The 57438-nt window shown below is 61.1% G+C and carries 52 protein-coding genes (1 of these 52 only partly in view); 28 read left to right on the plus strand and 24 right to left on the minus strand.

Going from position 1 to position 57438, the window contains the following annotated elements:
* Positions 1–7 precede the first annotated feature (7 nt).
* The 4 genes from N5D22_RS18440 to N5D22_RS18455 all read left to right on the plus strand — a co-directional run bounded on the left by N5D22_RS18440 (position 8) and on the right by N5D22_RS18455 (position 4692).
* Positions 8–784 carry an L-iditol 2-dehydrogenase gene (locus N5D22_RS18440; protein WP_279658825.1) on the plus strand — a complete coding sequence of 259 codons (777 nt, stop codon included), beginning with the start codon at positions 8–10 and terminating at the stop codon, positions 782–784.
* Positions 785–845: 61 nt separating this feature from the next.
* Positions 846–2330: a mannitol dehydrogenase family protein gene (locus tag N5D22_RS18445; RefSeq protein WP_279658822.1), complete on the plus strand. Its 1485-nt coding sequence runs from the start codon at positions 846–848 to the stop codon at positions 2328–2330.
* 7 nt (positions 2331–2337) lie between these two features.
* Positions 2338–3057 carry an HAD family hydrolase gene (locus N5D22_RS18450; RefSeq protein WP_279658824.1) on the plus strand — a complete coding sequence of 240 codons (720 nt, stop codon included), beginning with the start codon at positions 2338–2340 and terminating at the stop codon, positions 3055–3057.
* A 60-nt stretch (positions 3058–3117) separates the two neighbouring features.
* Complete coding sequence (locus N5D22_RS18455; RefSeq protein WP_279658821.1) at positions 3118–4692, plus strand: FGGY-family carbohydrate kinase; 1575 nt, start codon at positions 3118–3120, stop codon at positions 4690–4692.
* A gap of 211 nt (positions 4693–4903) precedes the next feature.
* Here N5D22_RS18455 and N5D22_RS18460 read toward each other — a convergent pair whose 3' ends face one another.
* Positions 4904–5734 (minus strand): MurR/RpiR family transcriptional regulator, encoded by an 831-nt coding sequence (locus N5D22_RS18460; protein ID WP_279658820.1) that lies wholly within the window; start codon positions 5732–5734, stop codon positions 4904–4906.
* 295 nt (positions 5735–6029) lie between these two features.
* On the opposite strand from N5D22_RS18460, the gene N5D22_RS18465 reads away from it, so the two are divergent.
* Entirely contained in the window at positions 6030–6767 is a 738-nt protein-coding gene (locus N5D22_RS18465; protein WP_279658819.1) for a sulfate transporter family protein, read from the plus strand.
* Here the strand turns inward: N5D22_RS18465 and nth are convergent.
* A complete protein-coding gene (gene nth / locus N5D22_RS18470; RefSeq protein ID WP_279658818.1) occupies positions 6729–7511 on the minus strand; it encodes an endonuclease III in 783 nt (260 codons plus the stop codon). The genes N5D22_RS18465 and nth overlap by 39 nt on opposite strands.
* Positions 7512–7548: 37 nt before the next feature.
* Between nth and N5D22_RS18475 the strand changes: the two genes are divergently transcribed.
* Positions 7549–8031 (plus strand): DUF2244 domain-containing protein, encoded by a 483-nt coding sequence (locus N5D22_RS18475; protein WP_279658817.1) that lies wholly within the window; start codon positions 7549–7551, stop codon positions 8029–8031.
* A gap of 131 nt (positions 8032–8162) precedes the next feature.
* Entirely contained in the window at positions 8163–9035 is an 873-nt protein-coding gene (locus tag N5D22_RS18480) for a bifunctional helix-turn-helix domain-containing protein/methylated-DNA--[protein]-cysteine S-methyltransferase (RefSeq protein ID WP_003505411.1), read from the plus strand.
* 189 nt (positions 9036–9224) lie between these two features.
* Here the strand turns inward: N5D22_RS18480 and N5D22_RS18485 are convergent, their stop codons facing one another.
* Positions 9225–10199 (minus strand): sugar-binding transcriptional regulator, encoded by a 975-nt coding sequence (locus N5D22_RS18485; RefSeq protein ID WP_279658816.1) that lies wholly within the window; start codon positions 10197–10199, stop codon positions 9225–9227.
* A gap of 206 nt (positions 10200–10405) precedes the next feature.
* Here N5D22_RS18485 and tal point away from each other — a divergent pair, with 206 nt between their 5' ends.
* Positions 10406–11371 (plus strand): transaldolase, encoded by a 966-nt coding sequence (tal, locus tag N5D22_RS18490; RefSeq protein WP_003523123.1) that lies wholly within the window; start codon positions 10406–10408, stop codon positions 11369–11371.
* Positions 11372–11632: 261 nt separating this feature from the next.
* Here tal and N5D22_RS18495 read toward each other — a convergent pair whose 3' ends face one another.
* Positions 11633–12406, minus strand: a complete 774-nt coding sequence (locus tag N5D22_RS18495) for an IclR family transcriptional regulator (protein ID WP_279658815.1) — start codon at positions 12404–12406, stop codon at positions 11633–11635.
* Between the two features lie 200 nt (positions 12407–12606).
* On the opposite strand from N5D22_RS18495, the gene N5D22_RS18500 reads away from it, so the two are divergent.
* Positions 12607–13338, plus strand: a complete 732-nt coding sequence (locus tag N5D22_RS18500; RefSeq protein WP_279658814.1) for an SDR family oxidoreductase — start codon at positions 12607–12609, stop codon at positions 13336–13338.
* Positions 13339–13550: 212 nt separating this feature from the next.
* Here the strand turns inward: N5D22_RS18500 and N5D22_RS18505 are convergent, their stop codons facing one another.
* The 5 genes from N5D22_RS18505 to N5D22_RS18525 all read right to left on the minus strand — a co-directional run bounded on the left by N5D22_RS18505 (position 13551) and on the right by N5D22_RS18525 (position 17321).
* Positions 13551–13724 carry a DUF1328 domain-containing protein gene (locus tag N5D22_RS18505; RefSeq protein WP_003499086.1) on the minus strand — a complete coding sequence of 58 codons (174 nt, stop codon included), beginning with the start codon at positions 13722–13724 and terminating at the stop codon, positions 13551–13553.
* A gap of 109 nt (positions 13725–13833) precedes the next feature.
* Entirely contained in the window at positions 13834–14688 is an 855-nt protein-coding gene (locus N5D22_RS18510) for a metal ABC transporter permease (protein ID WP_279658813.1), read from the minus strand.
* Positions 14685–15545: a metal ABC transporter permease gene (locus tag N5D22_RS18515; RefSeq protein WP_279658812.1), complete on the minus strand. Its 861-nt coding sequence runs from the start codon at positions 15543–15545 to the stop codon at positions 14685–14687. The genes N5D22_RS18510 and N5D22_RS18515 overlap by 4 nt, the downstream gene beginning before the upstream one ends.
* Complete coding sequence (locus N5D22_RS18520; protein ID WP_279658811.1) at positions 15526–16434, minus strand: manganese/iron ABC transporter ATP-binding protein; 909 nt, start codon at positions 16432–16434, stop codon at positions 15526–15528. The genes N5D22_RS18515 and N5D22_RS18520 overlap by 20 nt, the downstream gene beginning before the upstream one ends.
* A complete protein-coding gene (locus N5D22_RS18525) occupies positions 16431–17321 on the minus strand; it encodes a metal ABC transporter substrate-binding protein (protein WP_279658810.1) in 891 nt (296 codons plus the stop codon). Before N5D22_RS18525 ends, N5D22_RS18520 begins: the two co-directional genes overlap by 4 nt.
* 314 nt (positions 17322–17635) lie before the next feature.
* Here N5D22_RS18525 and N5D22_RS18530 point away from each other — a divergent pair, with 314 nt between their 5' ends.
* Positions 17636–18538 carry a hypothetical protein gene (locus N5D22_RS18530; protein WP_279658823.1) on the plus strand — a complete coding sequence of 301 codons (903 nt, stop codon included), beginning with the start codon at positions 17636–17638 and terminating at the stop codon, positions 18536–18538.
* Between the two features lie 54 nt (positions 18539–18592).
* On the opposite strand, the gene N5D22_RS18535 is transcribed toward N5D22_RS18530, so the two are convergent.
* The 7 genes from N5D22_RS18535 to N5D22_RS18565 all read right to left on the minus strand — a co-directional run bounded on the left by N5D22_RS18535 (position 18593) and on the right by N5D22_RS18565 (position 28203).
* Positions 18593–20332 carry a patatin-like phospholipase family protein gene (locus N5D22_RS18535; RefSeq protein WP_279658809.1) on the minus strand — a complete coding sequence of 580 codons (1740 nt, stop codon included), beginning with the start codon at positions 20330–20332 and terminating at the stop codon, positions 18593–18595.
* Positions 20333–20722: 390 nt separating this feature from the next.
* Positions 20723–22222, minus strand: coding sequence for a lysine--tRNA ligase (gene lysS, locus N5D22_RS18540; RefSeq protein ID WP_279658808.1), 1500 nt, complete (start codon positions 22220–22222; stop codon positions 20723–20725).
* Between the two features lie 225 nt (positions 22223–22447).
* The gene (gene gltX / locus N5D22_RS18545) at positions 22448–23905 is read right to left on the minus strand and encodes a glutamate--tRNA ligase (RefSeq protein ID WP_279658807.1); all 1458 of its coding nucleotides are present in this window, start codon (positions 23903–23905) and stop codon (positions 22448–22450) included.
* A gap of 212 nt (positions 23906–24117) precedes the next feature.
* Entirely contained in the window at positions 24118–25890 is a 1773-nt protein-coding gene (locus N5D22_RS18550) for an SLC13 family permease (protein ID WP_279658806.1), read from the minus strand.
* Positions 25891–26131: 241 nt separating this feature from the next.
* A complete protein-coding gene (locus N5D22_RS18555) occupies positions 26132–26419 on the minus strand; it encodes a GIY-YIG nuclease family protein (protein WP_065117070.1) in 288 nt (95 codons plus the stop codon).
* Positions 26420–26595: 176 nt separating this feature from the next.
* Positions 26596–27354 (minus strand): TerC family protein, encoded by a 759-nt coding sequence (locus N5D22_RS18560; protein WP_279658805.1) that lies wholly within the window; start codon positions 27352–27354, stop codon positions 26596–26598.
* A 162-nt stretch (positions 27355–27516) separates the two neighbouring features.
* A complete protein-coding gene (locus tag N5D22_RS18565; RefSeq protein WP_279658804.1) occupies positions 27517–28203 on the minus strand; it encodes a TetR/AcrR family transcriptional regulator in 687 nt (228 codons plus the stop codon).
* A 161-nt stretch (positions 28204–28364) separates the two neighbouring features.
* Between N5D22_RS18565 and N5D22_RS18570 the strand changes: the two genes are divergently transcribed.
* The 11 genes from N5D22_RS18570 to N5D22_RS18620 all read left to right on the plus strand — a co-directional run bounded on the left by N5D22_RS18570 (position 28365) and on the right by N5D22_RS18620 (position 44138).
* The gene (locus N5D22_RS18570; protein ID WP_279658803.1) at positions 28365–29579 is read left to right on the plus strand and encodes an HlyD family secretion protein; all 1215 of its coding nucleotides are present in this window, start codon (positions 28365–28367) and stop codon (positions 29577–29579) included.
* 34 nt (positions 29580–29613) lie between these two features.
* The gene (locus tag N5D22_RS18575) at positions 29614–31197 is read left to right on the plus strand and encodes a DHA2 family efflux MFS transporter permease subunit (RefSeq protein WP_279658802.1); all 1584 of its coding nucleotides are present in this window, start codon (positions 29614–29616) and stop codon (positions 31195–31197) included.
* A gap of 456 nt (positions 31198–31653) precedes the next feature.
* Positions 31654–32676: a LacI family DNA-binding transcriptional regulator gene (locus tag N5D22_RS18580; protein WP_020812145.1), complete on the plus strand. Its 1023-nt coding sequence runs from the start codon at positions 31654–31656 to the stop codon at positions 32674–32676.
* Positions 32677–32781: 105 nt separating this feature from the next.
* A complete protein-coding gene (gene xylB, locus N5D22_RS18585) occupies positions 32782–34236 on the plus strand; it encodes a xylulokinase (RefSeq protein ID WP_279658801.1) in 1455 nt (484 codons plus the stop codon).
* A 233-nt stretch (positions 34237–34469) separates the two neighbouring features.
* Complete coding sequence (gene xylA / locus N5D22_RS18590) at positions 34470–35780, plus strand: xylose isomerase (protein WP_279658800.1); 1311 nt, start codon at positions 34470–34472, stop codon at positions 35778–35780.
* Positions 35781–36512: 732 nt separating this feature from the next.
* The gene (locus tag N5D22_RS18595; RefSeq protein WP_279658799.1) at positions 36513–37892 is read left to right on the plus strand and encodes a GH1 family beta-glucosidase; all 1380 of its coding nucleotides are present in this window, start codon (positions 36513–36515) and stop codon (positions 37890–37892) included.
* Positions 37893–38186: 294 nt separating this feature from the next.
* A complete protein-coding gene (locus tag N5D22_RS18600) occupies positions 38187–38816 on the plus strand; it encodes an NAD(P)H-dependent oxidoreductase (RefSeq protein ID WP_080853569.1) in 630 nt (209 codons plus the stop codon).
* Positions 38817–39183: 367 nt separating this feature from the next.
* Positions 39184–40224, plus strand: a complete 1041-nt coding sequence (locus N5D22_RS18605; protein WP_080857906.1) for a methionine ABC transporter ATP-binding protein — start codon at positions 39184–39186, stop codon at positions 40222–40224.
* Entirely contained in the window at positions 40214–40882 is a 669-nt protein-coding gene (locus N5D22_RS18610) for a methionine ABC transporter permease (protein ID WP_004433403.1), read from the plus strand. The genes N5D22_RS18605 and N5D22_RS18610 overlap by 11 nt, the downstream gene beginning before the upstream one ends.
* Before the next feature lie 33 nt (positions 40883–40915).
* Complete coding sequence (locus tag N5D22_RS18615; protein ID WP_004433407.1) at positions 40916–41695, plus strand: MetQ/NlpA family ABC transporter substrate-binding protein; 780 nt, start codon at positions 40916–40918, stop codon at positions 41693–41695.
* A gap of 199 nt (positions 41696–41894) precedes the next feature.
* Positions 41895–44138, plus strand: a complete 2244-nt coding sequence (locus N5D22_RS18620; protein ID WP_279658798.1) for an EAL domain-containing protein — start codon at positions 41895–41897, stop codon at positions 44136–44138.
* A gap of 225 nt (positions 44139–44363) precedes the next feature.
* Here N5D22_RS18620 and N5D22_RS18625 read toward each other — a convergent pair whose 3' ends face one another.
* The 3 genes from N5D22_RS18625 to N5D22_RS18635 all read right to left on the minus strand — a co-directional run bounded on the left by N5D22_RS18625 (position 44364) and on the right by N5D22_RS18635 (position 46846).
* Positions 44364–45308, minus strand: coding sequence for a rhodanese-related sulfurtransferase (locus N5D22_RS18625; RefSeq protein WP_279658797.1), 945 nt, complete (start codon positions 45306–45308; stop codon positions 44364–44366).
* 157 nt (positions 45309–45465) lie between these two features.
* Complete coding sequence (locus N5D22_RS18630; RefSeq protein WP_279658796.1) at positions 45466–46374, minus strand: CHAD domain-containing protein; 909 nt, start codon at positions 46372–46374, stop codon at positions 45466–45468.
* On the minus strand, positions 46358–46846 hold the full coding sequence (locus N5D22_RS18635; protein WP_279658795.1) for a CYTH domain-containing protein: 489 nt from the start codon (positions 46844–46846) through the stop codon (positions 46358–46360). The genes N5D22_RS18630 and N5D22_RS18635 overlap by 17 nt, the downstream gene beginning before the upstream one ends.
* Positions 46847–47016: 170 nt before the next feature.
* On the opposite strand from N5D22_RS18635, the gene N5D22_RS18640 reads away from it, so the two are divergent.
* From N5D22_RS18640 to N5D22_RS18655, 4 genes are all read left to right on the plus strand, one after another.
* The gene (locus N5D22_RS18640) at positions 47017–47655 is read left to right on the plus strand and encodes a 2-dehydro-3-deoxy-phosphogluconate aldolase (protein WP_035226090.1); all 639 of its coding nucleotides are present in this window, start codon (positions 47017–47019) and stop codon (positions 47653–47655) included.
* Positions 47656–47763: 108 nt separating this feature from the next.
* A complete protein-coding gene (locus N5D22_RS18645; protein ID WP_279658794.1) occupies positions 47764–48459 on the plus strand; it encodes a tellurite resistance TerB family protein in 696 nt (231 codons plus the stop codon).
* 315 nt (positions 48460–48774) lie between these two features.
* Positions 48775–49467, plus strand: a complete 693-nt coding sequence (locus N5D22_RS18650) for a GNAT family protein (RefSeq protein WP_279658300.1) — start codon at positions 48775–48777, stop codon at positions 49465–49467.
* Positions 49454–49714, plus strand: coding sequence for a hypothetical protein (locus N5D22_RS18655; protein WP_279658299.1), 261 nt, complete (start codon positions 49454–49456; stop codon positions 49712–49714). Before N5D22_RS18650 ends, N5D22_RS18655 begins: the two co-directional genes overlap by 14 nt.
* Here the strand turns inward: N5D22_RS18655 and N5D22_RS18660 are convergent.
* The 3 genes from N5D22_RS18660 to N5D22_RS18670 all read right to left on the minus strand — a co-directional run bounded on the left by N5D22_RS18660 (position 49711) and on the right by N5D22_RS18670 (position 52684).
* Entirely contained in the window at positions 49711–50760 is a 1050-nt protein-coding gene (locus N5D22_RS18660) for a nickel/cobalt transporter (RefSeq protein ID WP_279658298.1), read from the minus strand. The genes N5D22_RS18655 and N5D22_RS18660 overlap by 4 nt on opposite strands.
* Complete coding sequence (locus tag N5D22_RS18665; protein ID WP_279658297.1) at positions 50754–51395, minus strand: DUF1007 family protein; 642 nt, start codon at positions 51393–51395, stop codon at positions 50754–50756. The genes N5D22_RS18660 and N5D22_RS18665 overlap by 7 nt, the downstream gene beginning before the upstream one ends.
* A 110-nt stretch (positions 51396–51505) precedes the next feature.
* Complete coding sequence (locus tag N5D22_RS18670) at positions 51506–52684, minus strand: hypothetical protein (RefSeq protein WP_279658296.1); 1179 nt, start codon at positions 52682–52684, stop codon at positions 51506–51508.
* A 270-nt stretch (positions 52685–52954) separates the two neighbouring features.
* Here N5D22_RS18670 and N5D22_RS18675 point away from each other — a divergent pair, with 270 nt between their 5' ends.
* From N5D22_RS18675 to N5D22_RS18685, 3 genes are all read left to right on the plus strand, one after another.
* A complete protein-coding gene (locus N5D22_RS18675) occupies positions 52955–53242 on the plus strand; it encodes a hypothetical protein (RefSeq protein WP_003505460.1) in 288 nt (95 codons plus the stop codon).
* 542 nt (positions 53243–53784) lie between these two features.
* A complete protein-coding gene (locus N5D22_RS18680; RefSeq protein WP_279658295.1) occupies positions 53785–54432 on the plus strand; it encodes a porin family protein in 648 nt (215 codons plus the stop codon).
* A gap of 211 nt (positions 54433–54643) precedes the next feature.
* The gene (locus N5D22_RS18685; protein WP_279658294.1) at positions 54644–55825 is read left to right on the plus strand and encodes an MFS transporter; all 1182 of its coding nucleotides are present in this window, start codon (positions 54644–54646) and stop codon (positions 55823–55825) included.
* A gap of 232 nt (positions 55826–56057) precedes the next feature.
* Here N5D22_RS18685 and N5D22_RS18690 read toward each other — a convergent pair whose 3' ends face one another.
* Together N5D22_RS18690 and N5D22_RS18695 are read right to left on the minus strand one after the other, a co-directional pair.
* Positions 56058–57050: a WD40 repeat domain-containing protein gene (locus N5D22_RS18690; RefSeq protein ID WP_279658293.1), complete on the minus strand. Its 993-nt coding sequence runs from the start codon at positions 57048–57050 to the stop codon at positions 56058–56060.
* A 223-nt stretch (positions 57051–57273) separates the two neighbouring features.
* Positions 57274–57438, minus strand: the final stretch of a protein-coding gene (locus tag N5D22_RS18695; protein ID WP_279658292.1) for a GTP-binding protein. It continues 945 nt past the right edge of the window; 165 of the gene's 1110 nt are visible here — the last part of the coding sequence; its start codon lies off the right edge, out of view; it ends in the stop codon at positions 57274–57276.

A 57438-nucleotide genomic window follows, 5' to 3' on the forward strand; every position in this document is an offset into this window, starting at 1 on the left:
TCGCAATATGACGGGAAGACTGGAAGGCAAATCCGCGCTGATAACGGGTTCGGCGCGCGGCATCGGCCGCGCCTTTGCGGAGGCCTACATACGCGAGGGCGCAACCGTCGCCATTGCCGATATCGATTTCGAGCGGGCCAGCAGGACCGCCCGCGAGATCGGCGAGAGCGCCTATGCCGTCGAACTCGACGTGACCAAGCAGCATTCCATCGACACCGCCATCCGCACGGTGGAAGGCCGGGCGGGCGGGCTCGATATCCTCATCAACAACGCCGCGCTCTTCGACCTCGCACCGATTGTCGAGATCAAGCGCGAGAGCTACGAGCGGCTGTTTTCGATCAACGTATCCGGCACGCTGTTCATGATGCAGGCCGCCGCAAAAACAATGATCGCTCGGGGAAAAGGCGGCAAGATCATCAATATGGCAAGCCAGGCGGGCCGGCGCGGTGAGGCCCTGGTGGCGGTTTATTGCGCCACCAAGGCCGCCGTCATCAGCCTCACCCAATCGGCCGGGCTCGATCTCATCAAGCATCGCATCAACGTCAACGCGATTGCGCCGGGCGTGGTCGATGGCGAGCACTGGGACGGCGTGGATGCGCTGTTTGCGAAATATGAAAGCCGCCCCGCCGGTGAAAAGAAGCGGCTGGTCGGGGAGGCCGTGCCCTTCGGCCGCATGGGCCGTGCCGAAGACCTGACCGGCATGGCGATCTTCCTTGCCTCCGATGAGGCCGATTACATCGTCGCCCAGACCTATAATGTCGATGGCGGCAACTGGATGAGCTGAGTATCGGGCGCCTGCCGCCCGGCCTTGGCACGAACAACGTTTCCCCTTCGAGGATCGTGACATGACATGCAAACTCTCCCTCGCAACGCTTGACGACGCCAGAAAAACCGCGGCGGTTCCGGCCTATTCCCGGGCCGACCTGTCCGCCGGCATCGTGCATTTCGGCGTCGGCAATTTCCACCGCGCCCATCAGGCGGTCTATCTGGATGACCTCTTCAACACCGGAACGGACCATGATTTCGCCATAATCGGTGCGGGCGTTCTGCCGTCGGATGCCACGATGCGCGAAAAACTCGCCGCGCAGGATTTCCTGACCACTGTCGTGGAGCAGGACAATAACCGCACCGGCGCGCGCGTCACCGGGCCGATGATCGACATTCTGAAGGTCGGCGACACCAAGGCAATCATCGATACGCTCGCCGATCCGAAGATCCGCATCGTCTCGATGACGATCACCGAGGGCGGTTATTTCATCGATGCCTCCGGTTCCTTCAATCCGCAGCATCCGGCCATTGCCGAAGACGGCAGGAACCCGGCGTCGCCGAAAACCGTGTTCGGCCTCATCGTCGCCGGGCTGAAGGCGCGGCGCGACAAGGGGCTGCAACCCTTCACCGTCATGTCCTGCGACAATATTCCGCATAATGGCAAGGTCACGAAAAATGCGGTGGTTGGGCTCGCGGCCTTGTCCGATCCGGCCTTCGCCAGCTGGATCGGCGAAAACGTCGCTTTCCCGAATTCCATGGTCGACCGCATCACGCCCGCGACAGGCGAGCGCGAACGCAATATCGCCCGCGACGATTTCGGTATCGAGGACAATTGGCCGGTTTTCTGCGAGGAGTTCAAGCAATGGGTGATGGAGGATAATTTCCCTGCCGGCCGCCCGGCGCTGGAAAAGGTCGGCGTGCAGTTCGTCAAGGATGTCGCGCCCTACGAGCACATGAAAATCCGCATCCTCAATGGTGGCCATGCGGCAATCGCCTATCCGGCGGCGTTGCTCGACATTCATTTCGTGCATGAGGCGATGGAACATCCGCTGATCCGGGCGTTTCTGGCAAAGCTTGAAAATGAAGAGATCATTCCGGTCATTCCGCCGGTTCCCGATACCAATCTCGCCGATTATTTCGCCCTGATCGAACGGCGTTTCCTCAATCCGAAGATCGGCGACACCATTCCGCGTCTAGCGCAGGACGGTTCCAACCGCCAGCCGAAATTCATCCTGCCATCCACCGCCGACCGTCTGGCGCGCGGCGAGGATATTGTCGGCCTTTCGCTGGTTTCGGCGCTGTGGTGCCGTTATTTCCAGGGCACTTCCGACAGCGGCAAGGAAATCGCCTTCAACGATGCCAGCGCCGAACGCCTGCAGGCAGCGGCGATAAAGGCCAAGGACGATCCCATGGCCTTCCTCGCGCTTGAAGATATCTTCGGAGCAGTTGCCGAATCGGAGCTTTTCCGTAAACGCTTTGCCCATGCATTGAAGACGCTGTGGCAAGAAGGCACGGCGAAGACCTTGCAGCTTTATCTGGATGACAAGCTGGCTGAAAAGTGACCGCGAGATGGAAGACGAGACCGGACCCCTTCTGATTTTCGATTGCGACGGCGTTCTCGTCGATAGCGAGCCGGTCTCCATCTCCGTCCTTCTCGACATGCTCTCCCATCTCGGCGTGACGATGGGGGAGGAAGAAGCCTATGAGCGCTTTCTCGGCCGCAGCGTCGCCAGCATGACGGCGACGCTGTTTGAGGATTACGGTGTCGAAACCGACATCGATTTTCTCGACCATATGCGGGCGACGCTGTTCGAGCGTTTCCGCACCGAGTTGCAGCCGATTGACGGCATTGGCGAAACGCTGGACAGGCTGTTGCCGCTGCGGCGTTGCGTCGCTTCCTCCAGCCAGCCGGAGCGCATCCGTTATTCGCTGGGGCTGACCGGCCTGATCGACAAATTCGAACCGCATGTCTTCAGCGCCACCATGGTGAAGAACGGCAAGCCGGCGCCCGACCTGTTCCTGCATGCGGCGCGCGAAATGGGCGTCGAGCCGCGCCACTGTATCGTGATCGAAGACAGCCCGGCCGGCATTGCCGCGGCAAAGGCCGCCGGCATGGGCGTTTTTGCCTTTACCGGCGGCTCGCATGCGCGCTTTCCCGTATTCCGCGAAAAGATCGCCGGGCTCGGGGCGGATGCCATGTTTGACGCGATGCCGGATTTGGTCCACCTTGTCGGCAGCTATGTGGGGAAGGGCGGTTTTGACAGACGGGTGGAACGTGACGCAGGCTAAGCTTGGCCTTGCCTGTTGCCGTCGTCGGGTCGTTGCGCAAGGGATGGAATTTAAGTCTTGATGCGTCAAAATCTCGTCGCTGTCGATGTCGGCACGGCCAGCGCCCGGGCCGGCATTTTCGATCCCGCCGGCCGGCTTCTTGCCCGCTCCACCCATCCGATCCTGATGCAGCGGCCGCAGGAAAATCACGCCGAACATGATTCCACCGATATCTGGAACGCCGTCTGCATTGCCGTGAAAGCAGCGCTTGCCGATGCGGGTATCTTGCCGCAGAGCGTCGCCGCCATCGGTTTCGACGCCACCTGCTCGCTCGCCATCCGCGATGGGCGGGGTGACCCCGTTTCGGTTTCCGTGACGGGAGAAGACCGGTTCGACACCATCGTCTGGCTGGATCACCGGGCGATATCGGAGGCCGACCGGCTGACGGCATCCGGCCACCGGGTTCTGGATTTCGCCGGCGACAGCGTGTCGCCGGAAATGCAGATGCCGAAGCTGATGTGGCTGAAGCGGCATATGCCGGCAAGCTGGTCGCGCATGTCCTTCGCTTTCGATCTGGCGGATTTCCTGACATGGAAGGCGACCGGTTCAGCGCAGCGCTCAAATTGCACGCAGACGGCGAAGTGGAATTTTCTGGCGCAGGAAAATCCCGGCTGGCAGGCGGATTATCTTGAACTGGCGGGCCTTGCCGATCTGAAGGTGCGGGCAGGGCTTCCGGAAACCACCGTGATGCCGGGAGAAAGCATCGGTCCGCTTTCATCCGAAGCCGCCGCCGCGCTCGGTCTCGATACCGGCTGCCGGGTGGCGGCGGGCATGATCGATGCCTATGCCGGCGCTCTCGGCGCACTTGGCGGCTGCCTTTCCGCGGATGTCGGCCGGCATGTGGCGCTGATCGCCGGTACATCGAGCTGCCTTGTCGCCATGTCGGAGCGGCAGATGCCCGGCCACAGCCTCTGGGGACCCTATTGGCAGGCGATCCTGCCCGGTCACTGGCTGGTGGAGGGCGGGCAGTCGGCCACCGGCGCGCTGCTCGACCATATTGTGCGCATGCATGCGGCAGGCGGTGAGCCGGATACGGCGCTGCATGCCCGCATCGTTGCGCGGGTCACGGAATTGCGCGCGCTTGAGGGCGAGGCCTTTGCCGAGCGGCTGCATGTGCTGCCGGATTTCCACGGCAACCGCTCGCCGCTTGCCGATCCGCATGCCGTCGGCGTCATCAGCGGGCTGACGCTGGATACGTCTTTCGACAGTCTCTGCCGTCTTTACTGGCGCACGGCCGTGGCGATTGCGCTCGGCGCCCGCCATGTGCTCGATGCCATGGAGCGTTTCGGATATGCGGTGGAAAGCCTGCATGTCACCGGCGGGCATGTGAAGAACCCGCTGCTGATGGAGCTTTATGCCGATGTAACGGGCAAGCGCATCGTGGTGCCCGCCACCGCTGACGCCGTGCTGCTGGGAACGGCGATGACGGCGGCGACGGCCGGCGGGGTGCATGCGAACCTTGCGGCTGCAGGGGCCGCCATGTATCCGGGCAATGCGGAAATACCAGGCAATCCGGCGCGTGGGCCCCGTTATGAGCGGGATTATCGCCGGTTTCTCGCCATGTATCGCCATCGGCAGGAACTTGAAAGCCTTTGATTTTCTGAAGGGAAATGACTGGCTTTGACGGATGCCGCGCATTTCTTCTCCCCGCCGGGGAGAAGGTGGCCCGAAGAGCCGGATGAGGGGGAACGCCGGCGATGGAACGCACCAAGCCCCCTCATCCCGCTGCCGCGGACTCCCCCCGGCGGGGAGAAGAAACGAGCGGCAACCGCTCGATCCATATGCCGCCGTTGCCACCAGGCGCAGATCAGCTGCGCAGCGAGCGTTTCAGGGCGGAGAGGTTCTTTGCCCTTGCCCTGCCGCTGTCGTCGGCGCTGGCGCTGAGCGCGCAGAGAGTGAATTCCAGCAGGGAGACGAGTTGCAGCAGGCCCTGGCCGCCATTCTGGGCCTGCGGCATGGCAAGACAGAGATCGGTGCTTTCCGGCCCCCATTCGTAAAAACGGGTGGTGATCAGAAGCGTTTTGTAACCGCTCTTGCGCGCCATTGCCGACAGGCGTTGCAGCGGCAGAAGGTTGCCGCCGCAATCCATGATGATGAGCAGCGTGCGCGCGGGATCGAAATCCCACAGGGCGACATAAGCGGCGTTGTCGCTGCCGAGATAATGGATGTGGCCGCGGCTCTCCAGAAGCCGTCCGTAAAAATGCCGCCCGGCGTCGAGACTTTCAGGGGATGTCGCCAGGAAAACATCGCCCGCCGAGGTGATCTCGTTCATGGCAAGATGCCAGATCGACTGGGTGGTCATGTCGAAGGCGGTCTGCACGGCCTGGATCTGCTGTGACAGGAGCTGCGAAAACGGGTTGGAATGTTCGCCGCCTTCGGCCATGGCGGGCTGGTCCGCACCGGCCGTTTCTTCGGCGTGGCGCAGATCGGCGCGGATGTCGCTGAATTGCCGATATCCCAGGGAACGCAGGAAACGGCCGACCGTCATCGGGCTGAGGCCGAGCTTGGCGGCCAGCGTCTGCGCCGTCTCGAACGGCAATTCGTCGAGATGTTCGATCAGATATTTGGCGATCTTGCGCTCTGAAGGAGTGCCTGCCTTCATGGCGCGCGTAAGGTTCAACAGCAGCTTTTCCACCAACGCCTCATTTTTTTTCTTTATTGAACGATGATGCATGCGCGCGCGCAAACGAGCGTGCGAACCGCGATTTGACGGTGGGGGTGACCTTTTCGGCCTTGTCCTCCACCGAACCGGAATGCGAATTATGATAGATGGATTATTATATTTTAGAGATACCTTTTATTCAAGGGAAATTCCATCTGCGGTTTAAATTCAGCTATTTGAGGTCGTTGCCTCCGTCTTGCAGAGCGGATGGGCAGCGCCTATCTCTCGTCTGTAAGGGTGTTTCAACGCGACAGGCGTCAGGGAGTTCCGAATGATTTTTGATGCGGCGAGGCTTGCCTTCCACAATCTCTTTGCCGCCGAGACCCGGTCGGTATTCTGGAAGGTTCTGGGGCTCACGCTTCTGGTGCTGGCGGCGCTGTGGTTCGCCATCCGGTCGATCTTTATCTATTTCGCCCTGCCGTGGGTGGATACGCTTATTCCCGGCGTGCCTGATTGGGCTGGCTGGTTGACCTTCGTTTTCGCCATTTTCGCCGGCATCGGCCTGGCGCTGGCGCTCGCGCTGCTCATCTCGCCGGTCACCGCCGTCATTGCCGGCCTGTTTCTCGACGATGTCGCCGAAGTCGTTGAAAAAAAGAGCTATCCGGACGATCCGCCAGGCAAGGCGATGCCGGTCGGCGAGGCCGTGCTGTCCTCCATCAAGTTCTTCGGTGTCGTCATCGCCGGCAACCTTGTTGCGCTGTTGCTGCTTCTGGTGCCGGGCGTCAATCTCATCGCGTTTTTCCTGGTGAACGGTTATCTGCTCGGCCGGGAATTCTTCGAATTCGCGGCGATGCGTTTCCGCTCGCCCGCCGAAGCGAGGTTGTTCCGTTCAAAACACCGCACCACCGTCTTCATGGCCGGGCTGGTGATAGCGGCCTTCCTGGCGGTGCCGTTCCTCAACCTGTTGACGCCGCTTTTTGCCGCTTCGATGATGGTGCATCTGCACAAGGCCGTCAGCCGGCGCGATCCGTCATTCGCCGCCGGCAGCACCGAACAGCTGCGCGGGTAACTCCACCAGCGGCGCTGGAATATCGAAGGTCTTTTCCGGCGATTTGCAGATATCGGCGATCACGCAGCGTTCGCATTCCGGCTTGCGCGCCTTGCAGCAATAACGCCCGTGCAGGATCAGCCAGTGATGGGCATGGAACAGATATTGTTCGGGAATGATGCGGATCAGCCGGTCTTCAACCTCGTCAGGGGTTTTGCCCGGCGCAAGACAGAGCCGGTTGGCAATGCGGAAGACGTGGGTATCCACCGCAAGTGTGGGCACGCCGAAGGCCATGGACATCACCACATTGGCCGTCTTGCGGCCGACACCCGGCAGCGTCACCAGTTCCTCGCGGGTTCTCGGCACCTCACCACCGAAATTGTCGATCAGCATCTGCGACAGGGCGATGACGTTTTTCGCCTTGTTGCGGTAAAGCCCGATGGTCTTGATATGGCCGATCAGTTCTTCCTCGCCGAGCGCCAGCATCTTTTCCGGCGTATCGGCCACCTGGAACAGCGCGCGTGTGGCCCGGTTCACGCCCACATCGGTCGCCTGCGCGGAAAGCGCCACTGCCACCAGCAGGGTGAAGGGATTGGTATGTTCCAGCTCGCCTTTCGGCTCCGGCCGCTGGATGGAAAAACGGCGGAAGATTTCGGTCAGCTCGTCCTTCGAATAGGCCGTTTTCACCCGCGCCGGCTTGCGCGCGGATGTCGGATTTGACTTTTTCAATGTTTGGGTGCTGGATCGTTTTTTGGCGACTGTCATGGATTATCTATAGCCAGCCCGCCCAAAGGAAAGCAACGTGGATACGCTCAACGACAAGCCGATTTTCGCGGCGGAACTCGTTCCGCACCGTTCGCTCGGCAGAAGGGGTTTCCGGCTTCTCCTGCTTTTCTCCGGGCTCGCCTGCCTCATCTATGGCGGCTTTTTCCTCGCCACCGGGGCATGGCCGGTCGGCCTGTTCTTCGGGCTGGATTTTCTGCTGCTTTATGCCGCTTTCCGCGCCAATTATCGGGCGGCGAAGGCGCGGGAAGAGGTCAGCGTTTCGCGCACCAGCCTGTCGATCCGCAAATTTTCGCCGGCCGGGCGGATGGTGGAACATCGCTTCAACCCCTTCTGGGCGCGCTTCAGGGTAAGGCGGCATGACGAGATCGGTATCGTCTCCATGCATGTGACGGGTGAAGGCCGGGCGACCGATATCGGCTCGTTTCTCAACCCGGATGACCGGGAGAGTTTCGCCAGGGCCTTCGGCAGCGCGCTGGCGACTGTGCGGCGGCGGATGTGAGGGGATAATTCCGCTTACATCCGACATATCGGCTCGAGGCCGGTATGCCGGTAGAAACTGAGTACGGCGCAAGAAACGGGTGGAGACCGACACGCTTTAATGGTTTTCTGTGAAGCGCCAGGAGATTTGCGATGAATGCCAATATAACGCTGAACGAAGACATCACCCCCATCGGATCGGATTACGACACGGTGCGCGGGGTTATCGAGCTTTTGACGCTGGATTATCGCGAGCAGCCCTCTCTTGAAGCCATTGCCGCAGAGCTCGGCCAGTCGCCGACGCAATTGCAGAAGACCTTCACCCGCTGGGCCGGACTTTCGCCCAAGGCATTCCTGCAGGCCGTGACGCTCGATCATGCCAAGCGGCTGCTGCGCGAGGAGGATTTGCCGCTGCTGGAAACCTCGATCGAGGTCGGCATGTCGGGGCCGGGGCGCCTGCACGATCTGTTTGTCACCCATGAGGCCATGTCGCCCGGCGAATGGAAGGCCAAGGGCGGCGGGCTGACGATCCGTTACGGTTTCCACACCTCGCCCTTCGGGCTTGCGCTGGTCATGGTGACCGATCGTGGCCTTGCCGGCTGCGCCTTTGCCGATCCGGGTGAGGAAAGGGCCTGTTTCGAGGATATGGCCGGCCGTTGGCCGAATGCCGATTATGTCGAGGATCGTGAAGCGACCGCGCCCTACGCAGCGCGCATCTTCGATCCGTCCATGTGGTCGGCGGACAGGCCGTTGCGCGTCGTGCTGCTCGGCACGGATTTTCAGGTGCGTGTCTGGGAAAGCCTCCTGAAAATCCCGATGGGCCGCGCAGTCACCTATTCGCACATCGCCTGCGATATCGGCCAGCCCACCGCGTCGCGTGCGGTTGGTGCTGCCGTCGGCGCCAACCCGGTGTCCTTCGTCGTTCCCTGCCATCGCGCCGTGGGGAAAAGCGGGGCTCTGACGGGGTATCACTGGGGCCTGACCCGCAAGCGCGCGATGCTCGGCTGGGAAACGGGGAAGGTGTGATTGGATTGATTATCTTTTCCGATCTGACTTAGATCCCTTTGATCTGGGCGCATATTGCGCGGGCTCTTCATACGCGACGTCATCCTCGGGCTTGACCCGAGGATCCACCGCCAAGCCGCTTGTGGATCCTCGCCTCAAGCCCGAGGATGACGGGGGGGTGAATATTGCACGCCAATGGCCTGACGAAGCTTAAACCAGCTCCAGCAACGCCCGCGCCGCCGCTTCGTCTGTTATCAGCGTATTGCAGCCGATGCGCTTGATCGTGGCGCGGATGGCGATGGCGCGGTGGGCGCCGCCGGAGGCCAGCACGATGTGTTTCGCCTTACGTAGCGTATCGAGATCGATCGCCATGGCGCGCTGGTTGATCGGGTGGTCGACCGAGCGGCCATCGGCATCGATGAAATTGAACATGGTATCGCAGACACAGCCGGCGTCGATGAGTTCGCGCAATGTCTCCTTCGAGATGAAGCCTTCCGACAGCGAGGTCGAATGCGGGCCGATATCGCCGCAGGAGACGATGGCGAGATCGAGCGTTTCGGCGAGATCGTAAAGCGTCGCGAGCCCGCATTTTTCGATCAGCGCCCGTTTGGTCTCAACCGAATCCACCAGCAGCGGCGCAAGGAACATGTAACATTCCGCGCCGAGCGCGCTCGCCAGCCGCCAGGTGTAATCGAGCGGGTTTGTCTGGTGCACGGCGACGATACCGCCGAGCAGCGAGACGACCTTGCAGTTTTCCCGGCGCGGCGGGCGGAAGCTGGAAAGCGAGGCGGTCATGGTGCGGCCCCAGCCGACGCCGATGGTGGCGTCGTTCGGCACCGCTTCGGAGAGGAATTGCCCCAGCGCCAGGCCAACGGCCTTGGCGGTGCTTTCGGCGCTCGCCTTCTCGGGGCAGGGGATGATGACGGCTTCGTCCAGCCCGTAGGCCGCCTCCAGCCGGCCGGCCAGCGCGACGAAATCCTCTATGCCCTCGTTGATCCATATCTGCACTTCGGAGCGCTTCATCGCCTCGTCCAGCAGGCGGATGACGGTGGAGCGGCTGATGCCCAGTTTCTCGGCGACATCCTTCTGCGTCATGCCCTGATTATAATAGAGCCATGCGGCGCGCAGCCTCAGCGAAGCCGCTTCCGAATAGGCCGTATGGGTTTCTCTTCTCAGTTTCGCCACGGTTTCCGCCATTCTTTATTAGCGACCGAGTATCGCAGGCGTGAAACTTATGTCAATTGCGATGCGCAAATGTCTTGACTTTAGACCGTGCAGCTTGCGATAGTCGGAGCCGGACAAACCGCGATTTCGGCCTTGGGCGCACCCATGGTGCGGGAACGAAAAGACGGGTGAGCAAGTTTTCAAGAGATCATGAAGGATCATTCGATATGACGTCCAAACTCGAACAACTTCGCGCCATCACCACGGTTGTTGCCGACACCGGCGATATCGAGGCGGTTGCGCGCCTGAAGCCGGTGGATTGCACCACCAACCCGACCATCGTTCTCAAAGCGCTCGGCACCCCGGCCTTTGCCGATGCGGTGAAGGAAGCTGTCGCCTGGGGCAAGAAGCAGGGCGGCCAGTCCGACGCCGTGGTTGCCGCCGTTGCCGACCGTCTGGCCATTTCCGTGGGCGCGGCGCTTGCCGGCCTCGTTCCGGGCCGCGTGTCGACCGAAGTTGATGCCGACCTTTCCTTCGATACGCAAGCCTCCATCACCAAGGCGCGCCACATCATTGCCGCCTACAAGGAGCGCGGCATCGAGCGTGAACGCATCCTCATCAAGCTCGCTTCCACCTGGGAAGGCATCAAGGCCGCCGAAGTGCTGCAGTCCGAAGGCATCGACTGCAACCTGACCCTGTTGTTCTCGCAGGCACAGGCGATTGCCTGCGCCGAAGCCAAGGTCTTCCTCATCTCGCCCTTCGTTGGCCGTATCCTTGACTGGTACAAGAAGTCGACCGGTGAGACCTACACTGCCGAAACCGATCCGGGCGTCGTGTCGGTGCGCAGCATCTACAATTATTACAAGGCCAATGGCATCAGCACCGTCGTCATGGGCGCGTCCTTCCGCAATGTCGGCGAAATCGAAGCGCTGGCCGGTTGCGACCGCCTGACGATCAGCCCGGCGCTGCTGGAAGAGCTGGACAAGGACAGCGGCAAGCTGGAGCGCAAGCTTTCGCCTGACAATATCAAGGCAGAGCCGCTGCAGTCGCTCGACGAGAAGGCATTCCGCTGGGCGCTCAACGAAGACGCGATGGCCACCGAGAAGCTCTCGGAAGGCATCCGCCTGTTCGCCAAGGATCTGGTGACGCTGCGCGAGATGGTCCGCAAGGAACTGACGCTGGCTGCCGCTTAAGGGGTGGAGCCAAGGCGTCCGGTGACCTTGCCACACACGTGACGTCATCCTCGGGCTTGTCCCGAGGATCTATTCACGTTGCATGAAATCAATCAGTTGCATATCCTCGGGACAAGCCCGAGGATGACGAAAAACGGGAGGTCGCCTCCTCGTCTTTAACCTCGGCGGAACATTTTATGCTTCCACCGCGTTTACGATACATAAATCTCCAGTCACTCAAAACGCGATCGGGTCCCTGCCGGTCGCGTTTTTTTGTGCGTTTCAGGAATTTCCGTTTCCCGTCGCCACTTCGGAAATCCGCTTTGCCGCCTCGCGGATCAGCGCTTCACAGGCCTCGCGTGTCGGGGCCTTGCCGCCAAGCGGGGTAATATAGGGACAGGTGATGACGGCAAGCGCCGTACCGTCAAGCGTCAGCACCGGGGCGGAAATATTGCGCACGCCGGCGGTCTGAAGGCTGTCCATGGATTCGAAACCGTTCTTGCGCACCTCCGCCAGCCGCCCCGCGAGGTCCGGCGGCACGGTTTCGCCGCCGCCGCGCACCTGTTCGGTTATCATGATCTGGCGCTGCGCTTCTGTCTGGAAGGCCAGAAGCACATGGCCGGAGCCGGTGTGGAACAGGCTCATCTGCGCGCCGACCCGCATGGACATGGCCCAGTAGGTGGACGATTCCTGCTGGGCGATGACGACGACGCTGCCGCGATCATAGATTGCCAGATGGCAGGCCTGCTCGGCGCTCGCCGAAAAATCGCGCATGACAGGTGCGGCGAAAGAAACCAGCCGGCGGATCGGCGCGTGGAAATGCGCCAGCCCGAACATCTTCAGCGTCAATGAGAAACGGTCGCCTTCAAGCCGCTGCACATAACCGCGGCGCACCAGCCGGTCCAGCATGCGATAAAGCTCGTTCGGGCTTTTGCCGATAGACTTGGCGATCTCGATCTGGGTCAGCCCGCCATCGGTGCGGGCCAGAAGTTCGAGAATGTCGAGGCCCTTGTCGAGGGCGGGGGCGCGATATCTTTCGCTGTCGTCGTCGGTCATCTGGCCTCGATGGTGTTTTGCATGGGTGCCTGGCGGAGGTGCCTTAAAATATGGTTGCCCGATAGCCGGCACCCACGCAAGTTTGCTTGACGCCATATGAATACCGCGTTTACATATGAATTGTCGATCCATATTTGAGATCATCGAAATTCAGCGGTCCGGCCCCCGAAGGGCGGGCGCGCCTTAGCGGGAGGCTATTCATGGTGCAGGATTTTAACGGCCGGACAGTGGTGATCACCGCCGCCGGTCAGGGTATCGGCCGCGCTGCGGCGGAGCGGTTCGTGTCGCTAGGTGCGCGCGTCATCGCCACCGATATCAACGAGCTGGCGCTTTCGACGCTGAAAGGTGCGGAAACCCGGGTTCTGAACGTGCTCGATGGCGATGGCGTCAAGGATTTCGCCGCCGATATCGGCCATGCGGATGTGCTGTTCAACTGCGCCGGTTTCGTTCATTCCGGCACCATCCTCGAATGCGAAGAGAAGGACTGGGATTTCTCCTTCGATCTCAACGCCAAGGCCATGTACCGTACCTGCCGCGCCTTCCTTCCCGGCATGCTGGAAAAGGGCAAGGGCGCAATCGTCAACATGTCCTCCATCGCTTCCAGTGTGAAGGGCGTGCCGAACCGTTTCGCCTATACCGCCTCCAAGGCGGCCGTGGTGGGTCTGACCAAGGCCATCGCCGCCGATTTCGTCACCAGGGGCATTCGCTGCAACGCCATCTGCCCCGGCACGGTCGATAGCCCGTCCTTGCATGACCGCCTGCGCGCCACCGGCAATTACGAACAGGCGCTGGCCGATTTCATCGCCCGCCAGCCGATGGGCCGCATCGCCACGCCGGAAGAAATCGCGGCGCTTGTCACCTATCTCGCTTCTGACGAGGCAGGTTTCACCACCGGCCAGATTCATGTGATCGATGGCGGCTGGACGGGCTGAGGGATTTTACGGGAGATAGGAGATGGAACCGGCGTGTATTCGCCGGTTGAGATTTTAACATCTCCACAAACTCAACGTCATCCTCGGGCTTGACCCGAGGATCCACACCTCAGGCTATGGATCCTCGGGTCAAGCCCGAGGATGACGCAGGAGAATATACAGTTTTCAGAGATTAAAGGCGACCGGCTCTTACACCGGTCGCCTTTTTTCATTCAGACGACGGCGCTTCCGGCCATCAGTGCAAGCACGAGGAAGACCAGGAAGATCACCACGGCGATGAAGAACAGGATTCGGGCCACGCCCGCCGCAGCTGCCGAAATGCCGGTAAAGCCGAATACGCCCGCGATCAAAGAAATAACGAAGAAAATAAGAGCCCACTTCAGCATGGTGCTTCCCCTTTTGCGTAATTTTCCCGAGCCCGCCGCCCCGCGACAGGCTCGATAAAATGACGCGCAAAAGGCGAAAATGTTCCACACGCCCGCAAAAATCGTTGTTTTAGAAGCCTGTTTCCCCCGCGGCGTCGATCCGCCTGGCCTTCCAGGTGGTGCGGATGAAGGTGGCGACGAAAGCAAGGCTCATGAACATGACGATGGTGGGGGCAGGCGCACTGTCGATCAGGAAGCTCAGCCATATGCCCGAAAGCGATGAGGCGACCGCCACCGCAATGGCAACCGCGAGCATGGCGGAAAAACGCCTGGTCAGCAGGAAGGCGATTGCGCCCGGCGCCACCAGCATGGCGACGGAGAGGATGATGCCCACCGCCTTCAGCGCCCCGACCACGGTCAGCGACAGAACCATCAACAGGCCATAATGCAGGAGACGCACCGGCAGGCCGATGGCTTTGGCATGCTGCGCATCGAAGGCGTTGACCAGCAGATCCTTGCGCAGGATGCCGAGAAACAGCGTGGCGAAAAGGGCGATCAGACCCGTCTCCAGCATGTCCGACGGCGCAATGCCCAGCATGTCGCCGAAGAGGATGTGATCGAGATGCATATCGCTCTGCACCTTCACATAAAGCACCAGCCCCAGCCCGAACATGCCGGAAAAGACGATGCCAAGCACCGTGTCTTCCTTGATGCGGCTGTTTTCCTTGATGAAACCGGTGCCGAGGGCACAGATCATGCCGGCGATGAAGGCGCCGATGGAAAGCGGGATGTTGACGATATAGGCCAGCACCACGCCGGGCAGCACGGCATGCGAAACCGCATCCCCCATCAACGACCAGCCCTTCAGCACCAGAAAACAGGAGAGCATCGCCATCGGCACCGCGATCATCAGCGTGATCACGAAGGCGTATTGCATGAAGGGCAATTGAAACGGCAGGATGGCGAGTTCGAGATAGTCGCTCATGGCGTTTCCCCCAGCGCCTTGCGGGCCTTGGCCCTGGATGCGAGAAGCCCGTGCTTGGGCGCAAGCAAGAAAGCGGCAAGGAAGATCGCGGTCTGCAACACGACGATGACGCCGCCGGTCGCGCCATCGAGGAAATAGCTGAGGTAAGCGCCGACGAAACTGGTGCCCGCACCGATGATCAGGCTCATCAGGATCAGCCGCTCGAAACGGTCAGTGAGCAGATAGGCGGTGGCGCCCGGCGTCACCACCATGGCGACAACGAGGAAGGCCCCGACAGTCTGAAGGGCGGCAACCGTGGAAGCGGCAAGCAGGGTGAAAAAGATCACCTTCAGCACTTCCGGTTTCAGCCCCACGGTGCGGGCGTGGTTCTCATCGAAAAACACCACCATGAAGTCTCGCCATTTCAGCGCCAGGACAAGGAGGCTGATGCCGCCGATCAGCGCCAGCTGGATAGTGTCTTCGGCGGTGATCGCCAGAATATTGCCAAGCACGATGGTCTGAATATTCACCGAGGTGGGCGAGAGCGACACCATGAACAGGCCGAGCCCGAAAAACGAGGTGAAGATCAGCCCGATGATGGCGTCTTCCTTGAGCCGCGTTTTCTGGTTCAGGAACAGCATGGAACCGGCCGCAAGCCCGCCGGAGAGAAAAGCGCCGAGCGCAAAGGGCAGGCCCAGCATATAGGCGCCCGCCACACCCGGAACGATGGCGTGGGACAGCGCATCGCCGATCAGCGACCAGCCCTTCAGCATCAGATAGGCCGAGAGAAAACCGCAGACGCCGCCCACCAGCGCGCTGACCCAGATGGCGTTCAGCATGTAACCGTAGGTGAAGGGCTCAAGAAGGCTGTTTATCATCGAGCTTTTCTTTCGGGGTCTCGGGATCGCGCCCGTTCTGGCCGTTCTTGCCGTAGATCACAAAGGGCCGTTCGTCATCGGTGATGACCTTTACCCGGCGCGGATCGGCGTCGTTGTGCAGGTCCGCCCCGCCAAGCACGAAGTGGCGCAGGCTGCCGCCGAAAGCCTTTTGCAGGTTTTCCTCGTTGAAGGTATCCGCCGTCTTGCCCGATGCCAGCACCGTGCCCTTGACGAAAACGGCGCGGTCACAGAATTCCGGCACGCTGCCGAGATTATGGGTGGAAACCAGCATGACGCGGCCCTCGTCGCGCAGCGCCTTCAAAAGTGCGACGATCTGCTCTTCCGTTGTCACGTCGACACCGGTGAAAGGCTCATCCAGCAGGATCACCTGACCCTCCTGCGCCAGCGCGCGGGCCAGAAACACCCGCTTCTTCTGCCCGCCGGAGAGTTCGCCGATCTGGCGCTTGCGATAATCGAGCATATTGACGCGTTTCAGCGCCTCTTCGACCATGTGATGGTCGCGTCTCGAGGGGATGCGCAGGAAATTCATGTGGCCGTAACGGCCCATCATCACCACATCTTCCACCAGCACCGGAAAACTCCAGTCCACCTCCTCGGCCTGCGGCACATAAGCGACGAGGTTTTTCCTGAGCGCTTCCTTCACCGGCAGGTCGAAAATCGAGACGGAACCGGCGGCCAGCGGCACGAAACCCATGATCGCCTTGAAAATCGTGGACTTGCCGGCGCCATTGACGCCGACAAGTGCAGTGATCGTTCCGCGGGGGATGGAAAAGCTGGCATTTCTTAATGCGGTGTGGCCGTTTCGATAGGTCACTGTCGCATTTTGAACCGTCAGGCCGCCGCCTGTTTTTTTGTGGCCCATTCTCATGAAGACAGCCCCTTGGCGATGGTTTCGCTGGTCACGCGCAAAAGGTCCAGATAGGTCGGAACCGGACCATCCGCCTCGCTCAGCGAATCGACGTAGAGGATGCCGCCATAGGCCGCACCGGTTTCCTTGGCCACCTGCTGGGCGGGATCGGCGGAAACCGTGCTTTCGCTGAAGATGACGTTGATATTGTGCTCGCGCATGGCGTCGATCACGCCGCGCACCTGCTGCGGTGTTCCCTGGTTGTCGGCATTGACCGGCCACAGGAACAGTTCCTTCAGGCCGAAATCGCGGGCGAGATAAGAAAAGGCGCCTTCGCTCGTTACCAACCAGCGCTTGTTTTCCGGCAGAACGGAAAGCGTGTCGCGGATCGGCTGCACGGTGGCTCTGATCTTGTCCGAATAAGCCTTGGCGTTGGCCGCATAGACATCGGCATGGGCGGGGTCGATCCCGGTCAGGCCCTTGCGGATATTTTCTACATAGATCAAGGCGTTATCGGGTGACATCCAGGCGTGCGGATTGGGTTTCCCCTGATACGCCCCGCCGCTGATCGCCATGGGTTCCACGCCCTCGCTCACCGTCACGCCCGGCACCCCGGAAAGGTTGGCCAGGAACTTTTCGAACCACAATTCCAGATTGAGGCCATTGCGCAGCACCAGATCGGCCTTGCGGGCCTTGAGAATATCGCGCGGCGTCGGCTGGTAGTTGTGAATTTCCGCACCGGGCTTGGTGATGCTTTCCACCTCGGCCGCGTCTCCCGCCACATTGCGCGCCATGTCGGCGATGATGGTGAAGGTGGTCACGACGACAGGTTTTTCCTGGGCAAGGGCGGCGGTGGGGAGAAAAAGCGAAAAAGCGAAAATGGCGTGGCGAATTTTATCGAAGTTCACGGAGCTCACCAGATATTGTTGCGATTAATTCGCAATACCTTCTGTTATAAAATCACGCATGTCAACGCTATTGCAAATCATTCGCAAATTAGGACGTTTTGTAAATGTCCGAAAATGGCGCGTTTTTGCCGGCGTTCCACCGGTGGGGTTAAACTTTTTTCAATGAGAAAGCGGCACTATCGCAAGGCTCGGACAGCAACGTCCGGAGCTTGTCCCGCGTGTTTTGCTCATCCTTCGAGCCACGTTCCGGGGTGAGGGCGATAGACGGGGTACTTGATGTCAGGATGTTGCGGGTGAAAGCTGTATTCGGACGAATGCGGTTTTCGCGCAAGCTCGTTATGATTGGAGGCGGGATCCTGCTTTTGGCGGGTGCGACCGGTTCCGCTGCCGTGTTCATCGGCAGCGAGCGGCTGCTTGGTCGATCCTACGTGTCCTCCAACGGGCTTTCCTGCGACGCAGTCCAGACAGTCAATATCCGCAAGAACGGTTCCTTATGGGTGCGCAAATTCATCCGCACCGGAGGTGGTGACGGCCCCGAACGGCTGAAGACCGCGCTTCGTGTTGCAAAGGCGGTTTACGACAGGCAGAAGCCCGATCTGGTGCAGGTCTCCGTGCTCGACAAGAACGGCCCGCAGCTGCGTTCGGAAATGCGCGGTCGCGCCATTGCGGCACAGGTGGTCTTCATTCCGGACCTGGCAAAAATCCCGGAAGGCGCCGAGGCCCATCGTTATTCGGCATTTTATTACGATGGCGCGGCAAATGGCAGCGGCCAGTTTTACGGGTTACGCATCGATCTGCCGCTGGAAGATACCGAAGCAATGGCGGCAGGCCTCAGCGAATTCGCCGATTGCGCCACGCCGGCTTCCGATGCCGGCTCGGAGGCCCAGGAAGGCAAGCCCACGAAAAGCGAGGGCGGGCGCAGCGAAACCGGGGATGACGGCGACGGCGGCGCGCCGGCGAAAGCCGGGGAAGGCGGGGCCGGTGCGGAAGCCAAGGGCGAGACCCCGTCTCCCGAAGCGAATGGCGAACCCGCTGCCGACGAACTTCTGACCTCGACGCCGGAAGCCGATGGCGACAGCATCTTCAGCCTGTCCTACCTGAAATCGCTGATCTTCGGCAAAGGCTCGACAACCGCGCAGGCGGCGGAAGAGAAGCCGGCCGCCGGGAATGCACTGGCCGAGGAAGCCGGCGCGGAGAAAAAGGCCGCAAGCCCATAGGCGGGTGGGGGCTGGTGCTTCCCGAAACCGCCTTGAGACCTTGCAGCGGGCGGGTCAGATATCCGGCCCGATCCGCAGGCGACCGGCCGGATTTGGAAACTTCTTGCGCTTGTTAACGATGGCCGGCGAAAAACTCTGCGACAGGGCGGCAAAGGCGGCAATGCGGGCGATCAGCTTTTCCCGTTCAGCCTTGGTCACGTCCTTGTAGCTTTCGATCCTGCCGACATAATCCGTCAGCCAGTCTTCATATTTGCCGTCGCTCCACACGCGCTCGGTCGCAAGCACCGCATCTTCCAGTCGGTCATAGGCAACGAGCGTCCGTCGCCAGCGATGTTCATCGAAATCCAGTGCGCCATTTGCAAAAAGCGATCCGACTTCGAGACCGTAGCTCATCAGCTTTGCCGAGCGCTCCGCCGGCATGGTGAGGTTCAGCCCGCCCTCCTCCTCGTTGAGAAACACACGGGCTATGCGCTCCCTCTGGCCGGGCATGGTGGCAAGCGATTGATCCTGCCAGTCCTTCGCCGAACTGAGGATGTTGCCGAGGAAACCGCTCATTTTTTCCATCCTGTGAACCGGCACGCCTATTCCTTCGCCCGCCGCCTGCGGGATCGTGACGCGCTTCGTGCTGCCGGCTATGGATTTCGGTAATTCATCGAGGCTGAGGGCGAAAGTGGGACGCGACGGAAGCAGGGCGTCGAAGAGGTGGATGGGAAAGTTGCTGCTGATGCCGCCGTCGGAAAACCAGATTTTCGCTTTCATGACCGGCCGCGTTTCATCGCTGAGACGCCGCACGATATCCAGCGTGCCACGGTCGTTGGTATAGGCGGGAATGGCCTTGAACAGGACAGGGAAACTCAGGCTCATGCGGGTGGCGACGATGACCGGCAACTGGGCGGGGTCTGGAAAAGCCCGGAGTTCTGGAAAAGGGCCGCCCGGCGTCGCGATCTGCTTCAGCCAGTTCATCACCGCGGCGGGAAAAAGCTCGCGCCATTCCGTCGGGTCGTAAGCCACCAGCAGGTTGGTCGTGGGAAGGGTGTGCGGCCGCCGCATCGACAGGTTGGTCGTCACCATCTTCAGGTTTATGACCGGCTTTTCCGGGTCTTCGCCGGCGAGATCGCCAAAGGTCAGCGGCGGCGCTGTCGCGGCTTCGCTGCCAAAGGCGATGTCCTGGATCGATGCATGAAGCCATTCCGTAAGGCCGGGAACATCCGCACCCGTAACCGTCAATCCCGAGCAGAAACCGAAACCTTCCTGCGGCAACCGGTGCAGAACCAGCCACAGGACCTGGATGAGGATCGCCGCCGCCAGCCCCACAAATCCGCCGAGAACCGATCCGGCATAGTTGCCGCCCAGGGCCCATAACAGGCCGGCGCCGATGACCATGCCCGCCAGCGAGGCCAGCGGAAAAGCCATGGGCAGCCCGAGAACCTTGCCCGGCCAGCCACCCGCCTGCGCCCAGAGCAGGTAACGCATCAGCGGGCGAAACCGGCGCTCTGGCTGGAAAAGCCTGCCCAGAATGGTCGGTATCGTATCGCAATGGGCCTGCAGGCGGACAAAGCCATCCGGATCGCGCCTGACGGTGCGGGAATATTCCGCCGCCGCCGCAAAGGCGGCGGCAATCGCCCCGGCCGACGTGCCGCCTATCGAGCGGAAGCGATACCGGCGCGCCAGTTCCAGAACCGCATAGGGGTAAACGACACCGGAGGTGATGCCGCCTTTCATAACGACGTCGCATTCCTTTTCGGGTGTCGCGAACATATCGGGCTGATATCTGGGAAGCTCATTCTCGGGCATGCGTATCTCCCCCGGCGGTCCTGATCGAAAGCCGTCAAACACAATGCGAATGATGGGGAATGGGTATCATAAGTTGAGGCGAGATCGCCATTATATTCTACTGAAAGTTAAATAAACTTATGTGATCCGTCCACTGGAGACCGGATAATTACTTGCGAGCGTCTATGTATGGAGATGAAAACCGACAGACAAACGGGGCGAAACCTCGCCACACTCTCCAACGTCATCCTCGGGCCTGTCCCGAGGATCTGCAACGGATTGATTTTGTTGGACGCGATTAGATCCTTGGGACAGGCCCAAGGATGACGTCAGGAAAACACGCCCCTTCGCCACCAGCGGGAAAATCGGGAAGTGGAAGGCGGCCGTGAGGTCGCCCCTGGTTTCGTCCGATCAGTCCGCCTTGTTGCGGCGGGCCGGGAAGAGGATGACGTCGCGGATCGACGGGGCGTTGGTCAGAAGCATGATCAGGCGGTCGACGCCGATGCCGAGGCCGCCGGCGGGCGGCATGCCCTGATCGATGGCGTCGAGGAACTCGTCGTCCAGCTGCTTGTCCTTTTCACCGCGGGCGTGCGCCTGCTCCAGCTGCTCCACCATGCGGCGGCGCTGTTCTTCCGGATCGTTGAGTTCGGAGAAGGCGTTGCCCACTTCCCAGGCGTTGCAATAGCTTTCGAAACGCTCGACGAGGCGCGGTTCGCCCGGCACTTCCTTGGCGAAGGGCGAGATGTCCTTCGGGAAATGTGTGACGTGGCTCGGCTGGATCAGCGTGCCTTCCACCTTCTCCTCGAAGATGAAGGCAAGGCATTCGCCCCAGGTCCAGTCCTTCTCCACCGCAAAGCCGGCAGCCTTGGCGGCAGCGCGGGCTTCTTCGTCGGTCTTGATGGCAAGGAAGTCGATCCCGGTCGCTTCCTTCACCGCGTCGGGCATCGGCACACGCTTGAAGGGGCCCTTGAAGGAGATCGTCTGGCCCTGGAATTCAACTTCGGTCGTGCCGTGCAGGGCAATCGCCAGCGTCTCGAACAGACGCTCGACGAGACCCATGATGTCCTCGTAGTCGGCATAGGCCCAGTAGCACTCCATCATGGTGAATTCAGGATTGTGCCTTGTGGAAACGCCTTCGTTGCGGAAGTTGCGGTTGATTTCGAAGACCTTGTCGGTGAGGCCCGAAACCAGCGTGCGCTTCAGGTACAGTTCCGGCGCGATGCGCAGATACATGTCCATCTTCAGCGTATTGTGGAAGGTCTTGAACGGATCGGCCGTCGCGCCGCCATAGATGGTCTGCAGCATCGGCGTTTCCACTTCGAGGAAGCCTTCGGCCTCCATGAAGCGGCGGATGCCGGAGAGAATCTTCGAGCGCTGCAGGAAGCGCAGCTTGGATTCTTCGTTTGCCAGAATGTCGAGATGGCGCTTGCGATAACGCAGCTCGATGTCGGAGACGCCGTGCCACTTTTCGGGCATCGGCAGCAGCGACTTCGTCAGCATGGTGATTTCTTCGGCGTTGATCGTCAGCTCGCCGCGCTTGGTGCGGCGCACCTTGCCGGTCACGCCGATGATGTCGCCGATATCGATCATCGGCAAAAGGTTGCGCGCCGCTTCCGGCGTCGTATCCTTGTGGGAGAAGATCTGCACCTTGCCGGAGGCGTCATGGATATCCATGAACATGCCGGAATTGCGCGAGGAATAAACGCGGCCGGCCACCGTCACCGTATCGCCGGTTTCGACGTCGGCTTCGATATCGGCATATTTTTCCGCCAGCTCCGCATTGGTCAGCGTGCGGTGGAAATGCGCCGGATAGACATCGCCGATCTGCTCGCGCAGCAGCGCAAGTTTCTGGCGGCGCACTTCGGTGGCGTCGGAGGAGAGGGCGGTGGTTTCGGTCGTCTTGTCGTTCATCGTATTCGCCTTTATGGGCACATTGTTCTGTTTGCTGCTGCGGTCGCCAAATATGCGCCCACACTTTCCACATCCGTCATCCTCGGGCTTGACCCGAGGATCCATTCTCCAGGCGGCTCGTCTTCCTGTCGAAACTCATCGAACTGACGTGGATCCTCGGGTCAAGCCCGAGGATGACGACCGTTGATGAGCGTGGCCAACAATCAAAAGCCTCGCCGCTTTGTCTTACGTTCCGCTGCCAACCATCGTGGCCACAACGGCAATCGCCATTTTCAGCCGCTGGCGCACCACGGAGCGGCCGAGCAGCGCCATCGAGTCAAACAGCGGCAGCGAGCGCGAGGAGCCGGACATGGCCACAAACAGCGGCGGCGTCACGACGCGCAGCTTCTTGCCGGTGCGTTCGGCGACATCGCGCAGTTCGGCCTCGATCGCTTCCACGTTCCAGTCCGGCATTTTTTCAAGATCGGCGGCAACCGTGGTGAGGATTTCGTGGATTTCCTCGGGTTTGCTTTTGAGGCCGGCAAAGGAAGCCGGCGTCAGGCCGACATCGCTCGCCAGCAGGAAGCCGGCGAGGTTCGGCAATTCGCCAAGCCTGGAAATGCGGCTCTGGGCAAGCTTCAGGCCTTCGGTCAGGCGGGCATTTTCCATCGCCCATTCCAGCGTGCGGGCAATGAATTCTTCCGGCGAAAGCTTCTCGCGCAGCCAGCGGCCGTTCAGCCAGTCCAGCTTCTGGATGTCGAAGATGGCGCCGGCCTTGGAAAGCGCTTCCGGGTCGAACTTCGCCGCCAGCTCGTCCATGGTCAGAAGTTCTTCGCCTTCGGCGATCTGGATGAAGAACAGGCCAAGGAAGTTCATCAGCGCTTCCGGCAGGTAACCGAGCGCGGAATAATAGGAGATCGAGGTCGGGTTCTTGCGCTTGGAAAGCTTCGACTTGTCGGCGTTGCGCATCAGCGAAAGATGCATGAACGTGGGCTGGTCCCAGCCGAAATAACGGTAAAGCAGAATGTGCTTGGGCACGGATGCCAGCCATTCTTCGCCGCGCGCCACATGGGTTATCTTCATCAGATGGTCGTCGATGACGTTGGCCATGTGATAGGTCGGCATGCCGTCGGCCTTGATCAGCACCTGCATATCGACCGAATCCCACGGGATCGAGACATCGCCATAAACGCCGTCATGGAAATCGCACGAGCCTTCGGTCGGGATTTTCATGCGCACGACATTGGCCTCGCCGGCGGCGACGCGGGCAGTGACTTCCTCGGCTTTCAGGTTGAGGCAGTGGCCATCATATTTCGGCGGCTTGCCGGCGGCGCGCTGGGCTTCGCGCATTTCTTCCAGCCGCTCGGGCGTGCAGAAACAGCGGAAGGCATGGCCTTTTTCCAGCAGCTCTTCGGCATAGGGCCAGTACATGGCCTTGCGCTCGGACTGGCGGTAGGGACCGTAAGGGCCGCCGACATCGGGGCCTTCCGACCAGGTCAGCCCGGTCCAGCGCAGCGCTTCAAGCACCTTCTGCTCATATTCGAGGGTCGAGCGGGTGGCGTCGGTATCCTCGATGCGCAGGATGAACTCGCCGCCATGTTTCTTGGCGAAGAGATAGTTGAACAGCGCGATATAGGCGGTGCCGACATGCGGCTCGCCGGTGGGGGAAGGTGCGATGCGGACGCGAACGCCGGAAGTGGTCATGAAATTCACTCGTCGTGACGTGGCAGTGACATCGGGGCGGTTTCACCCGTCTGTCACGATGTTTTCGTTTGGATGCGGCAGGAAATCATGTTGGAAGACGCAATGAAAGCGCCTTTTGCACATTCCCGTTCGGTCTCGGCTTAGGCCATATTCTGCCGCAGGCGTCAAGGAAATACGAAGCCCGCGCTGGTTCAGCGTCCTAGCCGAGAGTCCTAGCTCACTGGCCAGACGTAAAGCAGCATGGGAATGCTGGCGATGACGATCATGATCGATAGCGGCAGGCCAAGGCGCGGATAGTCGCTGAAGCGATAACCGCCGGGACCCATGACCAGCGTATTGCACTGGTGGCCGATGGGGGTGAGGAAATCGCAGCCCGCGCCGATCGCCACCGCCATCAGGAAGGCCTCCGGCCGGAAACCGAGCGTGGTGGCGAAACCGGCGGCGATGGGGGCCATGACCAGCACGGTGGCGGCATTGTTGAGAAAGGGCGTTACCGCCATGGCGGTGAGCAGGATCATGCCGAGCGCCGCAAAGGGCGGCAATCCCTGTGCGGCATGGCCGAGCCAGGCGGCGATCAGTTCGCTCGCCCCGCTGGTGCGGAGCGAGTCGCTGACGGGAATGAGGGCGGCGAGCATGACGAGGATCGGCCCGTCGATGGATTTATAGACCTCGGTGAGCGGTATTGCGCCGACGACGATCATCAGGAAAGCGGCGGCGAAAAAGGCGACCGAGACCGGCAGCAGCCCGCTCCCGGCAGCGATCATGGCGGCGGCGAGCACAAGGACGGGCAAAAGCGCGCGGCGCTGCACGCCCAGCAGTATTTCCCGCTGCGCCAGCGGCAAGAGCGAAAATTCCTGCAATACCTGCGGCAGGTTCTTGCGGCTGCCCTGCAGAAGAATGACGTCGCCCGCCTGCAATGTCAGCTCGGAGAGCCGCTGGCTGACGCGCTGGCCACGCCGGCTGACGGCGATCAGATTGACGCCACGCGTATAGGAGAGCGAAAGCTCGCGCGCCGAAATGCCGCTCAGCACCGATTCATTGCTGATGACGGCTTCCATGGAAATGAGATCGGCGGTTTTCTGGCCGTTCTCGGTGAGCGGTTTGCCTGAGAGCAGAAGCTTCGCCTGCGAGACGATGCGGTCCAGCCCCTCCGGACTGCCTTCGAGAAGAACGGTGTCGCCCGCTTTCAGTTTCACATCGGGGAAGGGGGAGATGCGCCGCGGCCCGCGCAGGATGGTGCTGGCGATCACATCGCCGTCGGCCTGTTTCAGCAATTCGCGCAGCGGCTTCTCCGCATGGGTGCTGTCTGCCGGCAGGGTGGCTTCGGCAGTATAGGCGGACTGGTCGAGAATATCCTCCACCGATGCCTGCTGCCGGTTGCGCACCGGCAGCAGCCGGTAACCAAAGGTCAGGAAGACGATGCCGATCACCGTCAGCCCGAGGCCGACAGGGGTGAAGTCGAACATCGAAAAACTCTGCCCGGTCATTTCCTCGCGCAGCCGCGAGACGACGATGTTGGGCGAGGTGCCGATCTGCGTCATCAGACCGCCCAAGAGCGCGGCGAAGGCCATGGGCATGAGGTAATAAGAGACCGGGCTGCCGGATTTGCGGGCGAACTGGAAGGCGACCGGCATCATGATGGCGAGCGCGCCGATATTCTTGATGAAGGCCGACATGACGGCGACGACGATCATCAGGAAGGCGAGCTGCAGGCTCTTGGAATGCATTTCGGGAAAATATTTCTTGATCGTCATATCGACGATGCCCGACCGCGCCACTGCCGAACTGACCACCAGCGCGCTGCCGACGATGATGACGATATCGTCGGAAAAACCGGAAAAAGCCTTGTTGAAAGGCACGACACCGAGCGCCACGGCCACGAGCAGAGCGCTGCAGGCGACGACATCGTAACGCAGCCTGTCCCAGATAAACGCCACCATCATGCCGGCGATGACGGTGAAGGCGAGGATCTGGTCTGTCGTCATGCTTGCTTATGCTTTCGAAGGAGAGACGGCGGGAATGAGTCTATCGATGAGGATATCGAAGAACGCAAGCCGGGGTGAAGCGGTTCCGGGGTGGCGATGTCATTCCTATCTCTTCGGCATACCGGCCGTGAGCGGGGATCCAACCGACGCGGCCTCACGCGGCGAGAAGAGTCTTTTCAGCCCAAGGACTTGGGCTGGCTGGATGCCGGATCAAGTCCGGCATGACGGAGCGGAGGCATCGTCAGAGAAGAAAATGGGCAATGTCGTCCCAGGCTGGATTGAGATCTTCAATCAACTTTATCTTCCATGCCCGAGGCCAGTTTTTTATAGTCTTTTCTCTCGCAATTGCGTCCGTGACGAGATCGTATGTTTCAAACCACACAAGCGTCTTAACGCCATAACGGGTTGTGAACCCGGGCGTCAGGTTGTTCTGATGTTCATATAAACGGTGAGAAAGGTCGCTTGTTACGCCAGTATAGAGCGTACCGTTTCTTTTGGATGCAAGAATATAAACGTAACCTTGGCGCATGAAAAAAGCATGCGCAAAGGTCATTGTTTTGGCAAGAGGCGAAATTATTTCCGTCATACCGGACTTGATCCGGTATCCAGCCGACGCGCGTCTGCGCGGCGAGAAGAGTTTTTCAGCCCAAGGACTTGGGCTGACTGGATGCCGGATCAAGTCCGGCATGACGGAAGGAAGTGCGGTCAATGCACCTCTTCCGCCTCCACCTTCTTGCGACGCCGCGCGTTGCGGGCCAGCATGTTGAGCAGCTCCACCAGCGCCGAAAACGCCATGGCGGCATAAACATAGCCCTTCGGAACATGGAAGCCCATGCCTTCGGCAATCAGCGTCGTGCCGATCATCATCAGGAAGGCGAGCGCCAGCATGACGATGGTCGGGTTGCGTTCGATGAAATTGGCGAGCGGCGTTGCGGCCAGAAGCATGACGGTGACGGCGACGACGACCGCGACGATCATGATCGGCAGATGCGGCGTCATGCCGACGGCGGTGATGATGCTGTCCACCGAGAAGACGAGGTCGAGCAGCAGGATCTGGCCGATGGCGGCGCCGAAATTCATCGCGGCAGGGCCGCCGACCATGTCTTCCTTGTGGTCTTCGGGATCGACATTGTGGTGGATTTCCTTGGTCGCCTTCCATACGAGGAAGAGACCGCCGGCGATCAGGATCATGTCCTTCCACGAGAAGGCATGGCCGAAGAGTTCGAAGACCGGCGTGGTGAGCTGCACGATCCAGGCGACGGTGCCGAGCAGGCCGAGGCGCATCACCAGAGCAAGGCCGATACCGATCTTGCGGGCTTTTTCGCGCTGTTCGGGCGGCAGCTTGTTGGTGAGGATCGAGATGAAGATCAGGTTGTCGATGCCGAGCACGACCTCCATGACGATCAGCGTGACGAGCGCCACCCAGGCGGCGGGGTCGGACAGGAGAGGGAGAACGGACTCCATCAGGGAAATTTTCCTTTCAGCAACAGGCCAGCCGAAACATTCGGTGGGTGGAATTTATAGCGCAATACGCGAGAAACAAGGAGATGATGGCTCCGCTGCGCAAGATTTCATCGAAATTTCGCGCAGTCCGCGTATTGGCGCTGACGCCGTTGCTGAATGATCTCAGGCCTTGTCGGTTCCGTAGGCGGCCATGAATACCTTGATGGCGCTGGCGATCACCCGGTCCAGCTTCTCTTCCGGAACCGGGCCGTCGATCTCTCCGAACAGGCGCAGCTTGAAGAAGGTGCCGGTGGAAAGCTCGATATATTGCCGGGCGGCCAGTTCCACGTCATCGACCTTCAGATGGCCGAGCGCGACATGGTGCTCGATGAAATCCTGAAGCACGGTGCGGACATTGTTGGGCGCGGCGATGAAGAAACGCTGCGCCAGCTTCGGCATGCGGTCGATGACGCCGATCACCGAGCGCATGGCCGGGATCATCTCGGAACAGATCATCTTGTTGGCGAAGGCCTTGCCGAATTGTCTCAGCCCGTCGCGCACCTCTTCGGTGCCGGCGAGAATATTGCGCATGGAGGTGGCGAATTCCTGCCGGTGGTGATCGACCAGCGCCGCGAACAGATCCTCCTTGTTGGAGAAATAGACATAGATCGTGCCCTTGGAAACGCCCGCTTCGCGCGTGATGTCGTTCATGCTGGCCGCGTCGAAACCCTTGCGCTTGAACACACGCCAGGCGCCCGCCAGAATCTGCTCGCGTTTGGCCGGGTCTTCACCCGCCGCAAAACGCCCGGCGGCATTGCCCGGACAGCCCGTTTCCGTTTCCGTCTCCATATCCCTGTCTTTGCCTGCCATCACTGGCGCCTCTTAGCATCGCAATGGCGTAAAAAAAATTAACCGAACGTCGAACCAATCGGTTCGATAACACTTGATATGTGTCAGGAAAGAGATTATGTCAATCGAACCGAACGGTTCAGTTCGAAAAAACTTTCTTCAATTTATCACGGTACACTCTCATGTCGGCCCAGAAGAATAGCGCGGTTCGCGCCGCCAACGATGCGGAAGAGGCGGATATCTCCGCCAAGGCCGAGACCTCTCCCGCAAAGCCGGCTGAGGCCGCGCCGCAGCAGCAGCCCCAGACCATTGCCGCGCCGAAGCAGAAGAAGCGTTCGAAGCTTCTGCCGGTCATCGCCGTTGCCCTTCTCGCCGGCGCCGGCTGGTACGGTTACAACTGGTGGATCGACGGCCGCTTCATGGTCTCGACTGACGATGCCTATATAGAAGGCGATATCGCCGTCATCGCGCCGAAGGTTTCGGGTTATGTCGCCAAGGTGAACGTGGTCGAGAACCAGGAAGTCAAGGCGGGCGATCCGCTGGTAACGCTGGACGACGGCGATTATCGCATCGCGCTCGATCAGGCCGAGGCGCAGATCCGCACAGAGGAACTGTCGCTGAAGCGCATCGATGCGCAGATCGTCGGCGGCGAGGCTTCGCTGGAGCAGGCCGTCGCCCAGAAGGGCGCGCTGGATGCGGCCCTTCGCGGTGCCGAAATCACCCAGAAGCGCGCCAGCGAGCTGCAGGCGAAGGATGTCGGCACGGTTGCCGCCTCTGACAATGCGCAGGTCGCGCTCGATCAGGCCAAGGCCAACGTCGTGGCCGGCGATGCCGCCATCTCTTCGGCGAAAGCAAATGTCGAGCTTCTGCGTGCCCAGCGCGAGGAAGCCGAAAGCACGATCCGTTCGCTGCAGCTTTCCCGCGACAAGGCCGCCCGCGATCTTTCCTTCACGGTTCTGAAGGCGCCTTATGACGGCGTCATCGGCAATCTGGCGGTGCAGAACGGCGATCTGGTTTCGGTCGGCAAGCGTCTGGCTTCGCTGGTGCCGATGAACGAGCTCTATATCGACGCCAATTTCAAGGAAACGCAGCTTGCCCGCGTCGTGCCCGGCTCGAAGGTGCGCGTGCATGTCGACGCCTTCGACGATGCGACCATTGAAGGCACGGTACAGTCGATTTCGCCCGGTTCGGGTTCGGTCTTCTCCATGCTGCCGCCGGAAAATGCGACCGGCAACTTCACCAAGGTCATCCAGCGCGTGCCTGTTCGTATCGTCTTCGCGAAGGAAGACCTCGCCAGGCACAATCTGCGCGCCGGCCTCAGCGTCGTTGTCGATGTCGATACCCGCACGGCGCCGGAAACCACCAAAACCGCGCAAGTTAACCCGGAAGCCAAGTAAAGCGCATCGCTGATGCGCCGTTGAGGTCAAGATCATGGCGGCTACGGTTGTCGGTACGGGCGGGGCGTCCATCCCCGCCGATCCCCCGATGGACAGGCGCAGGCTCATCGCGTTTTTCGCGATGGTCTTCGGCATGTTCATGTCCATTCTCGACATTCAGATCGTTTCCGCCTCGCTGGCGGAAATCCAGGCGGGTCTCGGCGCGGGTTCCGATGAGATCGCCTGGGTGCAGACCTCCTATCTGATCGCTGAAGTCATCATGATCCCGCTGTCGGGCACGCTGGCGCGCATCCTGTCCACGCGCGTGCTTTTCGCCACCTGTGCTGCGGGCTTCACCATATCGAGCGCGCTCTGCGCCACAGCCACCAATATCGACCAGATGATCGTCTATCGCGCGATCCAGGGCTTTATCGGCGGCGGCATGATCCCCTCCGTCTTCGCCGCCGCCTTCACGATCTTCCCGCCCTCGAAGCGTTCGGTCGTGTCACCGATCATCGGTCTCGTCGCCACGCTTGCGCCCACCATCGGCCCGACGGTCGGCGGTTATCTCTCCAATGCCTTTTCCTGGCACTGGCTGTTCCTCGTCAACATCATCCCCGGCATCATCGTCACCATCCTCACCTGGAGCCTGATCGATTTCGACAAGCCGGAAAAGTCGCTCTGGAAGAAGTTCGACTGGTGGGGGCTGATCTCCATGGCGGTCTTCCTCGGCTCGCTGGAATATGTGCTTGAAGAGGGCAACAACAAGGACTGGTTCAACGACGAGCATATCGTCATGGGATCGGTCGCGATGGTCATCGGTGCCGTGGTGTTCTTCTGGCGCGCTTTCAAGGTGGAATTCCCCGTCGTCGATATCCGCGCCTTCGCCGACCGAAATTTTTCCATCGGCTCGCTGTTTTCCTTCGTCATGGGCATCGGGCTTTACGGGCTGACCTATCTTTACCCGCTCTATCTCGGCCGTGTCAGGGGTTACGATGCGCTGATGATCGGCGAGACCATGTTCGTGTCGGGTCTTGCCATGTTCTTCACCGCGCCGATCGCCGGCAAGGTTTCCACCAAGCTCGATCCGCGGGCGATGATGGCCATCGGCTTCATCAGCTTCGGCTGCGGCACATGGATCATGACGCATGTGACGACAGACTGGGATTTCTACGAGCTTTTGATCCCGCAGATCCTGCGTGGTTTCGGCCTGATGATGTGCATGGTGCCGATCAACAACATCGCGCTCGGCACCCTGCCGCCGGCCCGTATCCGCAACGCTTCCGGCCTGTTCAACCTTACCCGTAACCTCGGCGGCGCGGTCGGGCTTGCCGTCATCAACACCATGCTGTCGCAGCGCACCGACGATCATTATGTGCGGCTGGCGGAACATGTCAGCTATTCCAACCCGCAGGCGCTGGAATGGCTGAACAGCGTCGGTGCGAACTACGATTCCTACGGGCTGGACGGCGCTTCCGTCGCGATCAAGAAACTGGTCGGCATGGTCTCGCAGCAGGCATGGATATTGGCTTTCGCGGATGTGTTCTTCGCGCTGACGCTGTTGTTCGGCAGTCTGATCTTCATGACGATCCTGATCCAGAAACCCAAGGCAGCGCCGCCGCCAGACGCGGCGCACTAAAAAAATCCCCTCCCATCCACCGCAGAGCTGGGGCCGTCGGAAATGACGGCCCCTTTTTTGTCTGGTTCGCACCGTTTCCTCCTTCGGTCATGCCGGCCTTGAGCGGGTATCCAGTCAGCCCAAGTCCGTGGGCTGAAAGAGTCTTCGCCGCGCGGGAGCCGCGCCGGCTGGATTGCGGCTCAAGGCCGGCATGACGGAAGCCATAAGCCATAAGCTTAAATGCAGACCCTCCGCCGTCATCCTCGGGCTTGACCCGAGGATCCATGGTGACGCCGGAAGGTGGATCCTCGGGTCAAGCCCGAGGATGACGTAGAGTTTGTGTGGACGTCGTCATCCATTCTGGATCGTTGAAAATGCACCCGCATCGCCGCTCGGTGTCGAAACATGAGGTACGTACATCATTTTTCAGTTTACCTCGACCGCAAAGCTGGATATGCAAAAGCGAGGGGAGGAGCCATGAAGCCGACAGTTCACGATATCGCCGAGCGGGCTGGCGTCAGCCTCGCCACCATAGACCGGGTGCTGAACATGCGCCCCGGCGTGCATGCGGCAACGCGCGCACGGGTGGAGGCGGCCATTGCCGAGCTTGGTTATGTGCGCGATATCGCCGCCGCCAATCTGGCCAAGGGCCGCAATTATTCGCTGGTCTTCATCCTGCCGGGCAATGACAATTCCTTCATGGCGACGCTGCGCGCCGAAGTGCGCGCGGCAGCGGCACGGGCGCATCTGGAGCGCACGGCGATCCGCGTCATCGAGGTGCCGCCGTTCAATGCTACGGCGCTGACGGAGGCTCTCGAAGTCGCGCGGCGGGAAAAGCCCTCGGGCGTCGCCTTCGTCGCCACCGATTCCGAAGATGTCGCCGAAGCCGCCGACCGGCTGGCGGAAGACGGCATCGCCACGGTGACGCTGGTCTCCGATCTCTCCGGTTCGCGGCGGGATCATTATGCCGGCGTGGACAACGTTGCGGCCGGGCGCACGGCGGCGAGCCTGATGGGGCGGTTTCTTTCCGGGCGCGGCGGCGATGTCGCTGTCGTCGCCGGCTCCATGCTGGTGCGCGACCATCGCGAACGTCTGGAAGGATTTCGCGCCGTCATCGAGACCGAATTTCCGCAATTGCGGCTGCTGCCGGTGCTTGAGGGCAGGGACGATCCGCTGACCGTCGAGACGCTGGTGCGCAAGGCGCTCGGCAATGCCGCACTGTCAGGCATCTACAGCCTCGGCGCGGGCAATCGCGGCCTCATCCGGGCGCTGGGCGCGGCAGAGGGCGAAAGAGCGCTTTCGGTCATCGCCCATGAGCTGACGGAAAACACCGCCAATGCGCTGCGGGAAGGGCTGCTGGACGCCGTGCTCAACCAGGATGCCGGCCATGAGGTGCGCAGCGCCATCCGCGTGTTGAAGGCGCGGGCCGACGGCCTGCCCGTCATCGCCGCGCAGGAACGTATCCGTATCGACATATTCCTCAGGGACAATCTGCCCTGACGAGAGCATTTCAAGGAAAAGTCACCGCCAGTTTTCCGTCCGGAAATGCGGTGACTTTTAAAAAACGCTGAAAGCGGCGCATGGCGCGCCGGAATGGAGAAATACATGTATCTCGGTCTCGATCTTGGCACTTCAGGCGTCAAAGCCCTGCTGATGGACGGCGATCAGAAAATCATCGGCTCGGCAAACGGCTCGCTGGACGTTTCGCGCCCGCATCACGGCTGGTCGGAACAGCATCCGGCCGACTGGATTGCCGCGACGAAAACCGCCGTTACCGGCCTGAAGCAGAAGTTCCCGAAGGAACTTGCCGCCGTCAAGGGCATCGGCCTTTCCGGCCAGATGCATGGCGCGACGCTGATCGATGCGGCCGGCAAGGTGCTGCGCCCCTGCATCCTCTGGAACGACACGCGCTCTTATGCCGAGGCCGCCGCGCTGGACGCCGATCCGCGTTTCCGCAAGATAACAGGCAATATCGTTTTCCCCGGCTTCACCGCGCCGAAACTTGCCTGGGTGGCGAAGAACGAACCTGAAATCTTCGCGAAAGTCGCCAAGGTGCTGCTGCCGAAGGACTATCTGCGTCTGTGGCTGACGGGCGAATACATCTCCGAAATGTCGGATTCCGCCGGCACCTCCTGGCTCGATACCGGCGCGCGCAAATGGTCTTCCGAGCTTCTCGCCGCCACCGGTCTGGATGAAAAACACATGCCCTCACTGGTGGAAGGCACGGATGAGGCGGGCGTGCTGCGCGCCGAACTTGGCGCCGAATGGGGCATTTCCGGCCGCACCGTCGTTGCCGGTGGCGCGGGCGACAACGCCGCTTCCGCCTGCGGCATGGGTACGGTGAAGGAAGGCCACGCCTTCGTCTCGCTCGGCACATCCGGTGTCCTCTTTGCGGCCAATGCATCCTATCTGCCGAAGCCGGAAAGCGCCGTGCACGCCTTCTGCCATGCGCTGCCCAATACCTGGCACCAGATGGGCGTCATCCTTTCCGCCACCGATGCGCTGAACTGGTATTCGCGCCTCACCGGCCAATCCGCCGCCGATCTGACCGGCGAACTGGGCGAAACGCTGCTTGCGCCGACCGGGGTGACCTTTGCGCCCTATCTCTCTGGCGAGCGCACCCCGCATAACGACGCCGCCATTCGCGGCTCCTTCATCGGCCTTTCGCATGAAAGCGACCGCAAGGCGCTGACCCAGGCGGTGCTGGAAGGCGTGACTTTCGCGATCAGGGACAATCTCGAAGCGCTGAAGTCGGCCGGTACCTCGATTTCCCGCGTCACCGCCATCGGCGGCGGCTCGCGCTCGGCCTATTGGCTGGCCTCCATCGCCACCTCGCTCGGCGTGCCCGTCGATATTCCGGCCGAGGGCGATTTCGGCGCCGCCTTCGGTGCGGCCCGCCTCGGCCTCATCGCCGCGACCGGGGCCGATCCGGTGGCGGTTTGCTCGCAGCCGGAAACGGCGCGGACCATCGAGCCGGTGGCTGATCTGGCCGGCGCCTATGAGGAGGCTTACCGGCGCTATCATGCGCTTTATCCGGCTATTCGGGCGCTTTCGCATTGAGACAGGGAGTATGCGGCTTCACCCCCCTCTGCCCTGCCGGGCATCTCCCCCTCAAGGGGGGAGATCGACAAGCGGCTACATCTCGTCCTCATGCGAGGCTGAGTATGGAGCGATCGATAGCGTCCTGCTGATCTCCCCCTTGAGGAGATGTCCGGCAGGACAGAGGGGGGTGAGCGGCAAACGCTGACCCTGAAATTTCAGAACACCATCTAAACCCACCAAGGAGGATCACCATGAGCACAGGTTTCTTCGGCGATATTGCCAAGATCAAATATGAAGGCCCTGACAGCACCAACCCGCTGGCCTTCCGTCATTACAATCCCGACGAAATCGTCGCCGGCAAGCGCATGGAAGATCACCTGCGTTTTGCGGTGGCTTATTGGCACACCTTCACCTGGCCGGGCGGCGACCCCTTCGGCGGCCAGACCTTCCTGCGCCCGTGGTTCGAAGATACGATGCAGGCGGCGAAACTGAAGGCGGATGTGGCTTTCGAATTCTTCTCGCTGCTCGGTTCGCCGTTCTACTGCTTCCACGACGCCGATGTGCGCCCGGAGGGCCGGAACTTCGCGGAGAATACCAAGAACCTCAACGAGATCGTTGATTATTTTGCCCAAAAGCAGGCCGATACCGGCGTGAAGCTGCTATGGGGCACGGCCAACCTCTTCTCCAACCGCCGCTTCATGTCGGGTGCTGCCACCAATCCGGACCCGGATGTTTTCGCTTTCTCCGCCGCGACCGTGAAGACCTGCATGGACGCCACCAAGAAGCTCGGCGGTGCGAACTATGTTCTGTGGGGCGGCCGTGAAGGCTACGAGACCCTGCTCAACACCGATCTGTCGCGTGAACTCGACCAGCTCGGCCGCTTCCTCAATCTGGTGGTGGAATATAAATACAAGATCGGCTTCGAAGGCACGATCCTGATCGAGCCGAAGCCGCAGGAGCCGACCAAGCACCAGTATGACTACGACGTCGCCACCGTTTACGCCTTCCTGCAGAAGAACGGTCTGGAAAAGGAAGTGAAGCTCAATATCGAGCAGGGCCATGCCATTCTCGCCGGCCATTCCTTCGAGCATGAGCTCGCCATGGCCAATGCCTTCGGCATTTTCGGCTCCATCGACATGAACCGTAACGACTACCAGTCCGGCTGGGATACCGACCAGTTCCCCAACAACGTGCCGGAAATGGCGCTTGCCTATTACCATGTTCTGGCCGGCGGCGGTTTCAAGAACGGCGGCACCAATTTCGACGCCAAGCTGCGTCGTCAGTCGCTCGATCCGCAGGACCTGCTGATCGGCCATATCGGCGGCATGGATTGCTGCGCCCGCGGCCTGAAGGCGGCGGCGAAGATGATCGAGGACGGCGCGCTGTCGAAGCCGCTTGCGGAGCGTTACGCCAAATGGGATTCGGCTGAAGCCCAGAAGATGCTGCGCGGCGAATTGAAGCTGGAAGAGATTGCCGCCCTGGTGGAGCGCGAGGATATCAATCCCGAGCCGAAGTCCGGCCGTCAGGAATATCTCGAAAACGTGGTCAATCGTTACGTTTGATGCGGGCAATAGGGGGCAACGGGAGCGTCGCCCCCTCATCGCCTCGCTTCGCTCCGGCACTTCTCCCCGGCGGGGAGAAGAACAAGCGGGGTACTTCTTGCCCGAAATGGCGAGGGCACGGCATATTTCTTCTCCCCGGCCGGGGAGAAGGTGGCCCGAAGGGCCGGATGAGGGGGCCCGCTCGCCATCTCTTCCCAAAGGCGAGGACAATTCCACACCGCTACTCCTTCCTTTTCAGTCACTTCCCGAAAAATACGTCCCCTTCCATCCCCATCAGCCGATTTAGCCGCATCATTCCTCCCGCAACCGGAACGGAAGGGCGATACGCGCGGCGCCTTTCGCGAACCGGAGGCCGGCATCGACAAGCATGGTTCTGGCAGACCGTGTTTCGGAAAGGCATTCCGCCGGGCCAGAGGCGGGAAGGACCGATCCGATAGGTGCCGTGAAAAGGCTGTGACCGATGGGCTGCCCTGGCGGCCCTGATGATGCGGCCCGGTGAATGCAACGACTTCCACCACCACCACCTCTCCCACCCGCATTCGCCGGGTCGATGCCTTGCGCCGCCGGCAAACCGCTGCGGCGGCAATCCCCCATACAAAGCGCTTTGGACTTGTTAACTGCGCATCCTGAAACGTTGTAGATTCCTGCCGCCCACGACTGTACCTGCCGACCGACATGGTCTAAACCGCTGCTGATCTTTTCACGCTCGATGGACAGAGAAGGGCCTCGTAGATGACCGATCCCAAAACGCTAGCCGCCCGTTTTCCGGGCGATTTCCTGTTCGGCGTCGCGACCGCCTCTTTCCAGATCGAAGGCTCCACGAAGGCGGATGGCCGCAAGCCCTCCATCTGGGACGCCTTCTGCAATATGCCGGGCCATGTCTTCGAGCGTCACAATGGCGATATTGCCTGCGATCACTACAATCGCTGGGAGCAGGATCTCGATCTCATCAAGAACATGGGTGTCGAGGCCTATCGTTTCTCCATCGCCTGGCCGCGCATCATTCCGGATGGTTTCGGGCCGATCAACGAGAAGGGGCTGGATTTCTACGACCGCCTCGTCGATGGCTGCAAGGCGCGCGGCATCAAGACCTATGCGACGCTTTACCATTGGGACCTGCCGCTGACGCTGATGGGCGATGGCGGCTGGGCCTCGCGCTCCACCGCGCACGCTTTCCAGCGATACGCCAAGACCGTGATGGCCCGTTTGGGTGACCGGCTGGATGCGGTGGCGACCTTCAACGAACCCTGGTGCGCGGTGTGGCTTAGCCATCTCTATGGCATTCATGCACCGGGCGAGCGCAACATGGAGGCGGCCCTTGCCGCCATGCATCACATGAATCTCGCCCATGGTTTCGGTGTGGAGGCATCCCGCCATGTCGCTCCGAAGGTGCCGGTGGGGCTGGTGCTGAACGCCCATTCCGTCATCCCGGCTTCCGATAGCGACGCCGATCTCAAGGCCGCCGAACGGGCCTTCCAGTTCCACAACGGCGCGTTTTTCGATCCGGTCTTCAAGGGTGAATATCCGGCCGAGATGATGGAGGCGCTGGAAAGCCGCATGCCGGTGGTGGAGGCGGAAGACCTTTCCATCATCAGCCAGAAGCTCGACTGGTGGGGCCTGAATTATTACACGCCGATGCGCGTTGCCGACGATGCGACGCCGGGCGCGGAATTCCCCGCCACGACACCGGCCCCGGCCGTCAGCGATGTGAAGACCGATATCGGCTGGGAGGTCTATGCCCCGGCGCTTCAGTCGCTGGTGGAAACGCTCTACAAGCGTTACGACCTGCCGGATTGCTACATCACCGAAAACGGCGCCTGCTATAATATGGGCGTGGAAAACGGCGAGGTGGATGACCAGCCGCGTCTCGACTATTACGCCGAACATCTCGGCATCGTCGCCGATCTCATCCGCGACGGTTATCCGATGCGCGGTTATTTCGCCTGGAGCCTGATGGATAATTTCGAATGGGCCGAGGGTTATCGCATGCGCTTCGGTCTCGTGCATGTGGATTACGACACGCAGATACGCACGCTGAAGAACAGCGGCAAATGGTACAGCGCGCTGGCTTCGGGCTTTCCGAAGGGGAACCATGGTCTGGCCAAGGGGTGATACCTCTCCACCGTCATCCTCGGGCTTGTCTCGAGGATCTGCAACCGATTGATTTTATTCGACGTGATTAGATCCTCGGCACAGGGCCGAGGATGACGTTGAGAGGATGCACGGCGGTCGCACAATAAAGTTCTCTCCCCTTATTATCAGTTTTCCAAACTTTTTTATCGGTTACCCCGCGGTGCCTGCTTGCGCGCGCCGTCCCGCCTCCTATGTCAGACGGGCTACGAAGGCGTAGCACCCGTTCTGGCGTCCAAGGGGCAGGGCGGGTTGGTCCTCCCAGGGAAAACGAACATGCTTATCGAAAAACTCAACTGGCGTTACGCTACCAAGAAAATGGATCCTTCCAAGGCCGTGTCGGAAGACAAGGTCGAGCGCATTGTCGAGGCGGCGCGGCTTGCCCCCACCTCCAGCGGCCTTCAGCCCTTCGAGGTGATCGTCGTCACCGATCCCGAAGTGCGCGCCAAGATCCGCGAGATCGCCTGGAACCAGGCGCAGGTCACCGACGGTTCGCATCTGCTGGTCTTTGCGGCATGGGACAATTACACCGAAGAGCGGATCAACCGCATGTTCGATCTGGTCAATGAAGAACGCGGCATCAAGAATGAAGGCTGGGAAGCCTATCGCCAGATGCTGCTTTCCACCTATCCGCAGCGCGAGCAGCAGGTGAATTTCGAGCACGCCGCCCGTCAGGCCTATATCGGCTTCGGCATGGCCGTGGCGCAGGCCGCTTTCGAGGGCGTGGATTCCACTCCGATGGAAGGCTTCGACCCGGCAAAGCTCGATGAAATCCTCGGCCTGCGCGAGAAGGGCCTGCGCTCCGTCACCATCCTGCCGCTCGGTTATCGCCAGCCGGAAGGCGACTGGCTGGTGAACCTGAAGAAAGTGCGCCGCCCGGCCGATGAATTCGTCAGCCGCGTCTGATTCAGGGTACTCGCAAAATCTTGACTGCCGCAGGGCTGCCGAGGCGGCTTTGCGGTAGATTTTTTCTCTCTTTTCAGATAATTGAAAAAACATCCCTGTTAAAAGGTGGCGTGTGCGGGCAAGTATGCGCCATCGAATTGCCGATCCCCGGCATTTCTGAGTGAAAGCCTGACGAAATGACCCGGAAAATCAGCTGTCATCGAATGTGCCAGAAGGCTGCATGAAGAGAGCGGTTCAGCACCGCAACAGGATTTTTTGAGACCCGATCCGTCACGCATTCCCAGAGTTTACAATGAGTTTTCCATCCAGCGCGGCATCCCCCGCGCGCCAAGAACAGGCGGTCCCTGAAGGGTCGGCAAAGGAGCCTATGGTCACGTTTGAAGGCGTGACCAAGACCTTCGGCGGCGCCGGCGGCAAGCCCGGTTTCGCAGCCCTTGCCGGTATCGACTACGTCGTGCCGAAAGGCTCCATCACCGGCATCATCGGCCGCTCCGGTGCCGGCAAATCCACGCTCATCCGCCTCGCCAACGGCCTTGAAAAGCCCTCGACCGGCCGCGTGGTCGTCGATGGCGTCGATGTCGCGGCGCTCGATGAAAAGAGCCTGCGCACGCTGCGCCGTTCCGTCGGCATGATCTTCCAGCACTTCAATCTTTTGTCCTCGCGCACCGCTTTCGACAATGTGGCCCTGCCGCTCGAAATCGCCGGCATGGGCAAGAAGGAGATCGAGACGCGCGTTGCGCCGCTGCTCGATCTCGTCGGCCTTTCGGACAAGGCCAATCGTTATCCGGCGGAGCTCTCCGGCGGCCAGAAGCAGCGTGTCGGCATTGCCCGTGCGCTCGCCACCCAGCCGAAGCTGCTCCTTTCCGACGAGGCGACATCCGCGCTCGATCCGGAAACGACGCAATCCATTCTCGAATTGCTGAAGCGCATCAATGCCGAGCTGGGGCTCACCGTGCTGCTCATCACCCACGAGATGGAGGTGGTGAAGACCATCGCCTCGCAGGTGGCGGTCATCGACAGGGGCCTGATCGTGGAAGAAGGCACGACCTTCGATATCTTCACCGCGCCGAAACACGAGACGACCCGCAGCCTGCTGTCGTCCTCGGTCGGCGTGAAGCTGCCGCATTGGGTCACTTCGGGCCTGAAACCGCAGGCGGCGGAAGGCGACCGTGTTCTGGTGCGTCTGGTGTTCTTCGGCGAGACGGCCTTCCAGCCGCTGACGGCGCGCCTTGTCGCCGAAATCGGCCCGGACGTGAACATCCTTGCCGGCACCATCGAGGAAATTTCCGGCCAGCCCTTCGGCTCGCTGGTCGTCTCCTATCCGGCCTCGGCGGATGTCACCGCCCGCGCCAATCGCTTTTATGCTGAGACCGGTCTTCACACGGAGGTGCTCGGTTATGTCGCCTGATATGCTGTTCAGCCTTCTCTCCAAGGGCCTGTTGCAGACGCTGCACATGGTCGCCGTTGCCGGCATCGTCGGCTCGCTGATCGGCGTGCCCATGGGCGTTTTCCTTGCCACCAGCGGCAAGGGCGAGCTGTTTCCGGCGCCGATGACCAACCGGATCCTCGGCCTCGTCGTGAACGCTGCGCGCTCCACGCCCTTCATCATTCTGGTGGTGGCGATCATTCCCTTCACCCGTCTCGTCGCCGGCACCTCCATCGGCACCAGCGCGGCCATCGTGCCGCTGACGGTCGCAACCGTGCCCTTCATCGCAAGGCTGGTGGAAGCGGCGATCCGCGAGGTGGACAAGGGCCTGATCGAGGCCGCCCGCGCCATGGGCGCCACGCCGCTGCAGATCGTCACCAAGGTGCTTCTGGCCGAGGCGAAGCCCGGCATCACGCTGGCGCTCACGCTCACGCTGGTCAGCCTCATCGGTTATTCGGCCATGGTCGGCGCGGTCGGCGGCGGCGGGCTGGGCGATCTCGGCATCCGCTACGGTTACCAGCGCTTCATGCCGGATGTGATGCTGGTCGTGGTTCTGGTGCTCATCGTGCTGGTGCAGCTGGTGCAGAGCGCCGGCGACAGACTGGCCCGCAGCTTCGACAAGCGGACCCGGAAGAATTAACTGCGTTTATAATAACAACCCAAGGAGACACCCATGAAGAAACTCATTCTCGCGGCCTCGCTCGCCGCTCTCTTCACCGCCGGGCAGGCGCTGGCCGAGACCATCAAGATCGGCGTAACCCCCGCCGAGCACGCGCAGATCATGGAGCAGGTGAAGAAGATCGCGGCCGCCAAGGGTCTCGATATCGATATCGTCGAATTCTCCGACTATGTCGTGCCGAACCAGGCGCTGGCCGATGGCGAGCTGCAGGCCAACTCCTTCCAGCACCAGCCTTACCTCGACAACCAGATCGCTGACCGCAAGTTCGATCTCGTCAGCGTCGGCACCACCATCACCACCCCGATGGGCGTTTATTCGAAGAAGGTGAAGAACCTCGACGAGCTGAAGGACGGCGCAACCGTCGGCATTCCGAACGACCCGACCAATGGCGGCCGCGCGCTGCTGGTTCTCGCTTCCAAGGGCGTGCTCAAGGTCAAGGAAGAAGCTGGCCTCAAGGTAACGCCTGCCGACATCACCGAAAACCCGAAGAACATCCAGATCGTCGAACTCGACGCCGCCCAGCTGCCGCGCTCACTTGACGATACCGACGCTTCGGTCATCAACACCAACTATGCCACGGCTGCCGGCCTGAACCCGAAGAAGGACGCCATCGCCATCGAAAGCGAAAAGTCCCCTTACGCGAACGTCATCGCCGTTCGTGCGCAGGACAAGGACAAGCCGTGGGTGAAGACGCTGGTTGAATCCTACCAGAGCCCGGAAGTGAAGGCCTTCATTCTGGAAAAGTACAACGGCACGGTCATCCCGTCCTGGTAAGCCGCTCCGGCATTCGAAAAAAATGAAGACCTCTCCCGTTCGCGGGGGAGGTTTTTTGTTTTCCGAACAGGGGGTTGCCCGGGTTTCATGAAAAACCCGCGCCTTTTCAGGGAAGAATTTTTCAGTTTCTCGCCGGAACTGTCGTTTTGTACCCGTTGTTTCTTGGGGCGGCGACACGCAGCGGTTTAACGCCTTTTGAATGTTTCCTTCGCAAGATGATGCTTTCAAAGGGGATTTTATGCGGATTGCGCCGCGCAACATTGGGGACTATTTGCCGGTCGGGCGCAGAACCGCCGTGGGCGTCGTATTGTCCACCTTCGCGCTGGTGCTTCTCATCGTCACCGCGCTGGTCCTGTCCGCGCTGAGCCAGGTCCGGGAAAAGGCGAATTCGCTCGACAATGCCCGCTCGCGCGAGACGACGGCGGGAGCCCTCGTCACCTTTCGTGAACAGCTTGGCGCGACGCTCAACGATTACGCCGCCTGGGACGATGCCGCTGAATATGTCTATGCCCCCGACAGGTTCGACTGGGTGGCCAGCAATTATGGCGACATGACGGTCAATAACGATCTCTTCGATACCGCCGTGGTCCTCGATGAGAATAACAGAATCCGCATGGCCTATCAGAATGGCAAGCCGGTGACGTGGACGCCGGCGACCTATTTTACCGGCGGCCTCCGGGAAATGATCGAGCGTGTGCGGTCCATGCGACCCGGCATCACCTCGCAGGTTACCGGTTTCGTCAAGACCGGCGATGGCATCGCCGCTGCCGGCGTCGCCCTCGTGCGGCTTAAATCCGGCGCGCTGCCGCCGGTCGGTGCGGACCGGCGTTATCTCATCTTCGCCCGTCATTTCAAGCAGGCGACGGTGGACAAGCTTGCCCGCAACTACGTCATCGAGGGTCTGGAACTGCAATATGGCGACGGGCCGGCCGCCAACCATGTGGATATCGTCAATCCCCTGGGGGAGGTGCTGGCGCGGCTCGTCTGGCGTTCGCACCTGCCGGGAGATGTCAGCTTTCGCGATGCACGGCCGGTGGTCTTCACCGCGCTCGGCATTGCCGGCACATTTTTCCTGGTGTTGCTCATCATCGGTTCGGCCACGCTCGACCGGCTGAAGGCGGATGAGGCGACTGCAAGGGAAGAAGCGCTGCGCGATCGGCTGAGCGGGCTCGACAACCGCGCCGGGCTTTTCGCCAGGCTGAACCGCATGGTCGACAAGGCCCGCCATGACAAGACGGATATCGAGCTGCTTTATCTCGATCTCGACGGTTTCAAGGAAATCAACGATTCCTACGGCCATGCCGCCGGCGACCGGCTGATCAAGGGGGTGGCGGCGGCGCTCAGGGTGATGGTGCCGGAAGGCGCGGTGCTGGCGCGGCTTGGCGGCGACGAATTCGCCATCGCCATTCAGGGCAACGACGTCTGGTCGGAAGGCCGCAAGCTGTGTCTGGCGCTTCTCGAACTCTTCACCGAGCCTTTCAGCATCGGCGAGCGGGTGGCGAGCATCGGCTGCAGCATCGGCACCTCGGTCTCCCGCGCCGGCGATATCAATGGCGAGGAATTGCTGCGGCGCGCCGATATGGCCATGTATCAGGCCAAGGAGAACGGACGCGGGCGTTACGTTTCCTATGAGCTGAAGATGGATGCGCTGCGCGAGGAGAAACTGCAGCTTGAGGCCGATCTCCGCTCCGCCATCCTGAACGACGAGATACAGGTGGTCTATCAGCCGGTCGTCAGCGCCGCCACGCGCTGCATTACCGGGGTGGAAGCGCTGGCCCGCTGGCAGCGGCCGGGATATGGTTTCGTGCCGCCGGATATCTTCATTGCCGCCGCCGAAACCAGCGGCCTGATCGACCGGCTCGGCCTTCTGGTGCTGCGCAAGGCCTGCGAGACGGCGCGGCAATGGCCGTCCATCAAGCTCTCCGTCAATATCTCCCCCGTACAGTTCCGCAATCCGGGCTTCTCACGCCAGGTGGCGGATATTCTCGAGGCCACGCAGACGCCATTTGAAAGATTGCGGCTGGAAATGACCGAGGGATATTTCATCCAGCATCCGGAGCGGGCGGGTGCGGCCATCGACAAGCTGAAACAGCTTGGCCTGCATATTGCACTCGACGATTTCGGCGCCGGTTTTGCGAGCGTCGGATATCTGCGCCGCTTCGGTTTCGACCGCATGAAGATCGACCGTTCGCTGATCATGGCGCTCGACAAGGGTGGCCGCTCGCTGGAAATGCTGCAGGCGACCGTGGCGCTGGCGAAATCGCTCGATATTCCGGTGACGGCCGAAGGCGTGGAAACGGAAGAGCAGGCGGCTATCCTGCATCTGTGCGGCTGCGATGAATTGCAGGGTTACCTGTTCTCGAAACCGGTCGCGGCGGAAGAGATCACCGCCATGCTGGACGGGCAGGACGCACCGCTCTTTGCGTTGCGGGCAGGGGCCTAAGCAGCGACCGCGAACTGTGGTTCAATCTCGGGGCTACGGCCCGTTTCTTCTCCCCGCCGGGGAGAAGGTGGCCCGAAGGGTCGGATGAGGGGGCTACGTTGACGATAGATCGAGAGCTTGCCCCCTCATCCCGCTGCCGCGGACTTCTTCCCGGCGGGGAGAAGAAACACGCAGCACCCGCTCAAACAAACCCCAACCGTTATGCAGTCCGATAGCCGACCCGGCTTACCGCCCCAGATGCCGCTCGCCGCGCTTCTTTGCCAGGTCGATCTGCTGCTGCCGGTCGCGGAAACGCTGGCGATCCTCTTCGCTGCGGTCGTCGTAGCAGCTCGGGCAGGACACGCCTTCCTCGAATTTCGGGGATAGGCGCACTTCCGGCGTGATCGGGTTGCGGCAGGCGTGGCAGAGCTGGTGGTCGCCTTCGGCAAGGCCGTGGACAACAGAGACGCGCTCGTCGAACACGAAGCAGGCGCCTTCCCACAGGCTCTCTTCTTCCGGCACCTCTTCCAGATATTTCAGGATGCCGCCCTTGAGGTGATAGACCTCGTCGAAGCCCTGTTCCTTCATGAAGGCGGTGGCCTTTTCGCAGCGAATGCCGCCGGTGCAATACATGGCGATCTTCGGCTTGTTGTGCAGGCCGGGATTGTTCTTCACCCAGTCGGGAAATTCGCGGAAGGTTTTCGTCTGCGGATCGACCGCACCCTTGAAGACGCCGATAGCGGTCTCGTAATCGTTGCGGGTGTCGATGACGATGGTCTCAGGGTCGGAGATCAGCGCGTTCCAGTCGCGCGGATCGACATAGGTGCCGACGATGCGGTTCGGATCGATGTCAGGCACGCCCATGGTGACGATCTCTTTCTTGAGCTTCACCTTCAGCCGCACGAAGGGCATGTGCGAGGCGCGGCTTTCTTTGTGCTCCAGCGCGGCGAATTCCGGCTGGGCGCGCAGGAAGGAGAGCACCGCGTGAACGCCCGCATCCGGCCCGGCAATGGTGCCGTTGATGCCTTCGGCGGCCAGCAGCAGCGTGCCCTTGACGCCGTTTTCCTGGCAGAGCGCGAATAACGGCTCGCGCAGGCTCTCGAACCGCGGCAGGCGGGCGAAATGATAAAGCGCGGCCACAAGGAAATCACCAGAGACTTCCGGGCGGGGGAGAATGGTCGTGTCGGTCATGGGCGCTGAAATACAGCGATGGCGGCCGCAAAGCAATATTTATCGGCGGTTCCGGGTATTTTGAAAATCGTCAAATCGGGAGGGTTTGCGGGCTTCCTGTCACTCCTGCTGCCGTGTGCAGGCAACAGGGTGGCGAGCACCAAAAGTAGCGTTTGGCCTACTTCACCGCCTGCCGCCATAACAGGCCGACGATACGGCTTTCGGTGCGGGCGGATTCGGAAAACACCTCGTCCGCCACCGCAAGACCTTCAGTGCGCAGCGCCTGTTGTCGCTGGATGATGGCGTCGAGCAGCAGGGCGAGCCGCTCGCCATTGCCGAAACGGTCCGGCTCGCGGTCGGCGACGGCGGTGAGGACCGACAGGTCGTGCTCATGGCCGAGAATATCGACCAGCCGTTTGGTATCGGCGCGCTTGGCGCGCATGGCGGAAGGCCAGAGCCGGCGCATCAGGCCAAGATGCATCCAATAGGCCTGCCCGGCCTTGCGCAATTCGTGGAAATGCTCGACATCGGCCTCATCGCGGCAATCGGAGAGCGCCTTCCGCGCCCTCTTTCTCTGTTTCGACCAGGCGGTTCTCAGCAGCCGGGCGGTATCTTTCAACTCATCCGGCAGCGACAGGGCTGCAAGTTTTTCGCGTCCCTCCTCACAGCCGGCAATGGCAGCCGCAATGGCCTCGTCAAGGCCGGCCTCGTTGTCGATGGCGTCGTCGCGACGGGCGCGCAGCATGGCGGTAATCGATCGCAGCGCTTCGCCCTGCGCATCCGAGCGGGCGAAGGCCTCGAGATATTCGGCGGTTTCCACCAGCGCCGTCGCATCGCGGGCAAAGGCAAGCGAGCGGGCGATATCGCGGAAGCGGGCGTTCTCCTCCTCGGCGAAATCGGGTGCCGCCTTGCGGATGAGGCGGTAAAGGGCGCGCAGCCGCTTGAACCGCTTGCGCGCATCGTGCACCGCCTCGTGCGGTCCGGAAGGCTGGTCGCGCAGGATGGCGATCGTATCGTCGATCAGTTCCAGCCCGGCCCGGCGGATCTCGTCGGTGAAGGTTTTTTTCGGATCAATTCTGAAGGGCATCCGACAGGTCTCCATTCGGATAGTCCATGGCGAGCGACTGGTTGGAAAAACGCCGGTCTCCGGTGACTTCCCGGCCAAGCCAGGCCGGCAGGTCGGGATTGGCCCGCTCGTCATCCATTTCCACCTCGGCCACGACCAAGCCGCGATATCTTCCTTCGAAAACATCCACTTCCCAGGTGAAGCCGCCATGATCGACCGTGTGGCGCGTCTTTTCGATCACGACGCCCGGCGCGCTTGCCATCAGCTCTTCGGCGTCCTTGAGGGGGATGGAATATTCATATTCGTCGCGGACAAGCGCGCTCGCGCCGATCTTGATGGTCAGGGTCGCATCGCGCTGGTCGACGATCCTTACCCGGACCGAACGGTTTTCCATCGAGGCGACATATGCCTGCCGGAAAGCCATGCTATGGGTTACCTCATTGCGCCAATCACCGCCTGCAACAAGAAATTTCCGTTCAATTTCCTTGGCCATGCTGTCTCCGCAAGCTGGGTCGCCAGATTATCGCAATGTGACACAATTATGAAGCGAATTGATTGAAGTCTCTGGATAAAAATGCAATCGGCGCGCCTCGACATGGAAGCCGAGGCAGGCTAATTCGTAGACGGAATTTCAATCGTTTCAATAGCGCAGGGAGGCTCATCTTGGCCCAGGACTCTGAAAAACTTCTTTCCATCCTCAAACTTCAGCCGGTCGTGCCGGTGCTGATCGTGGATGACGCCGCTTCCGCAGTGCCGCTCGCGCGTGCCCTGGTTGCGGGTGGCCTGAAGGCGATCGAGATCACCATGCGCACGCCCGCGGCGCTGGACGCCATTCGCGCGGTTGCGGCGGAAGTGGAGGGCGCCAATGTCGGCGCCGGCACCATTTTGAACGCCAGGGATTTCGAGGCGGCGGCGGAAGCTGGCTCCACCTTCATCGTCAGCCCCGGCATCAATAAAAGCGTGCTGGAAGCCGCGCGCGGTTCCAAAGTGCCGCTGCTTCCGGGTGCTGCCACCGCCAGCGAAGTCATGGCGCTGCGCGACGAAGGTTACAAGGTGCTGAAGTTCTTCCCGGCCGAACAGGCCGGCGGCGCGCCTTACCTCAAGGCGCTGTCCTCGCCGCTCGCCGGCACCGTCTTCTGCCCGACCGGCAGCGTGTCGCTCAAGAACGCCAATGACTATCTTTCCCTGCCGAACGTCGTCTGCGTCGGCGGCTCCTGGGTCGCCCCGCGCGAACTGGTGGCGACCGGCGACTGGGCGGGCATCACCAAGCTTGCGGCGGAGGCCGCCGCGCTGCGCGGCTGAGCCACGTCCTTTCAAACCCGTTCACGAAGGCGTGAGCGGGTTTGACATTTATATTCGGCCTGCGGCTTCCTATCTCCCCTGTAGATTTGACCCTTACAGGAGATTTTGATGTTCGACGCCAAGAAGCTTCTTGAACAATTCCTCGGTTCGCAGGTGCCGGGCCTTTCGGGAAGCGTCCGTGACAGAGCCGGGCAGGCCGCCGATATCGCCAAGAACAATCCCCTGAAGGCCGGCGCGCTCGCCGCCGCCATTCTGGGCACCAAGACCGGCCGCAAGCTCGCCGGCAATGTCGCCACCATTGGCGGGGTGGCCGCCATCGCCGGTCTCGGTTACCTCGCCTACAAGAATTACAAGTCCGGCCAGGCGCCTGAAGCCGCACCGAAACCCGAGCCGGAGCTTCTCGCCCCGCCCGCCGATTCCGCCTTCCACCCGCAATCGCCGGCGCTTTCCAACGATTTTGCGCTGAAGCTCATCCAGGCGATGATCGCCGCCGCCAAGGCGGACGGTCATATCGATGAGAAGGAGCGCGCCAACATCATGGACAAGGTGCAGGTCTCCGGCCTCGATGACGAAGCCGAGCGCTTCCTCGAAAAGGAACTGGCCGATCCGCTCGACATAGACGCGCTGGTGGCAGCCGCCCGCACGGAAGAGCAGAAAGTGGAGCTTTACACCGCCTCGCGGCTTGCCATCGAGGCCGATACACGGGCGGAGCGGGGCTATCTCGATCTTCTGGCCGGGCGACTTGGGTTGCCGGATGCGCTGGTCGATCATATCGAGGCGACGGTGGTGGCGGCGAAGGTTTGAGGTGAGGTAGTGCTTTGAGCTTGAGCATGAGGGTTTGAGCGTGTGGGTTTGAGCGTGTGGCTCACCCCCCTCTGCCCTGCCGGGCATCTCCCCCACAGGTGGGGAGATCGGCAAGACGCTCTTTCGCCACTTTCTTCTTGAATGTTGAGATAGGCGGGACTTCGCCGCAGGTCGATCTCCCCCCTTGTGGGGGAGATGCCCGGCAGGGCAGAGGGGGTGAGCCACACCCACCAACGCCACCGTATCCCACCCATATGCACTGTTGTCATCCCGCCCCGCTTGCCCTAATCCTTCTCCCAGCAAATGGGGAAGAGAATGCGCGATCTGAGTGATTTTAGGGGATGTCCGCCGCCGCAGCCGGTGGTGCTGAAGGGCCGTTACGTGACGGCCGAGCCGTTCGATCGTCAAAAACATCTCGCAAGGCTCTGGGCCGCCCTTGGCGGCGAGGGCGTGAATGCGCTGCTCAAATATTTCCCGCAAAGCGCCTTTCCCGATGCCGACGCTTTCGGCGACTGGCTTGTCGGCGCGGGCGAGAGGCTGAACTGGGTCACGCTGGTCTTCGTTGAAAACGCCACCGGCGATATCGTCGGCATGGCGAGCTATATGCGGCCCGATCCCGCCAATGGCGTGGTCGAGGTCGGCTCCGTCGCCCATGGCGCGAAGATGAAGCGCTCGCCTCTTTCCACCGAGGCGCATTACCTGATGGCGAAACATGTTTTCGAGGATCTGGGGTATCGCCGTTACGAGTGGAAATGCCACAATGAAAATGAGCCCTCCAAGATCACGGCGAAGCGTTATGGCTTCACCTTCGAGGGCGTCTTCCGCCAGCATATGATCTCGAAGGGGCAGAACCGCGATACGGCGTGGTTTTCCATGATCGACGGCGAATGGCCGCTGATCGGCAAGGCCTTCGAAACCTGGCTCTTGCCGGAGAATTTCGCGGCCGATGGAACGCAGAAGCGCAAGCTTGAGGATATCCGTGCGGAGTTTGCCGATGCCATTGCCTGAAAACCCGGCGCCTGAAAGCCCGGCGCCTGAAAAGCCGAGCCCCGGCAAGAAGGATTGGTCGCCGGCCGTCGCCGCCGCCCTTATCATCGTCGGTTTTGGGCTGGTCTTTTTCGTCATGCCGAAGATCATGCTGTGGCTGGGCGATTATTCGCCCTGGCTCGCCGCCGCCTTCGGCACGGTGGCGGTGCTGTGTTTCTTCCTGCTGTTCTGGCTGCGCGCCCGTTACCAGCGTCGCCGTGACGGTTAGAGCTGAAGCGACGCGCCGAGCAGCAACAGCCCCATGATGAGCACGAACAGCGCACCGGCGATCTCGATCGCATGGCTGATGCCGGCCGCCCTGCGGCTGCCGGGGCCGGCGAAACGCACCGCGAGGCCTTTAGCCGAGACGGCCATGATGGCGAGCAGCGACACCGTTATCGCCGTGCCGAGCGACATGGCGAGGACGGAGAGCACGCCGCCGAGATAAAGCCCGTTCAGAAGCGCAAAGCTCATGACGATGATTGCGCCCGAACAGGGCCTGAGGCCCACGGCGATGATGGCGGACCATGCCTCGTGCAGGCTGAAGTTCTTGCCCTTGAGCAGCATCGGATCCGGCGCATGGGATTTGCCGCAGGCGGTGCAGAGATCGCCCGTGCCGTCATGGTCGTGATCGGCAAAAACCGGTTTGCCCTGAAACCGGAGACCCGTGCCCATGCCGGCGGTTCTGGCGGCCATGGTTTCACCCGCCGCGGCGAAAACCGCGACCGGCTCGCGCCGGATGCGCAGCGACCAGAGTTTTCGCACCAGCAGCCAGGCGCCGAACAGCGCCACCATGGCGAAGCTGGCGATCTCCATCGCCTGCGTCGCTTTCGTCATGGTGATGGACGTGCCGCGCAGCACCAGCCAGGCCGCGCCGACAAGGCCGATGGCGACCGCGCCCTGAAGGAGCGCCGAAACGAAGGAAATGAGAATGCCGCGTTTCAGCTGCGTCTCGTTGGCGATCATATAGGACGAAATGACCGCCTTGCCGTGGCCGGGGCCGGCGGCGTGGAAAACGCCATAAGCAAAGGACAGGCCGATCAGCGAGCTGAGCGCCCAGCCATCCTCGCGCATGGCCTTCAGCGCCCCGGTCAATGCCCGATAAAACATCTGCTGGTGCACGTTGATCCATTGCATCAGCGGTGCGAAAGGGCCGCCGACGGAAAAGGAAGGCTCGGCCGAGCCGATGCCGAGCGGCGACTGCGCATGCGCCGCACCGGCTACGGCGATGAGGCCGATGGCGACGGCGAAGAGGCCGGCCCGGCGGCTCAGCATGTCACTTCCAGCCGGGTGGCGAAGAGCTTGGTCATGTCGGTGCCGGTCGGATCGTTGAAGAAGGCGTCGGTCAGCGAACTCTGGTTCTGCGAGATGATCTCGTCGGGATCGGGACGCACGACATGGTGCTTGCAGGCCTTCAGGTCCTTGCCCTCGGTGGCGATATCGCCGTCCTTCGCAAAATCGATCGCAGTATACATGGTCGGATCCCAGGCGCCGAAGCTGAGCTTGCCCTTGACGGCGAGCGGCGCGGTCGGTTTCACGGAGAAGAACATCAGGATCTGCTGGTCCTGGTAATCCACGTGAATGGCGTCCGGTTTTGAAAATTCCACCGGTTTTCCATTGGCGGTGATGAAGGTGTAGTAGGAATATTCGGCAAGCGATTCCAGGACGGTATTGCCGATTTCGGCCAGCTCGTCCTTGTCGAGCTTCAGGTCGCTGTTCTTGTCGTAATCCATCACCACGCTTGCCGAGAACATCTCGTCGAAACGCCAGATGTTGCGCACTTCCTGAACCGTGCCGTTCGGCCCCTCGACGATTTCCATGCGCGCTTCCGCAAATATATGCGGATGCGCGGCGGCGGCGACGGGAATGGAGGTCAGGCCAGCCGCAAGGAGCAATAATCGTCTGTTCATTATCCGGTCTGTCCTGCCTTCGAATCTTGAAGGCCCGACTGTAGCAGAAAATGGGACCGAATTTCGACCCGATCTGTTCCCTGACCCTTCAGGCAGGCCAGCGGGAGATTTCAGAAGGTGCCGGTGAAACGTGACGTGATGCTGGAGCCGCTATAGGCGAGGTCCGTGTCGCGCTCGCCATGCAGCAGGCGGTTGAATTCCAGCTCCAGCCTGCTGTTCTTGCCGGTATCGAAAGAGAGCGTGGCGACGAGCCTGCGCTCGCTGCTATCGTAGTTGTAATAGATCCAGTCCTTGTGGACGCGGTGCAGCGCAAGATCGAGCCCGACCTTTTCGGTGAGCCTGCTCTTCATGACCAGCTGCCAGCGGCGATGGAATTCGGCAATGGGGTCATCCGGATCGAAAAGTGCGTAGTCCTGCGAAAAGCCGATGCCGAAGGCGAGGCGGTCGGTCGCCTTCATTTCCGCTTCGGCCCGCAGGTACGGGCGGGTGCGTTTCACCTTGTCGCTGATCTCATCGCCGGAAATGGTGGTGAAGCCCGCTTCGGCCAGAACCGCCAGCCGATCCGAGAACTTGTAGCCATAGGCCAGGGAACCCCGCAGCGTTTGGGCCGGGAAGCGTTCATATTTTTCCTGCTGCGCTTCAGGCACAAGAATGCGGTCATAGGCAAGCGTCAGCCCGGCCTCGCCGCCGCCGAGCGACCGCGCATGTTCGGCTTTCAGCGATAAAAGCGCCTCGTTGGCTTCCAGTCGGGTGGGCATGAAATAGGCCGGACGGAATCGCGCCTTGCCCTTCATCAGGCTGGCAAGGCTCGCCGTCAGCGTGTTCTTGCCGCCAAGCGCGAGGATGCCGAGCTGCGAAGACGCTTCCAGCTTGTGATCCAGTTGCCGGTAGCCAATGTCTTCTTCAGGCAGGTGCAGGAATATATCGCCGGCATCGCTACGGGTGCCGCGCAGCTCGACGGCCCATTCCAGCTTTTCGGAAAAGCGTTTCGTCAGCCCCAGTGCCGCGATGGTGTTGTGTTCATTGGCGAAACGGTAGCGGGGCAGGCGAACCTCCTCGTGTTCGAGCGAATAACGCAGCTCCGCGCCGTCAAGCGCCACCTTGCCGTTGAGCCCGAAGCCGGCGCGCAGCGAAATTGCGCTCAGCCGGTTGGTGTCGGCGAAATAATTGCTGTCATAAGCAATGCCGGATTTATAGGTGACATTGTGCTCATCGGCCTTTTCACCCGCCCGCGCACCGCAGGCGCAGGCAAGCCCGAGAACAAGCGCGATATAACCCCCCAGCCGCATTCGCATCTCCGGTCTCTAATTAAGCAATATCTTATATTTGGATGGTTAATAAAGTTTTCTGCGCCGTTTTACTGCGGTAGCGCGAATGCTGGGCGGCAATGCTGCAAGAAGAAGTGAAGGAACCGGTGCGCGATGTATAAAATTTGATTAATATCGCCAGTATTAAAGTTAATTGTTTATTGTAATATTAGCCTTTGCTTGAATTAGAATCCTCTAAATATACAGTTCAGTTACGCCAGATGGCGTGATCAAACAAAAGAGGAGAGAGAAATGATTGCTAAGTTCGCTTGTGTAGCCGCTATTCTTACTGTCGCTTCCGTTGGTCAGGCCAATGCGGGCGGTCTTCTGGGGGGCATCCTGTCCGGCAACAGCAACAAGGGCGGCGCCCTTGTCGTCGTCTCGCCGAGCATCGATCTCGGTGTCAGCGGCATCCTGTCCAATAACGGGATCCTGAACGGCAACAAGACCGGCATTCTGAATGGCCTGCTGAACGGCAACAAGACGTCGGTCGATGTCATCGACAACAAGAACGACGGCGGCAAGAAGCGCCGGCACTAACTGGAACGTGGGGCGGGATGGCGAAACCGTCAGGCTCTTTCCATCCCGCTCCAACGGAACGGCTCGAAAATCATCTGGGATTTTCGACGCAGACGATGCGCGCAGCACATAGGCCGGCAATGATCTTCGAGTTGCGTATGTTTGACGCATGGCGTTTCCGGCAAGAACAAACGGCGCATCGCATGACTGGAAGAGGGCCTCGCGGCCCTCTTTTTTTGCCCGCGATGCGGATATGAATGGCGTACACAAAAATACCGGATGACCACTACCCATGATGGTTTTTAGGGCGGTAAAGGCCCTTTTATGTCAGGGCGGGCTCGTCGGGTCGATATCCACGCGAACTCCGATTTATATTTGGTGAATATTGCAAATATTAATCGGAATACGTCCCATGGCGGTGTTTTTGCCGGGCTATTTACGCGATCTTAACCACGATGTTCTTCAATCTGTGGGTGCGTCAACCCCGTCAAGATGCTGCGCTTCCGGTCGCGAAATACTCGCAGCCCGCAGGAGACGGGATGTTATTTTCAAGGAGCTATCGCATGTTGAAACAGTCAATTCTCGCGCTCGGCCTGCTCGGCGTTTTCTCCGGCATGGCTGCTGCGGCTGACGCCGTCAGCGACATTCCGGCCGCGCCTGTTGTCAATGATGTTGCGCCTGCCTTTTCCTGGGATGGCGTCTATCTCGGCGCCTCCGCGGGTTATGGCTGGAACCGGGTGAAGTCGACCACCTTCGGTGTCACCACGAAACATGAATTTGACGGCGGCCGTTTTTCCGGTTTCGCGGGTTATAATTTCGAAGTTGCTCCCTCCGTCATTCTCGGTGTCGAGGCCGATCTCGGTTACGCCTGGGGCAACAAGACCATCGTTACCAGCGAGGTTTCCGCCGGCCTGAACGGTTCTGCGCGCCTGCGCGCCGGTTACGCCGTTGACCGCGCGCTGATCTATACCGCCGCCGGCTACACCGCGACGGATAGCGAAGTCAAAGCGCCGTTCGGCGAGGACAGCAAGGTGCTGCACGGCTGGACGGTCGGCGCGGGTGTCGACTATGCCTTCACCAACAACCTGTTTGGACGCGTCGAATATCGTTACAACGACTTCGGCAAGGCAACCTACCACACCGGTCCGATCACCTCGACCGGCGATGTCAGCGAACATGTCGTCAAGGTCGGTCTTGGCGTGAAGTTCTGAGTATTCCGTTTTCGACAGGGGGCGGCGCAGCCTTGCGACGCCCCGCGCAGCTGATGCAGGGATCCCGCACCAGCCCACCGAGGACGGTGGAGAGGTTCCGCCGGATGCGAAAAACGCGCATTGCTTTTTAGCGTAGGCTTGAACAGCAGGGCGTTTTGATGTGATGGTGGGCTCCAATCCACTTCCGCTTGCCAGTCTCCAGTCGATTCCCATGCTACAGAAAAGCACTGCGCCGGGCGCTTTCGATCGTCAGGCCTATATGATCGCCCTGCTGGTTTTTATTGCCGGCAGCACCAATGCGGCCGTTGTGCCGTTTATCGGTTTCTACATCATCCAGGTGCTCGACCATCCGCCGGCGACCGTCGGTTTTTACAGCGTGACGGCGGCGCTGGCTTCGATTATCGCCAGCCGTGTTTATGGCGAACGTGTCGATGCCGGTGTGCGGGTGAGGCCGCTGCTGATACTTTCCGTGTTCGGCGCTTTTGTCGCCGCTGCGGCGGCGAGTTCCGGGCATATGGCGCTGCTGGTGGCGATAACGGCGACCGGCATGGGGCTTTCCAATGCCGCCAGCACGCTCATTTTCAGTTACGGCCGTTATCATGGCCGGGTAAGGGCGCTGGATACGGCCGCCTATAATGCTTTCCTGCGGACGATGGTGTCGCTGGCATGGATGCTGCTTCCCGCCGCCGCCTATCTGATCTTCGACCTTGCCGGCGCGAAGGCCGTGTTCGCCAATGCCATGCTGATGGCGGTCATCTGGGGCGGGCTTGCCCTGGCGGTGGTGCCGCGTGACCAGACCAGCCCGATGGAGCGACGGCCGGAGGGTAACGACGATACACGGCGCAACCTGCCGCTGCTTATGGCGGCGGCCGCCAGCTTCTGCATGTCTTTCGCCCATGCCCTGTGCGCCTCGGCGCTACCGATATTTCTGGTGCGCGAGGTCGGCCTGCCGGATTACGTGCCGGGCCTGTCGCTCAGTGTCAAATGCGCCATGGAGGTTCTGTTCATCCTGCTTGCGCCGCGGATGATGCGCCGCTTCAGCGCCCGCCTGCTGCTGGGCGTCTCGGCGGTAATGGCCATCGTCGCCTTCAACGTCATCGCTTCGGTCACCACATTGCCGGCCATGATCGCGGGTGCGGCGCTGGAAGGCGCCTATTACGGCCTTTGCGCCGGCACCTGTCTTACCTTCGTGCAGGGCTTTGCGCGCGGTCGCACGGCCCGGGCGACGGCGCTCTACATGAACTCCATCTTCCTCGCCGCGCTTTTTGCGGTGCCGCTGATGGGGTTCGTGTCGCAATATGCGAGTTTCGGCGTCTCGATCCGGCTCGCTTCGGTTGGTGCCGGCGCGGCGCTGCTGCTGTTGTTTCTGACGCGGCGGCAGGTGGCGGATTAGGGTATTGCAGGGGGCGGCAATCTTGCACAAAGGCTTGTCTGGCGGCGACATAGCGGACGACCCTCATTCTTGTTCCCCGGAACAAGCCCGAGGATGTCACAGAAATCCAGTCGACGCGCGTCTGCTCGGCGGGAGACTCCTTTCAGCCCAAGGACTTGGGCTGGCTGGATTCCTGTGACAAGCACAGGAATGAGGGGAGTGCGGGGCGGCCTGTTACGCCCGTGTCCAGCACTCAAGCCGAAATATCGATGATCCCGCAATCCCCCGCTTCCGACGCGAAGGCGAGCAATTTACCGGTGGCGCTCCAGTCCATGCTGGTGATGGCGCCCTTGCCGGGGCGGCGCAGCAGGGCCTCCTTGCCGTCCGCGAGCCTCACGCCGAGGATCATGCCGTCGATGAAGCCGATGGCGAGCACATCTTCCACGGGGTGGAAGGCGACATTGGTGACCATGATGTTGGCGCGGGTGCCGAGTTCTTCCGGGGCCTTGCCCATCGGGCCGTCCTTGCCGGCAAATGGCCAGACAATGGCGGCCGGTGCGCCTGATGAGGCGAGCCATTTGCCCTTTGCCGACCAGGAGACGGATTTGACCTTGGCGGGATAACCGGTCATGCGCATGTGGCGCGCTTCCATGCCGCCCTTGGTGGCTTCCATCTTCCAGCCGTGCAGGGCGTTTTCCTGCATGGTGGTGACGAGGAACTTGCCATCGGGCGAGAAGGTGACGCCGGTATGGGCGCCCTTCCATTCGAGATCGACGGGGTCGCCGGCCGTTGACACCCAGTGCAATGTCACACCGTTATAACGGGCAACGGCAATGCGCAGGCCCTTGGGCGCGAAGGCGATGGCCTCCACCGTGCGCTCTTCCTTGAATTCCCTGACCGTGCCGTCCGACAGCCGGACGAAGCTGGACTTGCCGACACCATAAGCGACAGCCTTCTGCGGCCCGCCGGCCACGACGCCCACCCATTTGCGCGGCACATTGGCGATTTCGCCGATGCTGCCGTCATGGCCGATGCGCAGCACACGGCCGTCTTCACCGCCGGAAAGCAGCGTGGCGCTATAGGGATCGCGCACGCAGGTCAGAAGCCCGTCATGCGCCTCAGTCACCTTCTCGCCGCCATCCAGCCGATGAATGGTGCCGGCGGCGGTGGCAAACAGGGGAATGTCGCCGAGAAAATGGGTCGAGACCACGTGGCCTTCGATATCAAGCGGGGCAACAGTCGGCATGGGGCATCGGTCTTTCGTATCTGTGTTTTTCGTTTGGTGGATTTCGGTCGCTGACAAAGGTCGGGAGGACCCGTTGGTGCGGTTTCAACCCGTCGCGTCATGGTCGGGCTTTACCCGACCATCCACATGCTGGTGGCAATGGGCCCTCGGGTCAAGCCCGAGAATGACGTCGAACGTGGGGAGGGCACCGAGCATGAGCGTCTCGGTGCGTCCCTTGAAAACCTCAGGCCGTGGCGAGGCAGGCGTTGAAGCTCTTTTCCAGCTTCTCGCGGTCCAGTTCGCGGCCGATGAAGACGAGGCGGCTTTCGCGTTTTTCGTCTTCCTTCCACGGGCGCTGGTGGTCGCCTTCGATGATCATGTGCACGCCCTGCACCACGTAACGTTCCGC

Origin of the sequence: Agrobacterium sp. GD03872 (assembly GCF_029840625.1) — a bacterium.
Taxonomy (GTDB): Bacteria; Pseudomonadota; Alphaproteobacteria; order Rhizobiales; family Rhizobiaceae; genus Agrobacterium; species Agrobacterium fabrum_A.

Coding starts and splice junctions, on each gene's coding strand:
- N5D22_RS18440 (WP_279658825.1), top strand. CDS start 8: ATGACGGGAAGACTGGAAGGCAAATCCGCGCTGATAACGGGTTCGGCG.
- N5D22_RS18445 (WP_279658822.1), top strand. CDS start 846: ATGACATGCAAACTCTCCCTCGCAACGCTTGACGACGCCAGAAAAACC.
- N5D22_RS18450 (WP_279658824.1), top strand. CDS start 2,338: ATGGAAGACGAGACCGGACCCCTTCTGATTTTCGATTGCGACGGCGTT.
- N5D22_RS18455 (WP_279658821.1), top strand. CDS start 3,118: ATGCGTCAAAATCTCGTCGCTGTCGATGTCGGCACGGCCAGCGCCCGG.
- N5D22_RS18465 (WP_279658819.1), top strand. CDS start 6,030: ATGATTTTTGATGCGGCGAGGCTTGCCTTCCACAATCTCTTTGCCGCC.
- nth (WP_279658818.1), bottom strand. CDS start 7,511: ATGACAGTCGCCAAAAAACGATCCAGCACCCAAACATTGAAAAAGTCA.
- N5D22_RS18480 (WP_003505411.1), top strand. CDS start 8,163: ATGAATGCCAATATAACGCTGAACGAAGACATCACCCCCATCGGATCG.
- tal (WP_003523123.1), top strand. CDS start 10,406: ATGACGTCCAAACTCGAACAACTTCGCGCCATCACCACGGTTGTTGCC.
- N5D22_RS18495 (WP_279658815.1), bottom strand. CDS start 12,406: ATGACCGACGACGACAGCGAAAGATATCGCGCCCCCGCCCTCGACAAG.
- N5D22_RS18500 (WP_279658814.1), top strand. CDS start 12,607: ATGGTGCAGGATTTTAACGGCCGGACAGTGGTGATCACCGCCGCCGGT.
- N5D22_RS18505 (WP_003499086.1), bottom strand. CDS start 13,724: ATGCTGAAGTGGGCTCTTATTTTCTTCGTTATTTCTTTGATCGCGGGC.
- N5D22_RS18510 (WP_279658813.1), bottom strand. CDS start 14,688: ATGAGCGACTATCTCGAACTCGCCATCCTGCCGTTTCAATTGCCCTTC.
- N5D22_RS18515 (WP_279658812.1), bottom strand. CDS start 15,545: ATGATAAACAGCCTTCTTGAGCCCTTCACCTACGGTTACATGCTGAAC.
- N5D22_RS18520 (WP_279658811.1), bottom strand. CDS start 16,434: ATGAGAATGGGCCACAAAAAAACAGGCGGCGGCCTGACGGTTCAAAAT.
- N5D22_RS18530 (WP_279658823.1), top strand. CDS start 17,636: ATGCGGTTTTCGCGCAAGCTCGTTATGATTGGAGGCGGGATCCTGCTT.
- N5D22_RS18535 (WP_279658809.1), bottom strand. CDS start 20,332: ATGCCCGAGAATGAGCTTCCCAGATATCAGCCCGATATGTTCGCGACA.
- lysS (WP_279658808.1), bottom strand. CDS start 22,222: ATGAACGACAAGACGACCGAAACCACCGCCCTCTCCTCCGACGCCACC.
- gltX (WP_279658807.1), bottom strand. CDS start 23,905: ATGACCACTTCCGGCGTTCGCGTCCGCATCGCACCTTCCCCCACCGGC.
- N5D22_RS18550 (WP_279658806.1), bottom strand. CDS start 25,890: ATGACGACAGACCAGATCCTCGCCTTCACCGTCATCGCCGGCATGATG.
- N5D22_RS18555 (WP_065117070.1), bottom strand. CDS start 26,419: ATGCGCCAAGGTTACGTTTATATTCTTGCATCCAAAAGAAACGGTACG.
- N5D22_RS18560 (WP_279658805.1), bottom strand. CDS start 27,354: ATGGAGTCCGTTCTCCCTCTCCTGTCCGACCCCGCCGCCTGGGTGGCG.
- N5D22_RS18565 (WP_279658804.1), bottom strand. CDS start 28,203: ATGGCAGGCAAAGACAGGGATATGGAGACGGAAACGGAAACGGGCTGT.
- N5D22_RS18570 (WP_279658803.1), top strand. CDS start 28,365: ATGTCGGCCCAGAAGAATAGCGCGGTTCGCGCCGCCAACGATGCGGAA.
- N5D22_RS18575 (WP_279658802.1), top strand. CDS start 29,614: ATGGCGGCTACGGTTGTCGGTACGGGCGGGGCGTCCATCCCCGCCGAT.
- N5D22_RS18580 (WP_020812145.1), top strand. CDS start 31,654: ATGAAGCCGACAGTTCACGATATCGCCGAGCGGGCTGGCGTCAGCCTC.
- xylB (WP_279658801.1), top strand. CDS start 32,782: ATGTATCTCGGTCTCGATCTTGGCACTTCAGGCGTCAAAGCCCTGCTG.
- xylA (WP_279658800.1), top strand. CDS start 34,470: ATGAGCACAGGTTTCTTCGGCGATATTGCCAAGATCAAATATGAAGGC.
- N5D22_RS18595 (WP_279658799.1), top strand. CDS start 36,513: ATGACCGATCCCAAAACGCTAGCCGCCCGTTTTCCGGGCGATTTCCTG.
- N5D22_RS18600 (WP_080853569.1), top strand. CDS start 38,187: ATGCTTATCGAAAAACTCAACTGGCGTTACGCTACCAAGAAAATGGAT.
- N5D22_RS18605 (WP_080857906.1), top strand. CDS start 39,184: ATGGTCACGTTTGAAGGCGTGACCAAGACCTTCGGCGGCGCCGGCGGC.
- N5D22_RS18610 (WP_004433403.1), top strand. CDS start 40,214: ATGTCGCCTGATATGCTGTTCAGCCTTCTCTCCAAGGGCCTGTTGCAG.
- N5D22_RS18615 (WP_004433407.1), top strand. CDS start 40,916: ATGAAGAAACTCATTCTCGCGGCCTCGCTCGCCGCTCTCTTCACCGCC.
- N5D22_RS18620 (WP_279658798.1), top strand. CDS start 41,895: ATGTTTCCTTCGCAAGATGATGCTTTCAAAGGGGATTTTATGCGGATT.
- N5D22_RS18625 (WP_279658797.1), bottom strand. CDS start 45,308: ATGACCGACACGACCATTCTCCCCCGCCCGGAAGTCTCTGGTGATTTC.
- N5D22_RS18630 (WP_279658796.1), bottom strand. CDS start 46,374: ATGCCCTTCAGAATTGATCCGAAAAAAACCTTCACCGACGAGATCCGC.
- N5D22_RS18635 (WP_279658795.1), bottom strand. CDS start 46,846: ATGGCCAAGGAAATTGAACGGAAATTTCTTGTTGCAGGCGGTGATTGG.
- N5D22_RS18645 (WP_279658794.1), top strand. CDS start 47,764: ATGTTCGACGCCAAGAAGCTTCTTGAACAATTCCTCGGTTCGCAGGTG.
- N5D22_RS18650 (WP_279658300.1), top strand. CDS start 48,775: ATGCGCGATCTGAGTGATTTTAGGGGATGTCCGCCGCCGCAGCCGGTG.
- N5D22_RS18655 (WP_279658299.1), top strand. CDS start 49,454: ATGCCATTGCCTGAAAACCCGGCGCCTGAAAGCCCGGCGCCTGAAAAG.
- N5D22_RS18660 (WP_279658298.1), bottom strand. CDS start 50,760: ATGCTGAGCCGCCGGGCCGGCCTCTTCGCCGTCGCCATCGGCCTCATC.
- N5D22_RS18665 (WP_279658297.1), bottom strand. CDS start 51,395: ATGAACAGACGATTATTGCTCCTTGCGGCTGGCCTGACCTCCATTCCC.
- N5D22_RS18670 (WP_279658296.1), bottom strand. CDS start 52,684: ATGCGGCTGGGGGGTTATATCGCGCTTGTTCTCGGGCTTGCCTGCGCC.
- N5D22_RS18675 (WP_003505460.1), top strand. CDS start 52,955: ATGATTGCTAAGTTCGCTTGTGTAGCCGCTATTCTTACTGTCGCTTCC.
- N5D22_RS18680 (WP_279658295.1), top strand. CDS start 53,785: ATGTTGAAACAGTCAATTCTCGCGCTCGGCCTGCTCGGCGTTTTCTCC.
- N5D22_RS18685 (WP_279658294.1), top strand. CDS start 54,644: ATGCTACAGAAAAGCACTGCGCCGGGCGCTTTCGATCGTCAGGCCTAT.
- N5D22_RS18690 (WP_279658293.1), bottom strand. CDS start 57,050: ATGCCGACTGTTGCCCCGCTTGATATCGAAGGCCACGTGGTCTCGACC.